This is a genomic window from Paenibacillus assamensis DSM 18201 (assembly GCF_000422445.1).
Lineage (GTDB): Bacteria > Bacillota > Bacilli > Paenibacillales > Paenibacillaceae > Paenibacillus_B > Paenibacillus_B assamensis.
In genome coordinates this window covers 230,687-288,357 of record NZ_KE383837.1, presented here as the reverse complement: position 1 = coordinate 288,357, position 57,671 = coordinate 230,687, and the positions used below count along the sequence as shown (strand labels likewise).

At 44.0% G+C, this 57,671-nt stretch carries 60 protein-coding genes (2 of these 60 running past the window's edge); 56 read left to right on the top strand and 4 right to left on the bottom strand.

The window, feature by feature from the left end:
* Nucleotides 1–1,763, top strand: the end of a protein-coding gene (gene smc, locus H580_RS0115630) for a chromosome segregation protein SMC (RefSeq protein ID WP_028595614.1). The gene continues 1,810 nt to the left of window position 1, outside the view; 1,763 of the gene's 3,573 nt are visible here — the last part of the coding sequence; the start codon falls outside the window, past its left edge; its stop codon occupies nucleotides 1,761–1,763.
* An 18-nt stretch (nucleotides 1,764–1,781) separates the two neighbouring features.
* The gene (gene ftsY / locus H580_RS0115625; RefSeq protein WP_028595613.1) at nucleotides 1,782–2,789 is read left to right on the top strand and encodes a signal recognition particle-docking protein FtsY; all 1,008 of its coding nucleotides are present in this window, start codon (nucleotides 1,782–1,784) and stop codon (nucleotides 2,787–2,789) included.
* Between the two features lie 125 nt (nucleotides 2,790–2,914).
* Here ftsY and H580_RS0115620 read toward each other — a convergent pair whose 3' ends face one another.
* From H580_RS0115620 to H580_RS0115610, 3 genes are all read right to left on the bottom strand, one after another.
* A complete protein-coding gene (locus H580_RS0115620; RefSeq protein ID WP_028595612.1) occupies nucleotides 2,915–4,141 on the bottom strand; it encodes an MFS transporter in 1,227 nt (408 codons plus the stop codon).
* A gap of 148 nt (nucleotides 4,142–4,289) precedes the next feature.
* A complete protein-coding gene (locus H580_RS0115615; protein WP_028595611.1) occupies nucleotides 4,290–4,868 on the bottom strand; it encodes a thymidine kinase in 579 nt (192 codons plus the stop codon).
* Nucleotides 4,869–5,010: 142 nt separating this feature from the next.
* A complete protein-coding gene (locus H580_RS0115610; protein ID WP_036605359.1) occupies nucleotides 5,011–5,763 on the bottom strand; it encodes a MerR family transcriptional regulator in 753 nt (250 codons plus the stop codon).
* Between the two features lie 546 nt (nucleotides 5,764–6,309).
* Between H580_RS0115610 and H580_RS26825 the strand changes: the two genes are divergently transcribed.
* The 19 genes from H580_RS26825 (at nucleotide 6,310) to H580_RS0115510 (ending at nucleotide 21,755) form a co-directional block, all read left to right on the top strand.
* Nucleotides 6,310–7,962 (top strand): glycoside hydrolase family 19 protein, encoded by a 1,653-nt coding sequence (locus tag H580_RS26825; RefSeq protein ID WP_036605358.1) that lies wholly within the window; start codon nucleotides 6,310–6,312, stop codon nucleotides 7,960–7,962.
* Nucleotides 7,963–8,161: 199 nt separating this feature from the next.
* The gene (locus tag H580_RS0115595) at nucleotides 8,162–9,901 is read left to right on the top strand and encodes a glycoside hydrolase family 19 protein (RefSeq protein ID WP_028595608.1); all 1,740 of its coding nucleotides are present in this window, start codon (nucleotides 8,162–8,164) and stop codon (nucleotides 9,899–9,901) included.
* Nucleotides 9,902–10,105: 204 nt separating this feature from the next.
* Nucleotides 10,106–10,465, top strand: coding sequence for a putative DNA-binding protein (locus H580_RS0115590; protein WP_028595607.1), 360 nt, complete (start codon nucleotides 10,106–10,108; stop codon nucleotides 10,463–10,465).
* Between the two features lie 19 nt (nucleotides 10,466–10,484).
* Complete coding sequence (gene ffh, locus H580_RS0115585) at nucleotides 10,485–11,858, top strand: signal recognition particle protein (protein ID WP_028595606.1); 1,374 nt, start codon at nucleotides 10,485–10,487, stop codon at nucleotides 11,856–11,858.
* A 40-nt stretch (nucleotides 11,859–11,898) separates the two neighbouring features.
* The gene (gene rpsP / locus H580_RS0115580) at nucleotides 11,899–12,171 is read left to right on the top strand and encodes a 30S ribosomal protein S16 (protein WP_028595605.1); all 273 of its coding nucleotides are present in this window, start codon (nucleotides 11,899–11,901) and stop codon (nucleotides 12,169–12,171) included.
* A gap of 23 nt (nucleotides 12,172–12,194) precedes the next feature.
* Entirely contained in the window at nucleotides 12,195–12,425 is a 231-nt protein-coding gene (locus tag H580_RS0115575; protein WP_028595604.1) for a KH domain-containing protein, read from the top strand.
* 133 nt (nucleotides 12,426–12,558) lie between these two features.
* Nucleotides 12,559–13,077 carry a ribosome maturation factor RimM gene (gene rimM, locus H580_RS0115570; protein ID WP_028595603.1) on the top strand — a complete coding sequence of 173 codons (519 nt, stop codon included), beginning with the start codon at nucleotides 12,559–12,561 and terminating at the stop codon, nucleotides 13,075–13,077.
* The gene (trmD, locus tag H580_RS0115565; RefSeq protein ID WP_028595602.1) at nucleotides 13,077–13,862 is read left to right on the top strand and encodes a tRNA (guanosine(37)-N1)-methyltransferase TrmD; all 786 of its coding nucleotides are present in this window, start codon (nucleotides 13,077–13,079) and stop codon (nucleotides 13,860–13,862) included. The genes rimM and trmD overlap by 1 nt, the downstream gene beginning before the upstream one ends.
* 425 nt (nucleotides 13,863–14,287) lie before the next feature.
* The gene (locus tag H580_RS0115560; protein WP_028595601.1) at nucleotides 14,288–14,701 is read left to right on the top strand and encodes a GNAT family N-acetyltransferase; all 414 of its coding nucleotides are present in this window, start codon (nucleotides 14,288–14,290) and stop codon (nucleotides 14,699–14,701) included.
* Between the two features lie 43 nt (nucleotides 14,702–14,744).
* The gene (locus H580_RS0115555) at nucleotides 14,745–14,945 is read left to right on the top strand and encodes a hypothetical protein (RefSeq protein WP_028595600.1); all 201 of its coding nucleotides are present in this window, start codon (nucleotides 14,745–14,747) and stop codon (nucleotides 14,943–14,945) included.
* Nucleotides 14,946–15,157: 212 nt separating this feature from the next.
* Nucleotides 15,158–15,499 carry a 50S ribosomal protein L19 gene (gene rplS, locus H580_RS0115550; RefSeq protein WP_028595599.1) on the top strand — a complete coding sequence of 114 codons (342 nt, stop codon included), beginning with the start codon at nucleotides 15,158–15,160 and terminating at the stop codon, nucleotides 15,497–15,499.
* A 121-nt stretch (nucleotides 15,500–15,620) separates the two neighbouring features.
* Nucleotides 15,621–16,238 (top strand): signal peptidase I, encoded by a 618-nt coding sequence (lepB, locus tag H580_RS0115545; RefSeq protein WP_028595598.1) that lies wholly within the window; start codon nucleotides 15,621–15,623, stop codon nucleotides 16,236–16,238.
* 33 nt (nucleotides 16,239–16,271) lie between these two features.
* Nucleotides 16,272–17,132, top strand: a complete 861-nt coding sequence (ylqF, locus tag H580_RS0115540) for a ribosome biogenesis GTPase YlqF (protein WP_028595597.1) — start codon at nucleotides 16,272–16,274, stop codon at nucleotides 17,130–17,132.
* 193 nt (nucleotides 17,133–17,325) lie between these two features.
* The gene (locus H580_RS0115535; protein ID WP_157282940.1) at nucleotides 17,326–17,718 is read left to right on the top strand and encodes a hypothetical protein; all 393 of its coding nucleotides are present in this window, start codon (nucleotides 17,326–17,328) and stop codon (nucleotides 17,716–17,718) included.
* 139 nt (nucleotides 17,719–17,857) lie between these two features.
* A complete protein-coding gene (locus tag H580_RS24465; RefSeq protein WP_084509276.1) occupies nucleotides 17,858–18,520 on the top strand; it encodes a ribonuclease HII in 663 nt (220 codons plus the stop codon).
* A gap of 91 nt (nucleotides 18,521–18,611) precedes the next feature.
* A complete protein-coding gene (locus tag H580_RS0115525) occupies nucleotides 18,612–20,612 on the top strand; it encodes a flagellar hook-length control protein FliK (protein ID WP_028595595.1) in 2,001 nt (666 codons plus the stop codon).
* A complete protein-coding gene (locus H580_RS0115520) occupies nucleotides 20,609–20,923 on the top strand; it encodes an EscU/YscU/HrcU family type III secretion system export apparatus switch protein (RefSeq protein WP_028595594.1) in 315 nt (104 codons plus the stop codon). Before H580_RS0115525 ends, H580_RS0115520 begins: the two co-directional genes overlap by 4 nt.
* Nucleotides 20,916–21,323 carry a YraN family protein gene (locus H580_RS0115515; RefSeq protein ID WP_028595593.1) on the top strand — a complete coding sequence of 136 codons (408 nt, stop codon included), beginning with the start codon at nucleotides 20,916–20,918 and terminating at the stop codon, nucleotides 21,321–21,323. The genes H580_RS0115520 and H580_RS0115515 overlap by 8 nt, the downstream gene beginning before the upstream one ends.
* Nucleotides 21,324–21,554: 231 nt before the next feature.
* The gene (locus H580_RS0115510; protein ID WP_028595592.1) at nucleotides 21,555–21,755 is read left to right on the top strand and encodes a hypothetical protein; all 201 of its coding nucleotides are present in this window, start codon (nucleotides 21,555–21,557) and stop codon (nucleotides 21,753–21,755) included.
* A gap of 368 nt (nucleotides 21,756–22,123) precedes the next feature.
* Here H580_RS0115510 and H580_RS0115505 read toward each other — a convergent pair whose 3' ends face one another.
* Nucleotides 22,124–23,671 (bottom strand): YifB family Mg chelatase-like AAA ATPase, encoded by a 1,548-nt coding sequence (locus tag H580_RS0115505; protein WP_028595591.1) that lies wholly within the window; start codon nucleotides 23,669–23,671, stop codon nucleotides 22,124–22,126.
* A gap of 477 nt (nucleotides 23,672–24,148) precedes the next feature.
* Between H580_RS0115505 and sucC the strand changes: the two genes are divergently transcribed.
* From sucC to H580_RS0115330, 35 genes are all read left to right on the top strand, one after another.
* Nucleotides 24,149–25,309, top strand: coding sequence for an ADP-forming succinate--CoA ligase subunit beta (gene sucC / locus H580_RS0115500; RefSeq protein ID WP_028595590.1), 1,161 nt, complete (start codon nucleotides 24,149–24,151; stop codon nucleotides 25,307–25,309).
* 26 nt (nucleotides 25,310–25,335) lie between these two features.
* Nucleotides 25,336–26,274 (top strand): succinate--CoA ligase subunit alpha, encoded by a 939-nt coding sequence (gene sucD, locus H580_RS0115495; protein ID WP_028595589.1) that lies wholly within the window; start codon nucleotides 25,336–25,338, stop codon nucleotides 26,272–26,274.
* 304 nt (nucleotides 26,275–26,578) lie between these two features.
* Nucleotides 26,579–27,697: a DNA-processing protein DprA gene (gene dprA / locus H580_RS0115490; RefSeq protein ID WP_028595588.1), complete on the top strand. Its 1,119-nt coding sequence runs from the start codon at nucleotides 26,579–26,581 to the stop codon at nucleotides 27,695–27,697.
* 62 nt (nucleotides 27,698–27,759) lie between these two features.
* Entirely contained in the window at nucleotides 27,760–29,850 is a 2,091-nt protein-coding gene (topA, locus tag H580_RS0115485) for a type I DNA topoisomerase (RefSeq protein ID WP_028595587.1), read from the top strand.
* A 50-nt stretch (nucleotides 29,851–29,900) separates the two neighbouring features.
* Nucleotides 29,901–31,229 (top strand): FADH(2)-oxidizing methylenetetrahydrofolate--tRNA-(uracil(54)-C(5))-methyltransferase TrmFO, encoded by a 1,329-nt coding sequence (gene trmFO, locus H580_RS0115480; protein WP_028595586.1) that lies wholly within the window; start codon nucleotides 29,901–29,903, stop codon nucleotides 31,227–31,229.
* Nucleotides 31,230–31,298: 69 nt separating this feature from the next.
* Complete coding sequence (gene hslV / locus H580_RS0115475; protein WP_028595585.1) at nucleotides 31,299–31,841, top strand: ATP-dependent protease subunit HslV; 543 nt, start codon at nucleotides 31,299–31,301, stop codon at nucleotides 31,839–31,841.
* A gap of 30 nt (nucleotides 31,842–31,871) precedes the next feature.
* Nucleotides 31,872–33,269 (top strand): ATP-dependent protease ATPase subunit HslU, encoded by a 1,398-nt coding sequence (gene hslU / locus H580_RS0115470; protein ID WP_028595584.1) that lies wholly within the window; start codon nucleotides 31,872–31,874, stop codon nucleotides 33,267–33,269.
* A 296-nt stretch (nucleotides 33,270–33,565) separates the two neighbouring features.
* The gene (flgB, locus tag H580_RS0115465) at nucleotides 33,566–33,970 is read left to right on the top strand and encodes a flagellar basal body rod protein FlgB (RefSeq protein ID WP_028595583.1); all 405 of its coding nucleotides are present in this window, start codon (nucleotides 33,566–33,568) and stop codon (nucleotides 33,968–33,970) included.
* A gap of 3 nt (nucleotides 33,971–33,973) precedes the next feature.
* Nucleotides 33,974–34,426 (top strand): flagellar basal body rod protein FlgC, encoded by a 453-nt coding sequence (gene flgC / locus H580_RS0115460; protein WP_028595582.1) that lies wholly within the window; start codon nucleotides 33,974–33,976, stop codon nucleotides 34,424–34,426.
* A 35-nt stretch (nucleotides 34,427–34,461) separates the two neighbouring features.
* The gene (gene fliE / locus H580_RS0115455) at nucleotides 34,462–34,767 is read left to right on the top strand and encodes a flagellar hook-basal body complex protein FliE (RefSeq protein WP_028595581.1); all 306 of its coding nucleotides are present in this window, start codon (nucleotides 34,462–34,464) and stop codon (nucleotides 34,765–34,767) included.
* Between the two features lie 40 nt (nucleotides 34,768–34,807).
* A complete protein-coding gene (gene fliF / locus H580_RS0115450; protein WP_028595580.1) occupies nucleotides 34,808–36,400 on the top strand; it encodes a flagellar basal-body MS-ring/collar protein FliF in 1,593 nt (530 codons plus the stop codon).
* 7 nt (nucleotides 36,401–36,407) lie between these two features.
* Nucleotides 36,408–37,421, top strand: coding sequence for a flagellar motor switch protein FliG (fliG, locus tag H580_RS0115445; RefSeq protein ID WP_028595579.1), 1,014 nt, complete (start codon nucleotides 36,408–36,410; stop codon nucleotides 37,419–37,421).
* Nucleotides 37,414–38,265, top strand: coding sequence for a FliH/SctL family protein (locus tag H580_RS0115440; RefSeq protein ID WP_028595578.1), 852 nt, complete (start codon nucleotides 37,414–37,416; stop codon nucleotides 38,263–38,265). The genes fliG and H580_RS0115440 overlap by 8 nt, the downstream gene beginning before the upstream one ends.
* Nucleotides 38,255–39,592 (top strand): flagellar protein export ATPase FliI, encoded by a 1,338-nt coding sequence (fliI, locus tag H580_RS0115435; RefSeq protein ID WP_028595577.1) that lies wholly within the window; start codon nucleotides 38,255–38,257, stop codon nucleotides 39,590–39,592. The genes H580_RS0115440 and fliI overlap by 11 nt, the downstream gene beginning before the upstream one ends.
* A 3-nt stretch (nucleotides 39,593–39,595) precedes the next feature.
* A complete protein-coding gene (gene fliJ, locus H580_RS0115430) occupies nucleotides 39,596–40,042 on the top strand; it encodes a flagellar export protein FliJ (RefSeq protein WP_028595576.1) in 447 nt (148 codons plus the stop codon).
* A gap of 51 nt (nucleotides 40,043–40,093) precedes the next feature.
* Nucleotides 40,094–41,017 (top strand): MotE family protein, encoded by a 924-nt coding sequence (locus H580_RS0115425; RefSeq protein WP_028595575.1) that lies wholly within the window; start codon nucleotides 40,094–40,096, stop codon nucleotides 41,015–41,017.
* Nucleotides 41,018–41,089: 72 nt separating this feature from the next.
* Nucleotides 41,090–42,415 carry a flagellar hook-length control protein FliK gene (locus H580_RS25560; protein WP_028595574.1) on the top strand — a complete coding sequence of 442 codons (1,326 nt, stop codon included), beginning with the start codon at nucleotides 41,090–41,092 and terminating at the stop codon, nucleotides 42,413–42,415.
* A gap of 41 nt (nucleotides 42,416–42,456) precedes the next feature.
* A complete protein-coding gene (locus H580_RS24455) occupies nucleotides 42,457–42,978 on the top strand; it encodes a flagellar hook capping FlgD N-terminal domain-containing protein (RefSeq protein WP_051217489.1) in 522 nt (173 codons plus the stop codon).
* A complete protein-coding gene (locus H580_RS0115410) occupies nucleotides 42,975–43,367 on the top strand; it encodes a TIGR02530 family flagellar biosynthesis protein (RefSeq protein WP_028595573.1) in 393 nt (130 codons plus the stop codon). Before H580_RS24455 ends, H580_RS0115410 begins: the two co-directional genes overlap by 4 nt.
* A 94-nt stretch (nucleotides 43,368–43,461) precedes the next feature.
* A complete protein-coding gene (gene flgG / locus H580_RS0115405; RefSeq protein WP_028595572.1) occupies nucleotides 43,462–44,280 on the top strand; it encodes a flagellar basal body rod protein FlgG in 819 nt (272 codons plus the stop codon).
* Between the two features lie 90 nt (nucleotides 44,281–44,370).
* Nucleotides 44,371–44,595, top strand: coding sequence for a flagellar FlbD family protein (locus H580_RS0115400; protein ID WP_028595571.1), 225 nt, complete (start codon nucleotides 44,371–44,373; stop codon nucleotides 44,593–44,595).
* The gene (locus H580_RS0115395; RefSeq protein WP_028595570.1) at nucleotides 44,592–45,047 is read left to right on the top strand and encodes a flagellar basal body-associated FliL family protein; all 456 of its coding nucleotides are present in this window, start codon (nucleotides 44,592–44,594) and stop codon (nucleotides 45,045–45,047) included. Before H580_RS0115400 ends, H580_RS0115395 begins: the two co-directional genes overlap by 4 nt.
* 61 nt (nucleotides 45,048–45,108) lie before the next feature.
* Nucleotides 45,109–46,107, top strand: coding sequence for a flagellar motor switch protein FliM (gene fliM / locus H580_RS0115390; RefSeq protein WP_028595569.1), 999 nt, complete (start codon nucleotides 45,109–45,111; stop codon nucleotides 46,105–46,107).
* Nucleotides 46,097–47,371 carry a flagellar motor switch phosphatase FliY gene (gene fliY, locus H580_RS0115385; RefSeq protein ID WP_028595568.1) on the top strand — a complete coding sequence of 425 codons (1,275 nt, stop codon included), beginning with the start codon at nucleotides 46,097–46,099 and terminating at the stop codon, nucleotides 47,369–47,371. Before fliM ends, fliY begins: the two co-directional genes overlap by 11 nt.
* A gap of 29 nt (nucleotides 47,372–47,400) precedes the next feature.
* Complete coding sequence (locus tag H580_RS0115380) at nucleotides 47,401–47,763, top strand: response regulator (protein ID WP_028595567.1); 363 nt, start codon at nucleotides 47,401–47,403, stop codon at nucleotides 47,761–47,763.
* 4 nt (nucleotides 47,764–47,767) lie between these two features.
* Nucleotides 47,768–48,319, top strand: a complete 552-nt coding sequence (locus H580_RS24450) for a flagellar biosynthetic protein FliO (RefSeq protein ID WP_051217488.1) — start codon at nucleotides 47,768–47,770, stop codon at nucleotides 48,317–48,319.
* Nucleotides 48,316–49,071: a flagellar type III secretion system pore protein FliP gene (gene fliP, locus H580_RS0115370; protein ID WP_028595566.1), complete on the top strand. Its 756-nt coding sequence runs from the start codon at nucleotides 48,316–48,318 to the stop codon at nucleotides 49,069–49,071. Before H580_RS24450 ends, fliP begins: the two co-directional genes overlap by 4 nt.
* A 72-nt stretch (nucleotides 49,072–49,143) precedes the next feature.
* Entirely contained in the window at nucleotides 49,144–49,413 is a 270-nt protein-coding gene (gene fliQ / locus H580_RS0115365; protein ID WP_028595565.1) for a flagellar biosynthesis protein FliQ, read from the top strand.
* Nucleotides 49,414–49,424: 11 nt separating this feature from the next.
* Complete coding sequence (gene fliR / locus H580_RS0115360) at nucleotides 49,425–50,219, top strand: flagellar biosynthetic protein FliR (protein WP_028595564.1); 795 nt, start codon at nucleotides 49,425–49,427, stop codon at nucleotides 50,217–50,219.
* A gap of 8 nt (nucleotides 50,220–50,227) precedes the next feature.
* Complete coding sequence (gene flhB / locus H580_RS0115355; RefSeq protein WP_051217540.1) at nucleotides 50,228–51,322, top strand: flagellar biosynthesis protein FlhB; 1,095 nt, start codon at nucleotides 50,228–50,230, stop codon at nucleotides 51,320–51,322.
* Nucleotides 51,323–51,348: 26 nt separating this feature from the next.
* Entirely contained in the window at nucleotides 51,349–53,382 is a 2,034-nt protein-coding gene (flhA, locus tag H580_RS0115350) for a flagellar biosynthesis protein FlhA (RefSeq protein WP_028595562.1), read from the top strand.
* A complete protein-coding gene (gene flhF, locus H580_RS0115345; RefSeq protein WP_028595561.1) occupies nucleotides 53,379–54,686 on the top strand; it encodes a flagellar biosynthesis GTPase FlhF in 1,308 nt (435 codons plus the stop codon). Before flhA ends, flhF begins: the two co-directional genes overlap by 4 nt.
* Nucleotides 54,686–55,591, top strand: coding sequence for a MinD/ParA family protein (locus H580_RS0115340; protein ID WP_028595560.1), 906 nt, complete (start codon nucleotides 54,686–54,688; stop codon nucleotides 55,589–55,591). Before flhF ends, H580_RS0115340 begins: the two co-directional genes overlap by 1 nt.
* A gap of 90 nt (nucleotides 55,592–55,681) precedes the next feature.
* Complete coding sequence (locus tag H580_RS0115335; RefSeq protein ID WP_051217487.1) at nucleotides 55,682–57,082, top strand: protein-glutamate methylesterase/protein-glutamine glutaminase; 1,401 nt, start codon at nucleotides 55,682–55,684, stop codon at nucleotides 57,080–57,082.
* 41 nt (nucleotides 57,083–57,123) lie between these two features.
* Nucleotides 57,124–57,671, top strand: the beginning of a protein-coding gene (locus tag H580_RS0115330) for a chemotaxis protein CheA (protein WP_028595558.1). Its footprint extends 1,546 nt past the window's final position; only the first 548 of its 2,094 coding nucleotides appear in the window; the start codon lies at nucleotides 57,124–57,126; its stop codon lies beyond the right edge, outside the window.

The window sequence follows — 57,671 nt, the reverse complement described above, 5'->3', positions numbered from 1 at the left end:
TAGGTATTGCTGCGGATCTTGTCCAGACGGACCGTGCATATAGTCAAGTTGTAGGCAGCTTGCTAGGGAATGTGGTTATTGCTGAAACATTGGAAGATGCCAACCGAATTGCAGCGAAGCTGAACTATCGTTATCGTGTAGTTACTCGCGAGGGTGATGTCGTTAATGCTGGCGGTTCGATGACCGGAGGAAGTTTAAATAAGAAAAATGTGAATTTGCTTGGTCGTCAACGCCAACTTGAGCAGTTGGATGAAGAGATTCGTGGAGTTGATTCTCAACTTGAGAAACTATCCGTATCTGTGAAGGAACTGAAGCAGCGTACTACGACATCAATTAAACGGATCGAGGACTTGCGCGAGCAAGGCGAAGCGAAGCGTATGAATGAGCAGCAGCTTGTTCATGAAATTGCTCAGCTAGAGAAAGAGGAGCGTCAGCATGATACGTATGTAGAGGCTGAAGATCAAGAGCTATCGCTTGCGAATGAGGAAATGTCGACACTCCAAGCAGGTCGTTTAACAGCTGAACAGCGTCTTGCAGAGCTTAAAGTAGAGGAAGATCGTTTGAATGTGGCGATCCAGTCGGCTGAACAGTCCCGCCGCGCGAGCGAAACGGCCAAGGAGGAGCTCCAAGGTCAATTAACGGACTTGAAAGTATCGCAAGGAAAGCTGGATCAGGAGCTCTTCTCACTTAGTGAGCAGTTGAAGCGATCTGAGCAGGAAGCACATACGTACGAACAGGAATATTCACATCAGACCCAATTGCTTATTCAAGTTCAGATTGATCTGGAAACGGTTGAACGAGAATCTGGTAAGCAGACGGAAGACTTGAACCATTTCCATGTGAAGAAGCAAGAGGCGTCGAAGCAAATCGAGTTCAAGCGTGCAGATCGTGCAGCACTTGTACAGCAGCTTGATTTAGCTGAGAGTGAAACTCGTGAGCAGCGCACTGAGCTGAAACAGACCGAAGAAGCGATGAGGCAGACGGAGATTCAATCGAATCGAATGGATGTCGAGTTGGAGAATCTGCTGCGTAAGCTAAGTGAAGAATACGAATTAAGCTATGAGATGGCGAAGTATCGCTATCCTGTTCCAGAGGACATCCAAGCTGCACAGCTGGAAGTGAAGGATTTGAAGCGTCAAATTCAAGCGCTTGGTGAAGTCAATCTAGGTGCTGTTGAGGAGTTCGAGCGCGTCAATGAGCGATACCAGTTCTTAAGTGAGCAAAAAAATGACCTCATTGAGGCGAAGACTACACTGTATCAAGTCATTAAGGAAATGGACGATGAAATGTCCAAGCGATTCAAGTCTACCTTTGATGAGATTCGCAAACAATTCGTAGTTGTATTTGCAAAGTTATTCGGCGGTGGCAGAGCTGATCTTGTTTTGCTGGAGCCCGATCGAATTTTGGAAACAGGTATTGATATTGTGGCACAGCCACCAGGGAAGAAGCTGCAAAATCTACAGCTGTTGTCCGGGGGAGAGCGTGCACTAACAGCGATGGCACTATTGTTCGCTATTTTGCATGTGAAGCCAGTTCCGTTCTGTGTACTTGATGAGGTTGAAGCTGCTTTGGATGAAGCGAACGTGACTCGATTTGCGCAATATTTACGTGAGTTCTCGGAAGAAACACAATTTATTATCGTTACTCATCGTAAAGGTACAATGGAAGAAGCAGATGTGCTGTATGGGGTAACGATGGAAGAGGGCGGCGTTTCGAAGTTAGTATCCGTGAAGCTGGAAGATGATGAAGCGCATATTGCATAGATAGAGCGGAGGAGAACGATGAGTTTTTTTAAGAAACTAAAGGAAAGTATCGCGAAAAAGACAGAAGCGGTAACATCGGTCTTTAAAGAAGGTTTGGAAAAAACGCGTAAAGGATTGGTTGAAAAAGTAACCGATCTCATTACACGTCGCAAAAAAATTGACGAAGAGTTCTACGAAGAGCTAGAAGAGATTCTCATTGGAGCTGACGTTGGCGTCACTACGGTAATGAATCTTATCGAAGATTTACGCGATGAAGTGCGCAAGCGCAAAATTGAGGAAGCAGCTGAGCTTCAGCCTGTGTTGTCTGAGAAGCTAATTGAATTGCTACGCGGCGAACAAAATAACGAGCTTCGTATGAACCCGAACGGATTGACGGTTATCTTATTTGTTGGTGTAAATGGCGTAGGTAAGACAACGACGATCGGTAAGCTTGCACATCGTTTCAAGCAAGAGGGTAAAAGCGTACTAATGGCAGCGGGGGATACATTCCGTGCTGGTGCAATCGAGCAGTTGGAAGTGTGGGGACAGCGTGTCGGCGTTGAAGTAATCAAGCAGCAAGCTGGTTCTGATCCGGCGGCTGTTATGTTCGATGCAGTACAAGCTGCTAAACAGCGCGGTGTCGATGTTCTTTTGTGCGATACAGCAGGGCGCTTGCAGAACAAATCGAACTTAATGGAAGAGCTGAACAAAATCTTCCGTGTTATCCAACGTGAAGTTCCAGATGCTCCGCATGAAGTGTTGATGGTATTGGATGCGACTACAGGTCAAAATGCGCTTTCACAAGCGAAATTGTTTGGTGAGAAGAGTGGTGTGACAGGGCTCGTATTGACGAAGCTAGATGGAACAGCAAAGGGTGGTATCGTTGTTGCTATTCGTCAAGAGTTGAACTTGCCAGTTAAGTTTGTTGGCCTTGGTGAGAAAATGGATGATCTGCAGCAATTTGACTCAGAGCAGTTTGTTCATGCGTTGTTTGCTGGTATCATTCAAGATCAAGAGAAGCAAGAAGAGCAAACAGAGCAGGTATAGAATATAGAGCCTCACAGGGCTAAAACAATAAAAGAAGCTAACCTCTACTATGGGATAGTATCCATGTTAGTAGAGGTTTAGCTTCTTTTTTATCGGCTAGAACCGTTGTTATTATCGAACATTTCTTACTTCACTTCATGATGTATAGCTGCTGTATGGTGTTTTTTAAACGAGAACAAGAAGAACCCGATAAGGGATGAGATGGAGTACATAACACCAGCGATTATATACACCATTTGCGCTCCCCACAAATCAGCAATTAATCCGGTAAATGCGATCGATAGGCCGAAGAGTAGTGTCCCTAGTGCACTTTTAGCTGCGTATAAGTTTGGCTGCTGATCAAGATCAACGTTTAGTTGAATGTAAGTAAGTTGAGATACATCTCGCATTTGTGTGGCTGGGCCCATGATAAATACGATAACAAGTGCGATCCAAGGAGTTGTTGTAAACGCGTAGGCGAACAACATGAGACAAAACATCACGGATCCTATAATCATAGATGGCAACAATTGATTTTGCAGCTGTTTGGCTCTTTTCATAATAAGATAGGCCCCGAAAATTGAACCTGCATAATAAGCAGCATTGATATAGCCCCACCATGCTTCCGATTCGTTCAATACTTGTTGAACAAATAGCAGTGTGACGCCTCCTATCCAAATTCCGTTTGCTAGTCCCTCGATAATATCCATCGTTGTAATGATGCGTATGCGCGGATCGCGGAACAAGATTCCCCAGCCTGACCACATTGATTGTTTCTTAGCCGCTGCGTCATTGATAGTAGAAGGAAGCGGGATGAATGCTAATAGTAACGCTGCCAATGATAGGATGATCGCACTTAACAACAGCACGTTGAAGGAGCCGAGCTGCTGAATCAATATTCCACCAACTGTCCATCCGAACATGGAAACGAACTGTGTACCCATATTGACGATGCTGTTTGATTTCGCCCGTTGTTCTTCTTTCACAAGTCTTGGATATAGAGTGGTTGTGGCCGCGTTCGCACAGCCTCGTGAATATCCAGAGATTACATTGCTTATGTATGCAAAAATAACAATGAGAGGTACCGAGTCGATACTAGCAAGCTGCAGCAGAACGACAAAGAAGAGCGAAACGATAATGTTTATAAATTGAAACCGTCGTAATACCTTTTCTACGGACCATCGCTTATACCATAGTGGCAGCGTAAGGCCACTGCATAGGGCGGATAATGAGCGAACAAGCGATATTCCCCCAGCTAACGCAGCTGAACCTGATAGTTGATATACGGCAGCAATCCAAGTCATCAGCCAAAGTGATGAAGCGAGTTCGGCGGCAGAGTGGTTAAACCACAATGCTTTGAATGACCTTCCCATCCTATCTCCTCCAAATATGTATGTACTTTCGAAACGAAAATGTTTAATAACTATATCATGGAAAAAGATTCCTGTCTATGCAGGTAGTCTTATCGATAACAAATAAAAAGCACTTTCCATCCGAATCGGATAAAAGTGCTTCTTCTCATTACTCGTTTATAGGTGGCTGCTTATGGCAGCGCCGACATACAGGGTAATAGCTGTCATTACCGCCAATTTGAATTTGTTCACCTGTGTAAATCGGTCGACCTGCCTCGTCTACTCTTAGATTCATAATAGCTTTACGTTCGCAGAACCAGCAGATGGTCTTCATTTCTTCGATTTTGTCTGCGTAGAGGAGCATGTATCGACTTCCTTCAAACAGCTCATTTTGAAAGTCGTTCTTCAGCCCGAAGCCCATTACAGGAATGTGAAGCTCATCTACAATCTGAGTAAGCTGCATCACATGTTCATGCCCTAGAAACTGTACTTCATCAACTAAAATGCACGAAAGTGAATCGGCATGAGCGCGAACAATTTCCAATAGATTCGTATCTGGATGGATCGGTATCGCTTTACGTCTTAAACCAATGCGAGACGATACAAATCCTACCTCATCTCGATTGTCGACTGCTGAGGTGAAAATAAGGACAGATTTGTTCTGCTCCTCGTAGTTGTGTGCGACTTTTAAAATTTCGATGGACTTTCCACTGTTCATGGCACCGTAGCGAAAAAATAATTGAGCCAAACTAGCCACTCCCGTTCTTTCTAAATATCGAACCACATCATAACATATCTGAAGTCAGACGTACATGAAAAGGAAAAAGACACCTGTCTTTGCAAGTGTCTACCTAAAAAAGAATGCTATGCAATTAAATTAGCTCAAATTATCAAATGTTCTGTTGCTGCTGTGTTATAAAAATAAGCATTGCTTGACGTAGAAAGTGGGCCAGCCGTGGATGGATAAGATCGTAATAGGCACGAAATTGTTCCTCGTTCACGTACAGATCGGCAAGCTTGGCATACCCCTCCGGTGTAGTAAGGTACATGTGACTTACCCATGCATAGTGGTGTCCAATCAGCCGCTGCGCTTCTTCATCTTCGGGCTGAATACCAGCTTCAAGTAGTTGTGCGATGAGGCAGGCTAGCCTTTCATCATGTAGACCATTATCTTGCAGTGATATGGAGTCGGTTGAAGCATGCATGGTCAGTTGTCCTGCTTTGTCATACCGTTCTTTTAATTCTTTAACATAGCGATTCTGCTTCCCGTTGTCGAAGCCAGCAAAGCGCTGCTGCTCAGTCAAATCACATTCCCCACGTAAATTGGCGATGGTACGATCTAACGTCTTGATTAGTGTATGAAGTCTATTTACTTTGCTTAATAGTAATTGGCGATGGTGCTGTAATGCTTCTGCTTGATTAAAAGTATCTCGCTTTATCATTTCATGAATATCAGCAAGTGGCAGATCAAGTTCACGGAAGAACAGTATATGCTGAAGCTTAATAAGCTGCTCTTGTTCGTAGTAGCGGTATCCGTTATCTCCATAGTATGCAGGCTTGAGGAGGTCGATTTGATCGTAGTACCTGAGAGTGCGAACACTCACGCCTGAAATTTCTGCTACGTCTTGAACTGTATAGGGCACAGTGGCACCGATGTCAAAAGGATTGTAAGAGATGTTCGTATTGTGGTTCTATATGGCTTGTGAATCTATGATTGTCATTAGATTCTTAACCTTACATAATGCAGTCCTTTATACCTACACGTTCTCACCTCTACAATGTTGCATGCTTTGACAAAGCGGCTTCCCTCCTTATTCATGTCGTATTTCTGAGATAGTCTGCGCTGCAATCTGCGCAATTGGTTCTCAGCTTGCCTTGGTGCTCAATTGGCAACCATTCTAGATGTAGTGGCCTGGTGGTTTCTTGGGGTGCCTGCTCCTTTTCTTGCATTTGTCGCTCCTCCTTCTACTACCACTGTAAGGGATGACGTGGCGTCACAGTCAAGCATTATTTCTTAGAATTTACAATTGCCTCTATTACAAGTTGAAGCTCTGAAAAATATCCAGAATCAAGAAGAAAAACGACACTATTATCACTTATTTATAGGTATTTATACCTATAGTTACTGCCTAGTAGCTCTACTATAATAGAGTAGTGCTACCATAATTCCATAAAAAGGAGGATTTATCATGAAACAGAAGTATCCGTTCTCACGTTCCTTCCTGCTTCGCACGCTGACTGCTGCAATAAGCGTATCTATGCTTGCATCAGGCACTGCTGCATTTGCTGCAACTGCGCCGTTGACACAATCCGCATCTGCTCAAATAGCAAATGCACCTGCACCATGGTCAGCGACTCAAGCTTATACGGCTGGTTCGCGAGTCAGCTACAATGGTCAAGTATTCGAAGCCAAATGGTGGACACAAGGCGAAACACCGAATGCTTCCAATCAATGGGGCGCATGGAAAGTTGTTAGCGGAGGCGGCCAAAATGACACAGTTGCTCCGACTCCACCAACAAATGTCGCGTCACCTTCTCAATCTGCCACTTCTATTACTCTCTCATGGACTGCTTCTACCGATAATGTAGGCGTTACTGCGTATGATATTTACCGCAACAATGTTAAGGTTGGAACATCGACTACGACCACTTTTTCAGACAATGGTTTGCAAGCGTTAACATCTTACTCCTATAAGGTTAGAGCTCTTGATGCAGCAGGTAATTTCGCTGATTCTTCTGCTTTAACGGTGAGCACATCAAATGTTCCTATTCCTGGCGATGATCTCACAGTTGGTCAAAGTCGCGTATTGACAGATGCACAAGTTCAAAGCACTTGGGGCGGCATTGACCCTCAGTATGGACCTGATTTGGCTGTACAAGCAGTACAATCCATATTGCCAAGAGCAGAGTTTGAACTTTTGTTCCCAATGCGTATTGGTACGGCAGAATGGCACAACTTCGCAAAAACAAAAGATTACTATAAACCGAACCAAGCAGATTACTACTCCTATGACAACCTCATCGCTGCTGTGCGTGACGTAGCTAATATCAAGTACAAGATTGTATACCGCGAGGGCAGCACTTGGACACATCAAATATTCCGCTTAGATAAAGCCGCTAAGAAAGAAACTCTTCTCTATGAAGAGAAAGACTTCAACTCAGAATGGAACCGTAATAAGGCCAAAATTCCGTATATAACTGACTTCGGTACATTCCTGAAGGAAGGAACAGAAAATAACAAGAAGCGCGAGCTAGCAGCATTTTTGGCCAATATTTCACATGAAACAGGAGGAGGATGGGCGACAGCACCAGGCGGAGAACTTCGCTGGGCACTGTTCTGGAATGAAGAAATGGCTTATATCAATCAACCAGGGAGGGTCGGTTACGTAGCAGCAAATACAGATTACCCGGCAGTAGCAGGGAAGTCTTATCATGGACGTGGTCCAATGCAATTGAGCTGGAACTATAACTATGGTCTTATCGGTTCTATTATTTTTGGTGATAAAAATGTACTTCTTCAAAATCCTGAGAGGATTACAGATGAAGGGAAACTTGGCTTCATGACAGCTATTTTGTTCTGGATGACTCCACAAAGCCCTAAACCATCTAATCATGACATTATTGTAGGAAACTATGTACCGACGGCTGCACAATTGGCTAAAGGATTAGTACCTGGCTTTGGCGCTACAATTATGGTTATTAACGGTGGATTGGAAGGCAATAAAGACGAGACTGACTATCGTGTTAAACGTCGTGTTGCTCATTACCGTGACATTACAACTAGAGTTGGTGCAAACATTCAAGGTGAGAAGCTAGATACCCTTGGTATGCAGCCGTTCTAATAATTGAAGTGCATCTATGTTTATTGAAATAGATATATATAGTAAGCACTCTGAAAAATGAGTATGGATAGGAACGGAGATAGAAATGTTGTTTTGAAGTGATAGTCGGCATGAAGACACGCATAATCATATACAGTCGTATTTGTTCACGATACTGCAAGGTTGTAATTAGCATGCACGCTTTGGGGGAGGTTTATTAATGAATTTGAAGTATCCATTCTCGCGTTCATTTTTACTGCGCACGTTGAGTGCTGTTGTAGGGGTCACGTTGCTAGCTTCTAGTGGACATGCGTTTGCTGCAAGCGGCAAACACGTTCATGAATCCGTAAGAACTGCGGCTTCTTGGCAAGCACAGAAGTCGTACAATGCTGGTGATATTGTAGTATACAAAGGGAAAGTATATCAGGCTAAGCGTACAACTTCAGGAGAACAACCATCTGGTTCATCGAAAGAGTCTCCATGGAAGCTGATTGATAAAGACGATGATGACGACGATGATGATGACGACGACGATGACGATGACGACGACGATGACGATGATGATGACGATGATGACGACGACGATGATGACAACAATGGCCCTGATCATCAGGCGCCTACAGCGCCAGGGAAGCTAACATCTCCTGTGCAAACCACGGGTCTTGTGAAGCTTATATGGAAAGCATCAAAAGACAATGTAGGTGTTAAGAAATATGAGGTATATCGTGATAACGTAAAAGTAGGCGAGACGAATCGACTTGCGTTCACGGATACAGGTTTACAGGCTTCTACATCGTACAATTACTATGTGAAGGCCTTTGATAAAGCGGGGAATTCTTCACAATCAGGCACAATTACGGTGAAGACGAAGGCTGTTATTATTGCACCAGGTGATGGATTAGAAGTTGGACAAAGTCGAGTGCTAACGGACAAACAAGTTGTCCAGCTATGGGGCGGCATTGATGCAAAATATGCTCCTGACAAAGCTATTGAAGCGGTTCAATCCGCATTGCCGCGTGCTGATTTTGAAGCGTTATTCCCATTGCGCTTCGGATCGACAGAATGGCATCAGAGAGCGAAGAGTCAACCTTTCTATAGTCCAGATTTAAAAGAATACTATTCGTATGACAATCTTATTGCAGCCGTTAGAGATATTGCGAACATTAAATACAAAGTTGTATCACGAGTAGGCGTTGCGAATGCGTACCAAATTATCAGACTCGATAAAGCAGCTAAGACAGAAATGTTAATTTATCAAAGTCCTGATTTTAACGCTCCCGTGAATGTTGCTAAGTCTAAGTCAGTGGAAGTATCAGACTTCGGAACGTTCCTAAAAGAAGGTACGGAGAATGATCGTAAACGTGAGCTAGCTGCTTTCTTGGCTAACATTGCTCATGAAACTGGAGGAGGATGGCCGACAGCACCAGGTGGTGAGCTTCGTTGGGCGTTGTTCTTTAATGAAGAAGTAGCATATGCAAACGATCGGACGAAGATCGGTTATATTGATGCTGAGAATAAGGATTATCCTGCTGTACCAGGCAAGTCCTATCATGGTCGTGGACCAATCCAGTTAAGCTGGAATTACAACTACGGCTTAATTAGTTCCATTATTTATGGAGATAAAAATGTTCTGCTCCAAAACCCTGAGATCATTACGCAAGAGGGTAAGATGGGCTTCTTGACAGGTATTCTGTTCTGGATGACACCTCAGGCACCTAAACCATCAAGCCACGATATTATCGTTGGAAACTGGATTCCGACGGCAGAACAGCTCGCTAAAGGACTTGTGCCAGGTTTCGGTGCTACTATTATGGTCATTAATGGTGCCCAAGAGGGCAATAAGGGAGAAGACGACAATCGTATTAGACGTCGTGCGGCTCATTATCGTGACATAACAGGCAGAATTGGTGCAAACATTCAAGGTGAGAAACTTGATACGCTTGGTATGCAGCCTTTCTAAGCAAACAAATTATTTAGGAATGATTGTTTGGTATAAGTAATTTTTCATCCTCTAATAGCTTCTGTTGGTCCCTTCGCTGAGCGATCTGCGAAGGGTTTTTTATGTTGTTAAGGTATATTGCTTGACAATTGAATGGGTTTCGGATAAGATAAAAAACGTCGATGGGCTGTAAAGTGTTTTTCCTTGACGAAAGGAGTGGCCCGTATGAACGAAGAACAGATGTTAGCGAAGACGAATCGAATTAACATGCTGTTTGATTTCTACGAACCGTTACTAACAGAGAAACAGCAAACGTTTTTAAAGTGTTATTTTCATGATGATTTCTCCTTAGGTGAGATTGCAGCGGAATTTGGGATTAGCCGCCAGGCGGTTTATGAACATATTAAGCGTGCTGAGCAAACCCTTGATACTTATGAGAGTAAGCTTAAGCTTCTTGCTAAGTTTGAGGAACGTTCGAAGCTGCTGTCCTCACTGCATGAGACCTTGACAGAACATATGCAAATACCCGACCCGCAGCGTGCGGAACTGCAGGAGATTGTCCGTGAACTGCAGGCGTTGGATTAAGGGAACGGGGTGACTAACTATGGCATTTGAAGGATTAACGAATCGCTTGCAATCGGTATTCAGCCGATTGAAGGGTAAAGGTAAAGTTTCGGAAGATGATGTGAATGAAGCAATGCGTGAGGTGCGCTTGGCACTTCTCGAAGCTGACGTCAACTTCAAAGTCGTAAAAGAATTTATCGCAAAAGTTAAGGAAAAAGCTATCGGCCAAGATGTCATGAAGAGCTTTACGCCAGGCATGGTCATCATCGATATCGTCAATAAAGAATTGACAGAATTGATGGGCGGCTCAGCTGCTAAGTTGGCGAAAGCGAATAAACCGCCTACTGTCATTATGATGGCTGGTTTGCAAGGTGCTGGTAAGACAACCACATCTGCTAAGTTAGCCAAGCTTCTTCAGAAGCAGAATCATAAACCATTGCTTGTAGCGGCGGATATTTATCGCCCTGCTGCCATTAAGCAGCTTCAAGTATTGGGTGAACAGATTAAGGTTCCGGTATTTACACTTGGAGACCAAGCCAATCCGGTTGACATCGCTATTCAAGCGATGGCTCATGCGCGTGAGCAACATTTGGATTACGTCATTATTGATACAGCTGGTCGCTTGCACATTGACGAAGCGTTGATGGACGAGCTGAAGCAAATTCATGAGACGGTTAAGCCAGATGAAGTGTTGCTCGTTGTTGATGCAATGACAGGTCAAGATGCAGTTAACGTTGCTGAAAGCTTTAATCAGCAGCTGGCATTGACTGGTGTTGTATTGACCAAGCTGGATGGAGATACGCGTGGTGGTGCTGCGCTATCTGTTAAGGCAGTTACTGGTTGCCCAATCAAGTTTGCAGCGTTAGGTGAGAAGATTGATGCATTGGAGTCGTTCCATCCAGAACGTATGGCTTCTCGTATTTTGGGTATGGGTGATATGCTCTCCTTAATCGAGAAGGCACAAGCGAATATTGATGCTGATCAAGCTAAGGAAATGGAGCGCAAGATGCGCAACGCCGAATTCACGTTCGACGATTTCCTAGAGCAGATGCAGCAAGTAAAGAAGCTTGGACCGTTGGATCAAGTTCTTGATATGATACCTGGCATGGGTAAAATGAAACAGCAGGCGAATATGCAAGTTGATGAACGTCAGATGGATCGTATCGAAGCGATTGTCCGTTCCATGACTAGCAAAGAACGCCAAGATCCAGATTTGATCAATCATAGCCGTCGTAAACGAATTGCTACTGGTAGTGGTACTCAGCTTGCTGATGTAAACCGCTTGATCAAGCAATTCGATGAAATGCGTCGTGTTATGAAGCAATTCTCGGATATGATGGGACCTAAAGGTCCGAAAATGATGAAAAATTTAAAGAGCAAAGTCGGCAAAGGAATGCGTTTCCCGTTCCGCTAAGCTCCCAATATAATGAGATTTTATTAAGGAGGTGAATTTCGTGGCAGTACGTATCCGTCTTAAACGTATGGGTGCTCATAAAGCGCCTTTCTACCGTGTAGTTGTATCTGACTCCCGTTCCCCGCGTGACGGTCGTTTCATCGAGGAGATCGGTCATTACAACCCAGTTGCTCAACCAGCTGTAGTAAGCATCGACGAAGAAAAAGCGTTGAAATGGCTTCAAACTGGTGCTCAAGCTTCTGATACAGTTCGCAACTTGCTTAGCCAAGCTGGCGTTATGAAGAAGTTCCATGAGTCTAAACTTCAGAAGTAATTCATTCGCTCGGAGGGTCGGAGATGAAAGAGTTGGTGTCAGTAATTGCACGCGCTTTGGTCGATCATCCGGAGGATGTCCGTGTTGAGGTTGTGGAAAAGGAGCATGTGCTCGTTTATGAACTTCATGTTCATCCTGAAGATGTCGGTAAAGTTATCGGCAAGCAGGGCCGCATAGCGAAAGCACTTCGCACGGTCGTTACATCAGCAGCCGTAAAGGTTCCTAAGCGGGTGGCTGTGGACATTATTTCTTAATAAGTCGAAACGGGTTAGGATACGTTCCTAACCCGTTTTCGTATATTTTTATTATGATTTGTTGGAAACTGTTATAAGAACTAACTATCTTCTTATTGAAGTGATGTGCTTGATTGGCGCAGGAGGTTGAATGATGAACGAGAAGTTGATTACAGTTGGAGAGATTGTAAATACACAAGGTATTCGCGGAGAATTAAAAATTGTTTCTCATACGGATTTTCCAGAGGTCCGCTTTGCAAAAAATAGTCAGTTGTTTATCGTTGATGAAGCAAAGAAGTTGCACTTACCTGTAACGGTTGAGAAAGCTCGTGAGCATAAAAAATTACACATTATAAAGCTGAAAGAATACGACAACATTAATGATGTCGAAAAATATAAAGGATGTTTGCTTAAGGTATCCGAAGACCAACAAGTGAAGCTCGAAGAAAATGAGTTCTATTATCGGGACATAATTGGTTGCCGTGTCATCAGTGATGCAGGTGAAGAACTTGGTGTGATCAAGGAAATACTATCCCCAGGCGCAAATGATGTGTGGGTTGTAAAGCGTCCAAAAGGTTCGGATTTACTTTTGCCATACATTGAAGACGTTGTACTTGAGATTAATGTGCAGGACAAGCTTATAAAGGTTCACTTAATGGAGGGTCTGCTGTAATGCGCATTGATGTTCTAACGCTTTTCCCTGAAATGTGTGAGGGTGTATTCGGCGCAAGTATTTTGGGGAAAGCGCGTGAAAAAGGACTTGTATCTTTAAATACGGTCAATTTCCGCGAATACGCTACGAACAAACACAATACCGTCGATGATTATCCATACGGAGGCGGCGGTGGAATGGTGCTCAAGCCCGATCCAATATTTGGAGCAGTTGAGGATGTTATTCATAAGGCATCTATTGAACATACTGAAGACGAGGACGGAGCTGAGAAACGTACTTTACGCCGTCCACGTGTTATTTTAATGTGTCCGCAAGGAGAGACATTTACGCAGTCTAAGGCTGAAGAGTTATCAGAAGAAGATCATTTGATCTTTATTTGCGGACATTATGAAGGATATGATGAACGGATTCGCGAGCATCTTGTTACGGATGAGCTTTCCATTGGTGACTACGTGTTGACAGGGGGAGAGCTGCCTGCAATGGTCGTGGTGGATTCTGTGGTAAGGTTGTTACCGGGTGTTCTTGGTAATGAATCTTCTGCAATCACGGATTCATTCAGCACTGGTTTGTTGGAATATCCTCATTACACACGTCCAGCAGAGTTCCGTGGCTTGAAAGTGCCAGATGTACTGTTAAGTGGGCATCATGCGAATGTTGAAGCGTGGCGTCGAGAACAGTCACTTCGTCGAACGATAGAGCGCAGACCAGATCTATTGGATAAAGTCGAACTGAGCGACAAAGATCGAGCTATTTTGCAACGACTGAAATCAAACCGTTCGAAATGACAATAACGATAGAAAAGCGGCTGTTTCAATGGGTAACGACATCCATGAAACAGCCGCTTGTTGTTCCTTCTATAAGAATAAAATGCGGTGATCATATTAGGTTATCTGAAACGACAAAAGCCCTACCTCTCTTTCGTCCTTGCGGCTCCGATGACCGCGCCAGTGTGAATCAAGTCTACCATCGTCAATTCTTTAGGGTTAGTTGGGAATTAGACAAGATATGAGGAGTTTAATTATTCTTGTTTGAGGAACTCTTATAAGTGAGGGTTATACATGCAACTTTCATAGTATAGCACATCTGAATGAATAAGTATAGCTGTTCGTGTTTTGTTCGTATATAATAGAACGATACGAGTTAAAAATGCGAAATGCGAGCGACGAGCAATTAGTAAGGTACTTCTTATTCATGAATGGAGAGATGTGTCATGGAATTACATCTAGCAGATTATCGCTGTGCGGAAGTAGTTGCAAGATTTTTCGCCAAGCATATTCAGGCATCGCATGATGGAATAAGTAATCTTGAATTTTTGTGTCCAGATGGCGCAAAAGCTGCATGTCGTAGGCAACAAGTTATAATAGCGGCAGAAGAAAGCAAGTTGGTGGGTGCACTTCGATTTTATCGTAGAAAGACTAGCAACTCTGCTTCACTGTATCAATTTGCTCTTAATGAACGTTTCCGAGGCAGTGGAGTAATAGCGCAAATGTTGCGAAAAATAGATGTGGAGTATATTGAGGCTAACTGTTCTATAATGTCTACCTTTAACGCTTATTACGAAAAGACAGGATGGCAGTGTGTGCAACAAAGTCGTGGTTTGTACATATGGAAGTATCAGCTTTAAATCTTTAATTCTTAAATCTTAATAGCTGGGAGAATAGACAAGAATGACTAATATACATGATTATCGCCAACGTGCAGATGTAGTTAAATTGACTGCAGACGAACAGGCGTGCCAATTACTTGAAGAACTGCTCGAAGAGCTAGAGTCTTTGCACCATGCAAATGAAAAACTGCGAAAAGCCCTCTTAGCCTCAAGAAACTCAAGTGGGATGTCTAGCAAGTTAAGGGATGCGCTATACGAATAACCAGAAGCGTACAATTGTCACATTTCGTGAATGTATGAACAGCACAAAGCTTAGATATTTATTTTGCAGTTAATTCTCTTGTGCAAGAGGTAGTCGTATGCTATAATGAATTTTGTTGTTTCAATACGGCGGTCCTCTACAGATGATGACGAGCATGCAAATAGAGCATCTCCGAGATGTAAGAACGCCTGTGTGGAAGGAGGGAGTCATAGATGAATATCGTACAAGCGATTACTCAAGAACAACTTCGTAAAGATGTACCAAGCTTCCGTCCTGGTGATACTTTGAAAGTACATGTCAAAGTTATCGAGGGATCTCGTGAGCGTATCCAGCTTTTCGAAGGTGTTGTAATTAAACGTCGCGGTGGCGGAATCAGTGAAACGTTTACTGTTCGTAAAATTTCCTACGGTGTAGGAGTTGAGCGTACATTCCCGATTCACTCGCCAAAGATCGATAAAATCGAAGTGGCTCGCCGTGGTAAAGTCCGTCGTGCGAAGCTTTATTATCTTCGTAACCTACGCGGTAAAGCAGCGAGAATCAAAGAGATTCGATAATGAAAGACCGGGGGCTTGCAATCTCGCAAGCCCCTTTTGCTATTCTTTAAACAATTTGGTACGCTAATGATATGTAAGTTACATTGGATAAGCATCCTAGGAAGAAAGCGGGGCACGGCCTATGGAGCAAGATCAAGTATCGAATCAAACATCTGTGGCGGATCAATCGACACAGCCGCGACGAAAAAACGAGCTGGTGGAATGGATTAAGGCGATTGCTGTCGCTGTCACACTCGTCGTGTTAGTGCGCTGGTTATTATTCGCACCATTTATTGTCGATGGCCCTTCAATGGAGCCGAATTTCTACACGGGTGAGCGTCTTATTGTGAATAAGGTTTTGTATGATTTCCGTGAGCCGAAGCATGGAGAAGTTGTTGTATTCCACGTGCCGGCAGAGGATCGCGATCTCATCAAGCGTGTAATTGGTGTAGCCGGTGATACGATCGAGTATCGTGGAGACAACTTGTTTGTGAATGGTAAGAAAGTAGAGGAACCATACATACAAGAAGCAATTGCGGAAGCGCAAAAGCAAGGTGGAACTTATAACAACAGTGATTTCCCGAATGAAATGAGATCGGAAAATAAAGTTCCCGAAGGTCATATTTTTGTTATGGGTGACCATCGCGACAATAGTACAGACAGCCGTGTATTGGGCTTTATTCCATTGAGTGAAGTGATTGGACGTGCTGATGTCATTTTCTGGCCATTGAATCAGATGAAGTTTATAAATCATTATTAAAAATTACAGCATAGATAAGGGAGGTGGAACGCGATGTCGATACAATGGTTTCCTGGGCATATGACAAGAGCGCGTAGGCAGATTCAGGATAAGCTGAAGCTTATTGATGTAGTCATCGAGCTGTTGGACGCGCGCTTGCCGCTTTCCAGCCGAAATCCAATGATCCATGAGATTCTTGGTGATAAACCAAGATTGATCATTATGAATAAGTGCGATTTGGCTGATCCAGAAGTGACTGCAAAATGGTTGGAGGTCTTTCGTAAAGAAGGGCATGCAGCGATTCCAGTGGACGCTTCGTCTGGATATAATATTCAGAACATCCAAGTGGAAGCACGTAAGCTGCTGGAAGCGAAGTTTGAGCGCCTAATAGCTAAAGGATTGAAGCCACGACCTATTCGTGCTCTTATCGTAGGTATTCCGAACGTTGGTAAGTCTACATTGATCAATAAGTTGGCAGGCAGACAAGTTGCTGCTACGGGCGATCGTCCAGGTGTAACGAAAGGTCAACAATGGATCCGGGTAGGTTCTGAAATGGAGCTGCTTGATACGCCAGGTATTTTGTGGCCTAAATTCGAGGATCAGATGGTTGGTTATCGTTTAGCGGCTACCGGGGCAATTAAAGATCAAGTGTTGAATGTAGAAGATATTGCCTTCTATGCGCTGAAGTTTATGTCTGCTCATTATTGGGAACGCCTAAAAGAGCGTTTCGAATTGGAAACGCCACTTCATGATATTGAAGATCCGAATGAAATTGTCTCTATTATGGAGGAAATCGGACGCAAGCGTGGATGCTTGGTTAGTGGTGGACGCGTCGACCTAGAGAAAGTTTCAGGCATTATTTTGCGTGAGCTTCGAGCTGGCAAGATGGGGCAAGTTACGTTGGAGCATCCTTGATGTGAGATTGAATAACATATGCTTTTCAGTAAGCTGCTTCGCCATTGGGTGGGCAGCTTTTTGTGTTGGTTTGATTTGCGGCATAAAGGGGGGCGGATTGATGTTGAATCATTTTCATGTAGCATTTGTGGATAACCCTTGTTACTATCAAATAGGAATTCATTATAGACTTAGATGGTTAGGAGGATGTTGGGTGAAGAAAGTGCTCATCTATATGCTCTGGCTAATAGGAGCTATCGTATTTGTTTATTTTGGACATAAAGGTGTACGGATCATGAGTCAGTGGGCACAAAAAGGTGATTTCGTTGAATTGACAATCGTAGCAAAAGTGCTATTTTCAGCTTTAGGTGGAGCTTTGCTCGTCTGGATAGGTGGAGCAAGACGTAAAAAACCAACGAACTGGAAGTTGTTTTATGTGATTACGATGCCATGCTTGCTCATTGCTTTAGTGCCAATTATGTGGATGCATATACCGTTGGATTGGTCATGGTCGTATCCTTTGTATCATGATGAATATGTATACTACTTTGGGCTAGTTGCTGGTTATTCTTATTGCAGAGCATTATTTCGTTCTCAGGATCACTAAGCTCCAGCATGTGGAATGTTTGTGAGGGTTGAGTAGGCATGAGATTACATATACAATATAAGTCTGTAAATAGAGCGTTTTGTAGACACCGTTGGTTGGTGTTTTGTTCATAAGGTACAAATGGCAGGGGGAAACGATTGTGGGTGCGAAGCGATCGTCTGCGTCTGAAGCAGAGGTTATTGATCTGTTGGCTTTGGAGCGTGAAGCATGGTCGGCAGGCTATGAAGCGATAGCAGGTATTGATGAGGTGGGACGTGGCTGTTTATTTGGTGATGTGGTAGCAGCTGCGGTCATTTTGCCTCGTGATTGGCAGTTAGAGGGGATTAATGATTCTAAGAAACTGTCGGAGAAGAAGCGAGAAGCACTGTATGAGGATATTATTGCAAATGCTGTTGCGTGGTCAGTGGCGCATATGGATGCGAAAGCAATCGATGAGCTGAATATAAAGCAAGCAACCCGATTGGCGATGAAAATAGCTGTTGAGCAATTGAAAATTGCACCAGACATGCTATTTATCGATGCTGAAAAAATACAAGTAGAATTACCGCAAAAATCTCTTATTAAAGGTGACGCAACGAGTCAATCCATTGCAGCAGCATCCATTATTGCGAAGGTTACAAGAGATCGATTGTGTAGTAAGGAATGGAATGAGTTGTACCCTGAGTATGGAATAGCGGTACATAAGGGTTATGGAACAAAAGCGCATTATGCGGCGTTGGATGAGTATGGGCCGACAAAGATGCATCGCAGAACGTTTTTGAAGAAGTGGGAAGAGACGAAGACGCAGCTGACGTTGTTTTAAACAAGCTGCGTCTTTTGTATGTTCATTTATTATTTAAAGTATGTTTGCCGATATATAGGATAGTGATGCTGCAAGTATCGGAGGGTTATGATTGAATATATCACATTTGGTGCGAGGGATGACTGGGGAGGCGAAACCCGGAGACTCGCGAGCGTTAGAGCTTCGTTCTGGACAAGTTGTACGCGGTGTTGTAATGAGTGTATCGGAAAATGGACAAGAAGCAGTTGTTCAAATAAATGGTGTGCCGGTCAAAGCGGTGCTTGAAACGCCTATGCGCCCAGGTCAGACGACTTGGATGCAAGTACAAGGTCAACAAGAAGACGGGCTTATTATGTTAAAGCAGTCAGAAGCTCATTCTTCACAGCCACTGCCAACGATAGCAGATGCCCTTAAGCAAGCTGGGCTTCCCGACGAGCCTTGGGCACGTACGGTACTGCGTGATTTGCAGAAGAGTGGAATCCCGTTGACGAGAGAAACGATGGCGCAATTGTCAAAGGTAATGGCAATGAAGCCTGATGGTGTGGCAATGGATGAGTGGGTGCAAACGGCTGCGCTGGCTTTGAAGCGTAATTTGCCGCTGACTGCAGAGACGATGCGAGGTTTGCAGACTGTTCTATTTGGCAGACCGATGCATGATATGCTGACGCAGCTGACACGCAGCAGTGAAGCTTGGCTTCAATCATCAGCTTCTTCTGGATCGTCTGCGTTGACAGGTGCTGTAAAAGATGCACTTGCGCTTGTTCGTACGCTGGTAGCTATGATGCCGAATCCTACAAATAGTGGGGATATGATGGAGAATGGCGGCAGTTCGGCACGTGGTGGACATCCTTCGGCATCTGCTGGAACAACGGTTCCTCTTACTACGTCTTCGAATGGTAATGCGGGCAGTGGTACACAGATTGGGTCTCAGCCAGCTAGTGTTTCACCATCTTCGAGTGCGGCGCAGACAGGCGCGGGTGCTGGTGCAGCCCAAAGTGCGGCTCAAGGTACAGCTCAAGGTACAGCGAATGGTTCGGCAGCGGGGGGAGTTCCTCAAGCAGGAGCGGGAGCCAATGCTGCAAGTGGTCCCGCTGCGGCTGCCACTGGTGGCGTGGCGGGCAGTGCAGCTCCTGCGATGCCAACTGGCGCAGGAGCTGCTGGCAACGCCCAGCCAGCTGAAGCTGGGCTGGCTGGGCGGCAAGCTGCGGGATCCACACCTACAGGTGATGGTGCGGATCCCGCAGCACAGCGCCCGATCAGCGCTCCATCTAATGGAGGCGCGCTGATCGGGCGCATGTTGACGCTGCTCGGCGTATCGCACGAGCAGCAAGTGCAGCGCGCGCTGCTGCATAGCGCAGCAGGCGCGGCACAGGCGGCGCCGCAGGCAGATGCGCCGCCTGCGAGCGCGAGCGGCACAACCGCACCACAGCAGCAGGCTGCGCCTGCAGGTGCGGACAGCGCTCGCGCTGGCGTGCCTATGGCACGCCTAGGGGCGGAGGCCGCGCAAGCAGCAGCGGCTTCTGCCCCATTGCCAGCGGCAGCTGCAGCGCAGGGCGCCGCTCCGGCTGCCGCGACAGAGTCGCTGAAGAGCGCGCTGCTTCAGCTTCTCCAACACGAGCAGCTGCCGCCAGCCGTAAGGGATGCGGCCCAGCAGCTCGTGCAAAATATAACGGGACAGCAGCTGCTCTTAACGAGCGATCGGTCATTGCCATTCGCACATGTTACCTTGCACGTCCCGTTTGTGACGCCTGATGGGCGTCAAACAGCAGCTGTGCATATTCAAGCTCGCCAAGGCCGCAAGGGCGAGCTTGATGCAGACAATTGCCGCTTGTGGTTTGACTTGGATCTGAAAGCACTCGGACATACGGTTGTCGACGTCAACGTGGTCGACAAGCTCGTTGCCTTGAATATTCACCATCCGAGTGAGCAGGTGCAAGAAGCGCTGCAAGGCTATCGTGAAGAAATTGATCAAGCTCTTGTAGGTATCGGCTATCAATTGTCCGCATTTCGCGTGCAGGCGCCTCCTGAGAAGCAAGCTGATACAGCGGAAGTAAATCGTACGCTTGATTCGTATTCACCAACTCCATATAAAGGGGTGGATCTGCGCATATGAGTCGCAAGTCATCTACATCAGCTCCGCAAAAACGGGGCAAGGCGGTTGCGCTTTCTTATGAACCTGGACAAGCTACAGCTCCTGTTGTCGTTGCCAAAGGGCAAGGACTACTAGCAGAGCGCATCGTAGCTACAGCTGTCGAAAATGGTGTCCCGATTCAAGAGGATGCTTCACTCGTTGAAGTTCTTTCTAAGCTTGATCTGGATCAGCAGATTCCTGCTGAGTTGTATCAGCTTGTAGCTGAAGTGCTCACATTTGTTTATCGTTCTGATCAACGTGCGGCGAAGGGATGGGTGCGAGCGGATGACTGAGCGGAAACAACCGTCGACTAGAGGTGTTCAAAGAAACCGTCGTGAAATAGGTAAACATGCGGAGCAGCAAGCAGAGCAGCATATCACGCAAATGGGTTGGACGGTAGTCGAGCGTAATTGGCGCTGTCGTCGGGGAGAATTGGATTTGATTGCCCGGGACGGCGAGTGGTGGGTGTTCATTGAAGTTCGAAGTCGTACGGAAGGCGGTTCGTTCGGCACTGCTCGGGAAGCGATAGATGTTCGAAAACAGCAGCAAGTGAGAGCTATAGTCGAACAGTATATTCATCGGAATCGTCTGTATGAAGCCAAGATGCGGTGTGATGCTATTATTATTACGTATCCCAAGCAAGGGGATGGAGATACAGTACTGGGACTAGAGCATATTGAACATGCATTTTAAATATAGTTCTAGTTCTGACACTTATCAGAGGTTCTATAGATAGAGATATGAAGTATGAACTGCGAAGCGTGAACTGGAATGATAAACTGGAAGGTATGAATTGTGAAGTATGAACTGCAATGATAAACTGTGATGTATGATCTGTAAAGAGTCAATTACAATACGTTAGGCGGCTATGATTTAATCTTTTGTTCGGTCTGTTCAATGTGAAAAGTAGCAGGAGACGGTCATGTGCTGCTGTCAACATACATTCTTTTGAATACGAATACGCCGCTATTGACAGCATGTATGGTTGCTGTTGCTAGCGGCGTATTTTCAAAATTAGCTTGGTTTAAAGTAGAGGAGTATATTGAATCGCAAAATAACAGCAGCTTGATTGCTGAATCAACATATTATGCATATCGTTCTAGTTGTTATATCTATTCTCTGTGAAAACTCAATCTAAGTTTAAGCTTCGTGTTCGCGTGTTCATGTATTATCCGCATTTCATTTTTCAAATAGGTAGACTACCTCTAACGGGCGCTGTTGACGTTACTTGCGCTGTATCGCCCATTTTAAAAAGGTAACGGGTGTAGATGAGCTTAATTTAGCCAAACTGAAGCACATACTTACTCTTTCTGTCGAATAAGCGCTGTGACACCCGTTACTATTCAAAACTCGTCCATTTTAACAAAATAGGTTCTACTGCACTCGTTAGAGTGATTACGATAGCCGTAGTATTCAGGTTGTCTAAAGTACAAACCCGCTGGCTCTATTACTACACCAGAATTACGCTTACATACATGAACGTTTGAAATACATTATGCAGGTCTATCAAGTTTGCGATAGCTGATCGCCTCTGCTAAATGTCCGATTTCGATCTGTTCGCAATCTTCTAAATCTGCAATCGTTCGTGCGAGCTTGAGGATGCGATCGTGAGCACGAATGCTTAGCCCAAGCTCATCATACACCTGTTGAAGCATAGTAGATGACGCTGTAGAAAGGGCGCAATACTGCTGGAGCCAAGAACCTCTTAATTCACTGTTGAACCGTAGTGGCAAATGACGATAGCGGTGCAGCTGTCTTTCATGAGCTAGCATGACCTGTTCCCGCAATTGAACGGAATCGATCACTTTGTTATTGGTGTTGTTCAATGAGATACGAGGCACTTCTAGCTGCATATCAATTCGATCTAACAAGGGCCCTGATAGGCGCGCGCGATAATGATGCAGGCGTGCGGGTGTGCAAATGCATATAGAGTGTTCAGTGGCTTGATAATGGCCGCAAGGACAAGGATTCATACTAGCAGCCAGCATAAAATGCGCAGGGAAGCGATAGACGGCTCGTGTGCGGCTAATTGTAACATGCCGATCCTCGAGCGGTTGTCGCAGCACTTCTAACGTCTGACGCGGGAATTCGGGAAGTTCGTCTAAAAACAATACACCTCGATGAGCGAGACTAATCTCACCGGGCTTAGGAATGCTTCCTCCGCCAATTAATCCAGCAGGAGAAATGGAATGATGGGGAGCACGGAAAGGTCTCATTTGAATCAATCCTGTTGATGATTGCTCCCATTTGCCAGAAACACTGTACAGCTTGGACACTTCCAATGCTTCGTCTTCTGATAACGGCGGCAATATTGTCGGGAGGCGTCGTATAAGCATCGTTTTGCCCGTCCCAGGAGGACCGCTAAGCAAAATGTTGTGCATGCCAGCAGCGGCAACAGTCATTGCTCGTTTGGCATGTTCTTGACCACGAACCTCCGCATAGTCTTCATGCCCGTCGTCCGGTAATCCGACTTTGGTCATGGATGGTGAGTAGGATAAATGAGGGGAGAACAAAAGACTGGACAAGCTGCCAGCGCTGTCTGTCACCTGTCGAATTTGTGCCAATGTAGATAGGCTATACACCTCTATTCCACTTACCAATACAGCTTCAGGTGCGTTGTCACTTGGAACGAGTACTTGTGTAATGCCTTGTCTTCTCGCCTCATCAACTAAAGATAATATTCCTGGGATTGGGCGTGTCGTTCCGTCTAAGGCTAATTCACCAGCCACTAGCATATTTCGAAAAGGGGATAAATCGAGTTGCCCACTAGTACCAAGGATACCAATTGCCATAGCCAAGTCGTAAGACGTACCTTCTTTACGCAGATCAGCGGGAGCTAAATTGATTGTTATGCGCTCCAAAGGAAATTTCCAGCCGCAATTGCGTACTGAACTTCGGACTCGATCGATAGATTCCCTCACTGCTGCATCAGGTAAGCCTACTACTGCGACATGCGGTAATCCTGAAGAAATGTCAAACTCCATTTGAATCATACGACCTTCGACTCCATATACAGCTGCACTCCATATGCTTCCATACATAATAAAAACACCTCTTCTTTCACATTCCGAATAGTAGTAAAGGAATGCGCAAGAAAGGTGCTTCCTTATCCAAGCGCGAATAATCTCAATTTGTGATATATTATATGGAAGAAACACATTTTTCGTCAACTAGCTGATAGATTTTTACTAGTTTTGGTGCGAATAGCTACTGAGAACGTATGCTAAAAGAACTAAAAAAAGGGATCTATCTCATTGAGAGATGAATTTGATATCAAACAAATGTGTATTTTGTAATAATTATGGTAGGAAAGCGCTTTAAAAACATGTTACAATGTGTTCGGATTGGTTGGAATTACCGTCCATTCCTTGACATGCACTTGTATTATTATTGCAGCAGACCTTAGTATTAACCGTTCCTCTGTTAACGACACAGTTGTCGAAATATGCAAGGAGCATTAGCTTGGCTGCATAAGCATTATCATTCTAACCCATACGATTCGGATAGGGGGATGCACAATGAATATCCATGAATATCAAGGCAAAGAAGTATTAAAACAATACGGCGTTGCTGTACCGAGTGGTAAAGTTGCGTTCAGCGTGGATGAGGCCGTGCAAGCTGCAGAAGAACTAGGTACATCGGTAGTTGTTGTTAAGGCTCAGATACATGCAGGGGGCCGTGGTAAAGCAGGCGGTGTTAAAGTTGCGAAGAGCCTAGATGAAGTTCGTGCTTATGCTAGCGAAATACTAGGTAAAGTGCTTGTTACACATCAGACTGGCCCTGAAGGTAAGGAAGTTAAGCGTCTCTTAATAGAGCAAGGCTGTGATATTAAGAAAGAATACTATATCGGTATCGTAGTAGACCGTGCGACAGGCCGCGTCGTTATGATGGGTTCTGAAGAAGGCGGTATGGACATTGAAGAGGTAGCTGAACATACACCTGAAAAAATCATTAAAGTTGTGGTTGATCCAGCTGTAGGACTTCAAATGTTCCAAGCACGTAAATTGGCTTATGATATCAATATCCCAGGAGAGCTTGTGAACAAAGCAGTGAAGTTCATGTTGGCTCTGTACCAAGCTTTCGTAGATAAAGATTGCTCTATCGCAGAGATCAACCCTCTAGTTGTTACTGGCGACGGACAAGTTATGGCATTGGATGCGAAGTTGAACTTCGATTCCAACGCATTGTATCGCCATAAAGATATTTTAGAGTATCGTGATCTTGATGAAGAAGATGAGAAAGAAATCGAAGCTTCCAAATATGATTTGAGCTACATTGCACTAGACGGCAACATTGGCTGTATGGTTAATGGTGCAGGACTTGCAATGTCCACAATGGATATTATTAAGTATTATGGCGGCGAACCGGCTAACTTCCTTGATGTTGGGGGCGGTGCGACGACTGAGAAGGTTACAGAAGCGTTCAAGATCATTTTGTCTGATCCGAATGTTAAAGGTATTTTCGTTAATATCTTCGGCGGCATTATGCGTTGTGATGTTATTGCGAACGGTGTTGTTGAAGCGGCGAAGCAAGTTGGCTTGAGCCGTCCACTAGTCGTACGCTTGGAAGGTACGAACGTTGAGATTGGTAAACGCATCTTGAACGAATCCGGCCTGAACATTGTAGCAGCGGATTCCATGGCTGACGGAGCGCAAAAAATTGTCGCTTTGGTTCAATAATCTGGCGAACGAGAGGTGGATGTGCGATGAGTATCTTAATTAACAAAGAAACCAAAGTCATTACACAAGGAATTACGGGCGCTACAGGACTATTCCATGCGAAGGGCGCTCTTGAATATGGTACACAAATGGTCGGCGGTGTAACACCAGGTAAAGGTGGTACAACGGTGGACATTACGCTTGAAAACGGTAAGGAAGTTAAACTTCCTGTATACAACACAGTTGTAGAAGCTAAGCAACAGACAGGCGCTACAGCTAGTGTTATTTACGTAGCTCCTCCATTCGCTGCAGATGCAATTATGGAAGCAGTAGATGCGGACCTGGATCTCGTTATTTGTATTACAGAAGGAATTCCTGTTCTTGATATGGTAAAAGTGAAGCGCTATATGGAAGGCAAACGTACGGTTCTTATCGGACCGAACTGTCCAGGCGTAATCACACCAGGCGAGTGCAAAATTGGCATCATGCCTGGATACATCCATGCACCAGGTCATGTTGGTGTTGTATCCCGTAGTGGAACTTTGACTTATGAGGCTGTTCATCAGTTGACAACACGCGGTATTGGGCAGTCTTCTGCTGTTGGTATCGGTGGTGACCCCGTTAAAGGTTCTGAGTTCATCGATATTTTGAGTCGTTTCAATGATGACCCTGAAACATATGCGGTTATTATGATCGGTGAAATCGGTGGTACAGCTGAAGAAGAAGCGGCAGAGTGGGTTAAAGCTAACATGAAGAAACCTGTTGTTGGTTTCATTGGTGGTGCAACAGCGCCTCCAGGGAAACGCATGGGACATGCTGGAGCAATTATTTCTGGCGGCAAAGGAACAGCTGCTGAAAAAATCGCTGTACTTGAAGCGTGTGGTATCCAAGTAGCGCCTACACCTTCCGAGATGGGATCTACGTTGGTTCGTGTCCTTGAAGAGAAGGGTATGTTGAAAGACTGCATTACGCATCAACACGCATAATTAAATATCGTAGTTAAACAAGGTAAGCAACCTTTTGCACATTCGTGTGAGAGGTTGCTTTTTTTTATGCATTACGTCGATTGAGGGGATAAACATGTAATGTTTGAAATTTTATTTTACAACTGAAAAGAGGAGAAGTATTGACTGGCACTCAAATTTGTAGGTGTCGTATAAGGGATTTGTAGGAAATATTGAAAAGTTGAGATATCCGTATGTAAACGTATACTTGCATTCTGTCTTAAGGTAAAGCAAAATAAGGGGAGCGGTTGACGAGCTTCCTTCATCTGTAAGAGGAGGAAAGAAGATGAGTCGAATGTGGAGAATTCAAGATTGTTTGTTTGGCCTGCATCAAATTAAGGGTGTAGGGTGGCATACGATCGACACCTGCATCAAACTGCTTGGTTGCGAGCAATTGTCTGCATGGCTTGATCGACCAGGCGCAGAATGGGTAGATGCAGGATTTAAACCTGCTTATGCACAGCGCCTCGCAGGAGGGTACACGACAAGTCATTTGCAAAAAAGGTTAGAGTTGACGTATAAATCGGGTATAGATTGGATTACGATGTATGATGAAAGCTACCCTGAATGTTTGAAAGAAATTCATGAGCCACCTTGGGTGTTGTATGGCCGTGGATCATGGTCGGTGGCAGAGCTATATTCCATTGCTATGGTAGGCACACGAAACCCAACTGTCTATGGTAAAACGGTGGCAAAGTCTTTATCTTCACAATTGACAGAGCAAGGATTAGTCGTTGTTAGCGGGCTCGCACGCGGCATTGATGCAGCGAGTCATGAAGGAGCGCTCAATAAAGGGCAAACGATAGCCGTACTCGGTACGAGCTGTGACGCGATTTATCCGGCTCAGCACAATCATTTAGCAGATAAAATAGCAGCTTCTGGCTTGGTCATATCCGAATATCCGTTAGGAACTCCAGGGCATCCTGGAATGTTTCCGCGACGCAACCGTATTATTGCTGGACTTAGTTTAGGAACAGTCGTTGTTGAAGCTGCCGTTAGAAGTGGGGCGCTTATTACAGCGCAGTTTGCGCTAGAAGCATCGCGAGATATATTCGCAGTACCAGGCCCTGTTACTTCGCCTAAATCAGCAGGGACATTCGAATTGTTGAAGCAAGGGGCTAAACCGGTTGCAACGGCAGGGGATATTGTGGAAGAATACGTTCACCTGTTGACAAGCCTGCCTCAGTCATACAATAATGAAACGGTCGTAGATGTGAAAGCTAATGAATGGCTGAATGACATGGAGCAATTACTATTTCATATCATTAGTGGGCAAGACTGTTCACTTGATGAGCTATTTCAGCAGAGTGGTATGCCATTTGCGGATTTGCATCAGCATTTGTTATCCTTGCAAATAAAGAAACGTATTTATGAACATCAGCCTGGAGTGTATCGTTCAATATGAATGATTATTCTCTAGGAATTATAGGATAGTATTGATTGGTTGTCGGAGAGGAGGATGCGCCTATGGCAGATTCACTAGTTATTGTAGAATCACCAACTAAGGCCAAATCCATTGGCAAGTACTTAGGTAGTAAATATATTGTTAAAGCATCAATGGGCCATGTGCGTGATTTGCCGAAGAGTCAGATTGGAGTAGAAGTGGATAACAACTTCAATCCCAAATATATTACGATCCGTGGCAAAGGCTCTGTTCTTAAGGAACTAAGAGATGCACGCAAAAAAGTAAAAAAAGTTTATCTCGCGGCTGACCCCGATCGCGAAGGAGAAGCAATCGCATGGCATCTTGCTCATGTATTGGAATTGGATGAAGCAGAGCCATGTCGAGTTGTTTTCAATGAGATAACGAAGCAAGCGGTGAAGGATGCGTTTAAGACACCGCGTCAAATTAATATGGACCTCGTGCATGCACAGCAAGCGAGACGTATCCTTGACCGTTTGGTCGGTTACAAAATTAGTCCATTGCTTTGGAAAAAGGTGAAAAAGGGGTTGTCTGCTGGACGTGTCCAATCCGTAGCAGTCAAACTCATAATGGACCGCGAGAATGAAATTAACATGTTTGTCCCAGAGGAATACTGGACCATAACAGCGATGCTGAAGAGTGACAAATCTCCGATTGAAGCAAAGTTCCACAGCATGAACGGAGAGAAGAAGGAACTGGGCTCTCAGGCTGATGTATCTGCAATTATGGATGCTATCGGGAAGCAGGCTTTTGAAGTAAAAGAAGTGAAGGAGAAAGAACGTCTACGTCATCCTTCGCCACCATTTACAACGAGTTCCTTGCAGCAAGAGGCAGCCCGCAAATTGAATTTCCGTGCTGGTAAGACGATGTCTGTGGCACAGCAATTATATGAAGGGGTTGACTTAGGTAAAGAGGGTACCGTTGGTCTTATTACGTATATGCGTACAGATTCGACGCGTGTTTCTCCAGTTGCCCAAGAAGAAGCGGGTACTTACTTGAGTGAAAAGTTCGGAGCAGATTACGTACCAGAAACACCACGTCAATATGCTAAGAAAGCTGCAAATGCACAAGATGCGCATGAGGCGATTCGACCTACCTCTGTTCTTCGTGATCCTGAAACGTTGAAGCCTTTCTTGTCCCGCGACCAGCTTCGCTTGTATAAGCTTATCTGGGAACGGTTCGTAGCGAGCCAAATGACATCTGCTGTTATGGATACAATGACAGTGGATTTGCTGGCTGGAGGAGCTTTGTTCCGCGCAAATGGTTCCAAGGTACGCTTCCCAGGCTTTATGAAGGTTTACGTAGAAGGAAACGATGATGGTACAGTAGAAACGGATAAGCTGCTTCCACCATTAACGGTTGGAGACAAATTGCAACAGGAAGCTATCGAGCCTAAGCAGCACTTTACACAGCCTCCGCCGCGATATACGGAAGCGCGTATGATTAAGACGCTTGAAGAGCTCGGCATAGGCCGACCTAGTACGTATTCTCCTACGTTGGAGACGATTCAGAAGCGTGGCTATGTGGCAATTGAGGAGAAGAAGTTTGTTCCGACAGAGCTTGGTGAGTTGGTCATTCAACAAATGGAAGAATTCTTCCCCGAAATTCTTGATGCAGAATTTACAGCACATATGGAAGAAGATCTCGACCAAGTAGAAGATGGCCATCAGCAGTGGGATAAAGTACTAAGCAATTTCTATGAATCATTTGAGAAGCGACTGGAAGTTGCTGAAGAAGAAATGAAAGAAATAGAAATTGAAGATGAAGTATCCGATGAAATATGTGAAAAATGTGGTAGACATTTCGTGTATAAGATTGGCAGATTCGGCAAGTTTCTTGCTTGCTCAGGTTTCCCTGATTGCCGTAATGCGAAGCCGATTGTTAAAGATACAGGTGTAGCGTGTCCAACTTGCCACGAAGGTAAGCTCGTGGAGCGTCGAAGCAAGAAAGGACGCGTATTTTACGGTTGCGATCGTTATCCAGAATGTGACCACGTAATGTGGGATAAACCATCTTCGAAGCCATGTCCAAGCTGTGGCAAGTTAATGGTGGAGAAACGTTCCAAGCAAGGGACGAAGCTGCAATGTACGCAGTGTGAACATAACGAAGTGTTACAAGAATCAGAAGAAGAATAGTTGAATCGTTACAGATACAGTTTGTAACAATGGAGAGGGGTACATCATAGATGGATAAGCCGAGAGTAACCGTCATTGGTGCCGGCTTAGCGGGCAGTGAAGCGGCATGGCAAATAGCACAGCAGGGGGTCCCTGTTACTTTATACGAGATGAGACCGGTGCGTAAGACACCAGCTCATCACACCGATCAATTTGCAGAGCTTGTTTGTTCTAATAGCTTGCGAGCAAATGGCTTGACAAATGCAGTAGGTGTTATTAAAGAAGAAATGCGCATGATGAATTCTTTAGTACTTCAAGCTGCTGATAAGCATGCTGTTCCAGCTGGTGGAGCCTTAGCGGTAGACCGTGACGGCTTCTCTGGTGAAATTACAGAGACACTCAAAAATCATCCTTTAATTGAAGTACGTAATGAAGAGATGGAGTCTATTCCATTGGATGGGATTACTGTCATTGCTACAGGTCCTTTGACTTCGCCAGCTTTGTCCCAGCAAATTAAAGACTTGATGGGTGAGGAATATTTCTATTTCTATGATGCAGCTGCGCCTATTATTGACAAAGACAGTATCGACATGGACAAAGTATATCTTGCATCCCGCTACGATAAGGGCGAGGCAGCCTATTTGAACTGTCCCATGACAGAAGAGGAATTCAATGCATTCTATGAGGCCTTGATTACGGCTGAGAAGGCAGAGCTGAAAGAGTTCGAAAAGGAAATTTACTTCGAAGGTTGCATGCCGATTGAAGTTATGATGAAACGAGGCAAACAAACGGCTCTGTTCGGACCTATGAAGCCAGTAGGGCTTCCTGATCCAAAGACGGGCAAAATTCCATTTGCAGTTATTCAACTTCGTCAAGATAATGCAGCAGGCACGCTGTACAATATGGTCGGCTTCCAGACTCATTTGAAATGGGGAGAGCAGAAGCGTGTATTCCGTATGATTCCAGGTCTTGAGAACGCTGAAATTGTACGCTATGGTGTTATGCATCGCAACACGTTCATTAACTCTCCAAAGTTGTTGGAGCCAACTTATCAGTTTAAAGGCCGTCCGTCGTTGTTCTTTGCTGGACAGATGACTGGTGTTGAAGGTTATGTAGAGTCCGCAGCATCTGGTATGATTGCAGGCTTGAACGCCGCTAGATTAGCGCTAGGAAAAGAGTGTGTAACGCTACCGAAAGAATCTGCACTAGGAAGTATGGCACAATATATTACGACTGCAGATTCGAAGCATTTCCAGCCAATGAATGCGAACTTTGGTTTGTTCCCTGCGCTTGAAACACGTATTCGTAATAAAAAAGATAAAAATGACGCGCTTGCACAACGAGCGTTGGAATCGATTCGTATCTTTAAAGAAGAGCTTGAAACGATTCATTCATCATAACGTATATAGAAACAGCAGGATATCCTGCTGTTTCTTTTCGATATTCCCATACGAAAGGTGGTTCCTCCGATGGAAATGCAGTTTCATGCGACAACAATATGTGCTGTAAGGCATAATGGGCAAGGCGCCATTGCAGGCGATGGACAGGTAACATTCGGCAATAGTATGGTCATGAAGCAGCATGCTCGAAAAGTGCGTCGACTATATCGAGGTCAAGTATTGGCAGGTTTCGCCGGTTCAGTTGCGGACGCAATCACTTTGTTCGAGAAGTTCGAAGGGAAGCTGGAAGAACATCATGGTCATTTACAGCGTGCCGCTGTTGAGCTTGCTAAAGATTGGCGACAAGATCGAGTTCTTCGTAAGCTGGAGGCGCTCATGATCGTTATGGATAAACAACATATGCTGCTCATTTCAGGCGGTGGAGAAATTATAGAGCCCGATGATGGTATTGTGGCAATTGGTTCTGGGGGCAGCTTCGCCTTGTCAGCAGCGCGTGCTTTGAAACGGCATGCTGTTGATATGACGGCAAAAGAAATGGCCGAGGCGGCTCTTCATATTGCAAGTGAAATATGCGTATATACAAATGATAACCTTGTTGTGGAAGAATGCTAAAACAGCAATAGCAGAAATGGAGGATAAATGATGAGTGAGCAAGCGTGGACACCCAGACAGATTGTAAACGAACTTGATAAATATATTGTTGGTCAAAAAAAAGCAAAGCGCTCCGTGGCTATTGCATTACGCAATCGTTATCGTAGAAGCTTGTTGGATGAAAATATTCAAGATGAAATCGTTCCAAAAAACATTTTGATGATCGGACCTACCGGAGTTGGTAAGACTGAGATAGCACGCCGTCTAGCTAAGCTTGTAAAGGCTCCGTTTGTCAAAGTGGAAGCTACGAAGTTTACAGAGGTAGGATACGTCGGTCGTGATGTGGAGTCAATGGTTCGTGATCTGATTGAAACGGCTATACGGATGGTCAAAAATGAACGGACAGAGAAGGTAAAAGAGAAAGCAGAAGAGCAGGCGAATGAGCGTTTAGTAGAAATTCTTGTTCCTTCTGCGGCTCAATCTTCTCAACAACGAAATCCGTTCGAAATGTTATTTGGACAAAATAATGGATCGGCTAACAAGTCGGAACCGGAACCGGACCCAACGCTGGATGAGAGACGTCGTAAAACACGCTTTGAATTATTGTCAGGCAAATTAGAGCAAGATGTTGTAGAAATTGATGTGGAAGAAGCAGCACCTAACATGTTGGATATGTTCTCTGGCCCAGGACAGGAACAAATGGGTATGAACATGCAGGAGATGCTAGGGAGCCTGCTGCCGAAGCGGACGAAGAAACGGAAGTTAGCAATTAAAGAAGCTCGTAAAGTTCTTACGCAAGAGGAAGCGGCTAAATTAATCGATATGGATGATGTGATTCAAGAGTCGATTCGTCGTGCAGAACAGTCGGGCATTATTTTTATCGATGAAATTGACAAAATTGCATCCAGCAGTCGCGGAACTGGACCTGATGTATCACGCGAAGGGGTGCAGCGAGATATTTTGCCAATCGTTGAGGGCTCAACGATTATGACCAAGTACGGCTCTGTAAAAACAGATTATATTTTGTTTATGGCTGCAGGAGCGTTTCATATTGCTAAGCCGTCTGATTTGATTCCTGAATTGCAGGGGCGTTTTCCGATTCGGGTGGAATTAACGAGCTTATCCACCGACGATTTTGTGTCTATTCTTACAGAACCGAAGAATGCATTGACAAAGCAGTATGTGGAGCTACTGAGAACGGAACAGCTTGACCTTGAATTTTCTTCAGACGCAATTCGTGAAATAGCTAATATTGCCTATGCCGTCAATCAGAACATGGAGAATATCGGAGCTAGAAGATTGCATACAATTATGGAAAAATTATTGGAAGATTTATCCTTCGAAGCTCCAGAATTAAACTTAGGACAATTTGTAATTACTCCAGAATATGTACGGGAAAAGCTTACTGATATTTCAAAAGATCGAGATTTAAGCCAATACATTCTTTAGTAGTGAAAAATTGTATTTAAATAATGATAATTTCCCAAAAATTGTCCTATCTTTCGTGCGAAAGATAGGGCTTTTTTCATATTGTCATTTTCGACAAATTTTAAGATGATAAAGATGTTTCGATATATGAACGAATGTAATATTATGAAAAACATGCTCGAATGATGAAAGATATTAAAATGTTACAGGTAACACTGTCTCATTTTTTTATTTTTTTGTCGAAACTTTGCAGGATAATAGCAAGACATGTAGAACTACGATACAAAGGAAAATGTGTAGAATGCGAGGTTAAGTGCATGAATTTAATGGGAGGTTCACACGTTCAGCGCTTAGAAGGTGCTATACAGGCCTCAGTATTGAGACAAAACGTTATTGCGAACAACGTTGCAAATGCTGATACCCCTCACTTTAAGCGTTCCGAGGTTCAATTTGAATCATTGCTTCGTGACCAGCTTAGCAACAACAAGCTCAGAGGTAGACGAACTCATGAGAAGCATATGTACATTGGACCTAGATCCGGGGTACCTCAAGCCTCGCTCGTCCAGGACCAGCATAGTGTGATGGGGAACAACAAGAACAATGTGGATATGGAACATGAGATGACATTACAGGCTGAGAATCAGCTTCGTTATTATACTTATGTTCAGCAGCTCAACCATCATATCAACATGATGAAAACGGCTATTGATGCAAGGAGGTAATAAATAATGATAGGCAGCAGTTTTCAAATCAGTGCTTCAGGCCTAACTGCCCAACGATTGCGAATGGATGTTATTTCTGCAAACATTGCCAACGCTGAATCGACTCGTGCTCAATATGTGAATGGGCAGTTCGTGCCATACCGCCGTAAAATGGTTGCAATGTCACCAACAGAACCTACTTTTCAACAATCATTGAACGCAGCTATGAATGGACAATCTATTCCTCGTGGCGTAAAAGTCACTCAAATTAAAGCAGATGAAACTCCATTTAAGCGAGTCTATCAGCCAACACATCCTGATGCAGATGCACAAGGCTATGTATCCTTGCCAAATGTGGATATTGCAAAAGAAATGGTAGATATGATCTCTGCTACACGCTCCTATGAGGCTAATGTCACGGCCCTGAATGCTTCCAAGTCAATGATAATGAAAGCACTAGAGATCGGTAGAGGCTAATATGCAGCAAGCGATAATTGACTAGGAGGACCACCATGATTCATAATTCGATTTCACCTGTGCAAACAGGCTCAATCTCAGGAATGAGCAATGTGATTAAACCAACATCTCCAGCTGAAGTAACAGAATCCTTCAACTCATTCCTTACAGACGCAATTGCAAATTTAGAGCAACAAGAAAAACAAGTACATAATGTAAATGACAAGTTCCTAATAGGTGAGGCCAGTGTCGATCAGGTCATGATTACCTCGGAACGTGCGCTTCTCAACTTGCAACTAACAACTCAAGTCCGCAACAAGGTGATCGAAGCGTATCAAGAGATCATGCGCATACAATTGTAATGTCGTGATGTCTTACACAGTATTGGTGGGGTGACGAGGTGTGAATGAAAAAATTGGCCAGTACAGGGAGAGAGCTACCCAGTATTGGAATCAGTACAGCAAGAAGCAGAAGTTGCTTCTAGGATCAACATTTATCATTTTACTTTTAGCTATTGGAATCGTTACATATCAGTTATCTAAGACAGAATACTCACTAGCTTTTAAAGATTTGAATTCTAGTGATGCTGCAGGAATTATTGAGTACTTAAATACGAACAGCATTCCCTATCAACTAAGCGCTGATGGTGCATCTATTTCTGTCCCAGCAGCTATGGCAGCAAAAGCAAAGGTTGATGTGGGCGCACAAGGTATCGTCCAGAATGGTTCTCTCGGCTTTGACTCCTTCTCTCCAGACGGAATGATGGGCGGAATGACCGATAACGTATTCGATGTTCGTTACAAAGATGCGCTAAACGGTGAAGTAGAGCGCTTGTTAAGACAGATGGAAGGCATCCAGGATGCACAAGTTCTTATTAATTTGCCGCAAGAAACCGTATTTATGGAAGCAGAGAAGCCGCAAGCTTCTGCATCAATTGTATTGAAGTTCAAACCAGGCTATGTGCCGGATCAAAAAGTAATAGACGGATATTTTAATCTAGTAAGTACAGCCGTACCTAACTTAGAGATCGACAATATAAGCATGATGACAGGGAATAGTCCACTGTACGCATCAAGCTCAAGTAATGGTGTAAATGGTTCATTCCTTGGCACAGTTGATGATCAACTGGCTGTACAACGCAGATACGAACGTGAACTAAGTGATAAGGTTCGCATGTTCTTATCCAGCTTTGTAGGTCCTGACAAGGTTAATGTATTAATCTCTTCCAATCTCAACTTCGATATTCAAACAGAAGAGCATAACGAAGTTAAGCCAGTTGACGAAGAGAATATGAAAGGTATCGAGATCAGCGTCGAAGAACTTCAAGAATCGTTTAATGGCAGCGGTGCTGGAGAAGGTGGAGTTGCAGGTGTTGGCGATGGTGAAGTTCCAAATTATCCAGGCGACACTAACAGTGGTCAAACACAATCCGAAAAATCACAGCGTACAGTCAACTATGAAGTAACGCGTATTAAAAAAGCGATACAATCTAGTCCATATGCTGTAACAGATTTAACCATTCATGCAGCAGTTGAATCACAGCTTACTGATGCACAGCGAGATTCTATTGAAAAAGTTCTTAAGTCTATCGTTGCTGCTCAGCTTCAGACAACAGCTACGAAAAATAACGTTACTATTACAGACGATGTATTGGAGCAAAAAGTTTCTGTCATTGCACAAAATGAGACTAACGTAGCGGTAACAGCTGAGTCTGGAATCCCGACATGGGTATGGTATGGGGCTGGAGTCCTCTTATTATTACTTGTGGGCGGTGGAATCGCATTTGCTGTAATGCGCAAGCGGAAGCGCCAAGAAGAGGAATATGAACTCGATGATGTGCAATTTATTCCGACAAATATCGAGCTTCCTTCTATCGATTTGGAACATGTTACAAGTGAGCACCAAGTGCGCAAGCAGTTGGAAGCTCTAGCTAAGAAAAAGCCAGAAGAGTTTGTGAACTTGCTACGAACTTGGCTACTAGATGATTCGAGGTGAGCAGATAATGGCTAGAGGTTCAGTTGGTTTGACAGGTAAACAAAAAGCAGCGATTCTGCTCATATCATTAGGGCCGGAAGTGTCAGCACAAATTTTTAAGCATCTACGCGACGACGAGATCGAGCAATTGACATTGGAAATTGCGAACGTTCGTAAAGTAGATACACCTGAAAAAGAGCAGGTTCTAAGCGAGTTTCATCAGATTTGCTTAGCTCAAGAGTACATTTCTCAAGGCGGTATTAATTATGCGAAAGAGATTTTAGAGAAAGCGTTAGGCTCCTCTAAAGCTATCGATATTATTAATCGCTTGACAGCAACACTGCAGGTGAGACCATTTGACTTTGCTCGCAAAGCAGACGCACTGCAAATTTTGAACTTTATTCAAAATGAAAGTGCTCAAACGATTGCATTGGTATTGTCATATTTGCAAACGGAGCAGTCTTCTCAGATCCTGTCTTCGTTGGCTCCAGAAAAACAGGCAGATGTAGCACGCCGTATTGCCTTAATGGACAGCACTACACCTGAAGTAATCAGTCAAGTCGAGTCTGTCTTGGAACAGAAGTTGTCTGCGACAGTTACACAGGATTACACAAGTGCGGGCGGCATCGAGTCGATTGTAAACATTTTGAATGGTGTAGACCGCGGTACAGAACGTACCATCTTGGATTCGCTTGAAATTCAAGATCCTGAGCTTGCAGAAGAAATTAAGAAACGGATGTTTGTATTCGAAGATATTGTTAACATCGACAATCGTTCGATTCAACGTATTATCCGTGATCTCGATAACGGTGATTTACAACTTGCTCTTAAAGTGGCAAGCGAAGATGTACGCAATGCTGTATTCCGCAATATGTCGAAGCGTATGGCGGATACATTCAGAGAAGAAATGGAATTTATGGGCCCAGTGCGGCTGCGTGACGTGGAGGAAGCTCAGACTCGTATCGTGGCAATTATTCGTCGCCTAGAAGAATCTGGAGAGATCATTATCGCACGTGGCGGAGGAGACGATATCATTGTCTAATGTGATCAAACCTTCTCACTATGTTCCAGTAGAACAGCTTCGCCTGCTTGAAGCAGTGCGTAAACATCAGCAGCTGCAGCAAGAAGAAACTGCAGCTGCTAAAACAGAAGAAGAATGGAATGCAGAGCGCGTATTGGCTCGTGATGAGCAGTTGGCTCATTTGCGCCGTACGATACTGGATGATGCGCAAACATTGGCAGAGGATCAAGTTCGTCATGCAACAGCTGAGGCAGAGCAATTAATTGAGCAGACTCAAGCCCAGATTGAAGCATGGTGGAATGAGCGTCGGAGTGAGGATGATGTTTTGCGTGATGAGATTAGAATGCAAGCACTATCAACCGGATATGCAGAGGGATACGAGAAGGCTGAGGCAGCTGTGCAAGAAGTTTATGCCAGCAAAGTAGCAGAATCAGCAACGATCCTTGAACAAGCGTATCAGCTCAAAGAACAGATCATTCAAGAAGCCGAGCCATTTGTCGTGTCACTCAGCTGTATGATTGCTGAAAAAATAATGAATGAGCAGATTGCGGTTGAGCCAGAGCGAATTGTGGATATGATTCGTAGACAATTATCACGCAAACGTGAATCTGGAACGATTACATTATGTGTTTCAGCGGAGCATTTCAACACGCTTCATGCAGCGAGAGAAGAACTGAGTCTATCGATAGACTCGCAGGCAGAACTGCAAATTATACCAGACGCAACGGTTAAAGATCACGGATGTGTGATCCGCTCAGCACTTGGTAGCATTGATGCGAGAATTGATACGCAGCTAGCAGAGATAAAGAAAGCACTCTTGCAAGTGGCGCATCAACAAGAGGAGAGAAGCGATAATGACATCTAATACCCATTATCGTTGGAATCTAGAAAAGTATAAGGAACGCTTAGAACATGTTGATTCCGTTCGTGTAAACGGAAAAGTTACTCAAGTAATTGGTTTGACCGTTGAATCGGAGGGGCCAGATGCAAGCATCGGAGAGGTATGTTATATCTATCCGAGCAAAGGTCGAACTCCTTTAAAGGCTGAAGTTGTTGGGTTTCGTGACAATAAAGTTCTCTTAATGCCATTAGGAGAATTGGACGATATTGGTCCAGGTTGTGACGTTGTAGGTACGGGGAAGCCGCTTACGGTGCAAGTAGGCTCTGAGTTACTTGGAAAAGTGCTCAATGGATTAGGAGAGCCTTTGGATGGCTCCTACTTACCAACGAGAATGAAGCCCTATTCTACTTCTAACAGCCCAGCTAATCCATTGAAACGATTGCGTGTAGAAGAACCTATTGGTGTAGGCGTAAGAGCGATTGATGGCTTGCTCACAATAGGCAACGGTCAGCGTGTAGGGATATTTGCCGGATCAGGTGTTGGGAAAAGTACGCTTTTAGGGATGATTGCTCGTAATACAGCAGCGGATGTGAACGTTATTGCCTTAATTGGTGAGCGTGGTCGAGAAGTACTGGAATTCATTGAACGTGACCTAGGACCTGAGGGGCTCGCGCGTTCCGTTGTTATTGTTGCTACTTCAGATCAACCAGCATTGGTACGGATTAAAGGAGCGGTCATTGCTACGACAATCGCGGAGTATTTCCGAGATAGAGGCATGAATGTCATGCTGATGATGGATTCTGTAACTCGATATGCGATGGCCATGCGTGAAGTTGGACTTGCAATTGGTGAGCCACCAGCAACACGAGGCTATACACCATCTGTGTTTGCCAATTTGCCGAAGCTATTGGAACGAAGTGGTACAGGAACACATGGTTCCATTACTGCCTTTTATACCGTTCTCGTCGATGGTGATGATATGAACGAACCAATTGCCGATGCTGTACGAGGCATATTAGATGGGCATATTGTACTGAATCGAAGTATTGCCCATAAAGGACATTTCCCGGCTATTGATGTGCTTGCCAGCGTAAGTCGAGTCATGAAGGATATCGTGAGTGAAGAACATCAACTGGCAGCAGAACAGCTTAAGCGTCTGTTGGCCGTATATCGCGAATCAGAAGATTTGATTAATATAGGGGCTTATCAACATGGTTCGAATCCAGCTATTGATGAAGCCATTGCTTCTATTGAAGCGATTAATGATTTTACTAAGCAGCGTATACACGAGCACCCTGATTATCAGGAAACGATTGAACGATTGAAGATGCAATTCACAAGGAGTGAGTAATAGGTGAAGGGTTTCCAGTATCCTTTTCAAAAGGTACTCGATCTAAAGACAAACACGAAGAAGCAGGCAGAATGGATGTTGTCGCAAGCAATTGGTGAACTTCAAGCAGAAGAAGATTCATTGTCTCGTGTTAAGAAAGAACGTCATGACGCGACTATTACTTTGCAGGAGCTGGTAAACGCGTGTGCACCTGTTCATGAGCTTCAAATGTGGCAGCATCACATCTTACATTTGGATGAGAAGCTAATCGTTCACTATCAACGTGTCAAGCAGGCGGAAGGTGTCGTATCGACGAAACAAAGTGCCCTGCACCAGTGCATGTCCGATGAGAAACTTTGGGTTAAAGCTCGTGAAAAAGCAGAACAGCAATTTAAGCTTCAGGTTTCATTGATGGAGCAGAATGAACTCGACGAGATGGCTACTGTGCGATATTTTATGGCTTCTCGTTAATGTAAAGATTATCTAACATCTATACCCGCCGCACAAGCAGGAGGGATAACAATGGCGCAAGAGATGTACGAAGAAAAAACGTCTTATTCAGGATTTGAACGCTTTTTGTTTATCATTACACCGATCGTATTCACGGTTATTCTATTAGGTGTATTGTTGACACTGTTCAATGTAGATTGGCGCAACAATATTTTAAACTGGGCAGAGGACATACCTGTTATCAATAAGCTTTTGCCTGAATCAGACAAGAAGGAATCAGCTGGAGAAGCAGACAGTAAGAAGGATGAAGACAAAGATTCTTCTCCATCAGATCCCTCAGCAGAAGAGCAAATAGCTGATTTGAAGGAGTTGCTCGCTTCTAAGGATAAGGATTTGCGAGTTTTGGCTGACAAGCGCCAAGCTCTTGAATCAGAAGTTAAGGATTTAAAGAAACAAGTTAATGAGTTCAAACAACAGAATGAGAACTCGGACAAAGACAGTTATACAAAACAAATTAAAGAGCTTGCCTCTATGTATGGCAAAATGATGCCTAGCAAAGCAGCGCCGATTATGGAAAATTGGGCGCCTGAAGAAGTGAGTCTCATTATGAGTGAGATGAAAGAAGAACAGCGCGTTAAAATTTTGGAGAAAATGAATCCAAAAGTAGCTGCTGATGTGAGCATGATACTTAAAGACAGCAAGTCCTCTGAAAATCAACAAATTGCAGCTTTACAAGCAAGGTTGAAGAAGCAGCAAGTGCAAGAAAAGTCTCACACAGGTTTGGATAAAACAGAGTTATCTAAGACATTTGCTAGCATGACGCCACAGAGTGGTGCTGAAGTGCTGTTAGAAACGGCGAAGGTGAGTCCAACGAAGGCATTGGCAGTATTGAATACAGTGGATAATAACGTACGCTCTAAACTGTTGGATGCGATGACAAAGATTGATAAAGAAGCGACTGCTAAGCTTGTTGCTAAGCTTCTTCCTAATCAGTAGAAGTAAATTGATAGTGCGCAAATAGTAAACGGTATGATGAGCTAGATAATAATTTAAGAAAGGAGGTGAACAATGATGACAATGAACGTATCAAGTGTTTCTGCAACAAGTGCAGCTTCCTCAGTAGCTGGAAATAGCGCTGCTACTACGAGTGGTGTGTCACCAGTTGATGGAGCGGCGTTTAGCAGCTCGCTAGCACAATTGATGAATGGTTCTTCGACAGCAGCTTCTCAAACAGGGCTTGCATATCCTCTGCCATTACTGGCGGATGCTTCTCTAGTAGAAGGTAACGAGCAACTAGCTCTTATCGAGCAATTGCTCGTTCAACTAGAAACTGCTCTTAAAGAAGCGGAACAACAGATCGAACAGGATCCAGGGTTGTTTGATGCATTACAGCAGTGGATCGTACAAGCTCAAAGCTTACTAACTCAACAAGAAGGGCAGTCCTTATCTGCTGAACAGCAAGCAGCAATTCAAGCATTAATGAACCAACCGCAAACCGTTAGTATTGTTGCACTTGATCAGTTCGATCAATTCGCCCAGTACGCGCGTGTGGCGACGAATCAGACAACTGCTGATACAGCTGCTATAAAGGTAGACGATATGCTGCAGCATCTAAAACAACTCGGTGAAGTGCTAATGAAACATCAGCAAGCGAATCCGAATCAGACAGCACTTGCGAATGTACTGGCTCAAGTAACGGATATGAACACGGTGGCGGCAGAAACATTGCGCCAATCAATTTCTGCTACAGCTCACCAAGAGCAGGGCGTTGGCAAGAGCGGTGAAATGATGGCGACAGCAATGAGTGGTGATGGGTCAGAAGTCCCGACTCAACAAATGACAGTCAGTCAGTTTGCTCTTAGAGCAGAAGGGATGGCATCAGCCAAACCGATACCGCAAGTGCCAATTCAGCAATTTGCACATAACATGGGCGAAATGTTGATCAAACAAATGTCTATCCGTCATTTTAACGGTACTTCAGAGGCGAAAATTCGACTCTATCCGGAGCATTTGGGACAAGTAGATATCAAGATTACGATGCAGAATGGTCAATTAATAGCTCAATTCTTTACCGAACATGCTGGGGCGAAAGAGATGATTGACCAACAACTTGCTTCTTTACGTGGTGCACTGCAAGCTTCAGGTATCCAAGTAGACAAGCTAGAGGTAAGCCAGCATTCAACTGCTGAAGCTTCTGCAATGGCATCTTCGATGTTCCAAGGAGATCGCCAATCCCATTCGAGTAAAGAGCAGCATTCATCTTCTAACCGCTCTTCATCTAAGGTGGATACTGTAGAGTTGGATGGGAATGAGATCGAAGGATTGGATTCGGAAGAACAGGTGAATCGTGCATCTTCTAGCTTAACTGGTTCTTCCTTTGATGCTAGTGCATAAGTACGGCTTTCAGGGACTACAAGCGGTAAGGAGGTGTACAAATGGCGAGTGTCAATGCAGGTGTAAACAATCATTTAATGTGGCCTAACTACCATCAAGATAATCTGAAGCTGGTTAAGCCCTATGATGGCAATCAATTGGGTAAAGATGACTTCTTGAAAATTTTGATGACGCAATTGCAGAATCAAGATCCAACGCAGCCGCTGCAAGATAAAGAGTTTATCGCACAAATGGCGCAATTCACGTCGGTAGAGCAGTTAACATCGATCAATCAACAATTGAGTACGTTGCAGCAAGCGTTCGGCATGTCTTCGAATCTTATCGGCAAGCAAATTACTTGGACATCTGGTGGAGAAATGGGCACAGATGGTAACCCAGGTGAAACGACGCTGAAATCCGGAGTTGTTGATTCTATCATTGTTCGCAATGGCTTGACTTATGCGAAGGTTGGAGACGTAGAAGTTGATATGACGCTTATTACGGAGATTCGAAATGCGAATGATGGAAGTGCTAGTAATCCGTCAACATCCAATGCCGAGAAGGAAACGGATGTGAGCGCATGAGAATGAATATTCCAATTGGGGTGATTGGACAATCACCTCCCATACATCAAACAGCTAAAACGTCGACAAAGGCAGCATCCGTACAGGGGAATGCAACCTTTCAACAGATGCTGGACCGGGAAATTTCACGTGCGGGTGAGCTTCGTTTTAGTCATCATGCAGAGCAGCGCATGAAAGAGCGTGGATTGAAATTGACGCCTGAGTTGATGGACAAGCTGAACAAGGCCATTGTTGAAGTAGAGGCGAAAGGTTCAAGACAATCTCTGCTCCTTGCTGATAACGCGGCTTATATTGTTAATGTACCTTCTCGAACGGTAATTACAGCTTTAGCGGATCCTCACAAACAAGGTCATGTATTTACTGCGATAGATAGTACTGTATTTATTTAATTACATGATGTTAGGCCGGACCATTTGGGGGCCTTTTATCCACTGACCGACTGAAGTGGACACAAATGCAAGTTTAATTAAGGAGGATACAACGATGATTCGTTCTATGTATTCAGGTGTTTCGGGTATGCGAGGCTTCCAAACGAAACTTGATGTCATTGGTAACAATATTTCCAATGTAAATACAGCTGGCTTCAAAAAAGGTCGCGTTATGTTTAAAGATATTATGAGTCAGACGATGTCAGGTGTTACTGCTCCAGGTGACGGCCGAGGCGGCGTAAACGCGATGCAGGTAGGTCTTGGTGTTTCAATCTCTGCTATTGATACAGTTCACACTGGTGGTAGTGCACAAACAACGAACCGCCCCTTAGATCTTCGTATTGATGGTGATGGATTCTTTGCAGTTAAATTGAATGAAGAGCAAGAAGTTCCATTTTTGACACGTGCTGGAGATTTCCATATGGATGCGGACCGTCAATTGGTTACAGCTGACGGACTACTCGTATCCAGTTTGGATGGTGGGCCGATTGTGCTGGATGAAGAGGTTACACAATTCACGATTTCACAAACAGGTCAAATTATAGCGAAGATGTCAGATGGTACTACAGAGGCGCTTGATGTGCAAATCGGTATGGTTAAAGTAGTTAACCCAGAAGGATTAGAGAAGCTCGGCGGTAACTTGTATCGTACAACACCGAATGCTGCGCCTGATGGTGAACTTGAAATCGTAGCTGCTGGTGATCCTGTTGCCGGAACAGGCGCTATTATTTCCGGTCAATTGGAAATGTCAAACGTTGATCTAACAGAAGAGTTTACAGAAATGATCGTTGCTCAGCGTGGTTTCCAAGCAAACTCTCGTATCATTACAACTTCTGATGAAGTTCTTCAAGAAGTAGTTAACCTCAAACGTTAATTATTGATTGTTTAGTAATGATGTAAGCTTTATCTCGGTCGCCCATTATGGGTGACCGAGCCAACAGAGGCGAAAAGGAGGGATTCGGACATGATTAAAGTAACCAAGCTAAACGGTTCAACGGTATGGATTAATGCGGTACATATCGAATCAGTTGAAGAAACACCGGATACGTACATAACCCTTTTTAACGGCAAGAAAATTATTGTCTTAGAAAAAGCTCCTGAAGTCATTCGTCTTATCACTGAGTATGTTCAAACAGTAGGCGCTATTTCCGCCACGATCAAGCTGCAGTCAACGGAGGGACAGTCATGAAACGAATGTTGCCATGGATGATTACCATGCTGCTAGCAATTACGTTGGTAGCTCTGGTAATAATAATGGTCATGAACTCTATGAACGGGAATTCTGAAGGAAATGGTGAGTCATCAGCGGTAGTGCGGTTGTCAGCAGATGAAATTGTTGAGATGACATCTGAACTTAAAGACATTAAGACAAACTTAGCTGGTCGCGATACGATTGTTGCGATAGACTTTGCTTTCCAGCTGGATTCTAAGAAGACAAAAGAAGAGTTTGAGAAAATTAAAGAGCTTATTATTAAGCCAGAAGTATTGAAAACATTAGCTGATACGAAGCCAGAGGACTTAGAAGGTACAAAGGGTAAAGACCAATTATCTGCTAAATTGCTGGATTTAATCAACAAAAAGATTCCTGAAGGAAAAGTAATTCAAGTAGACATTACGAATTTCATCATGCAACGTATTTAGTACTAGCATCAAGCATCAATGATAGATTGATGCGGCTGATTCCTGTAAGGGGGTGAAACGATTGGTTGACGTTTTATCGCAGAATGAGATCGACGCTCTTCTAGCGGCACTATCTTCCGGCGAAATGGATGCGGAAGAACTTAAAAAAGAAGAAACGCAACGCAAGATCCGTTCTTACGATTTCAAGCGGGCCGTTCGTTTTTCAAAAGATCACATAAGGACGTTAACACGTATTCACGAAAATTTTGCAAGGTATTTGACAACGTATTTCTCAGCACAGCTGCGTACATTTGTTCAAATCAATGTCGTGCAGGTTGAGCAGCTTCCTTATGATGAGTTTATCCGCTCCATACCGAAAATGACAATTTTGAACATCTTTGAGGCTGAGCCTCTCAAAGGAAGAATGGTGCTTGAAGTGAACCCGAATGTCGCTTTGGCGATGTTGGATCGCCTATTAGGCGGCGCTGGTATTGCTCCAAGTAAAATCCAAGGTTTGACTGAGATCGAGACTACAGTTTTGGAGCGGGTGTTCAGTCGAGCTTTTGATAGTCTTCATGAGGCATGGAAGACCGTATTGGATATTCGTCCGCGTTTGGAAAGCTTGGAGACAAATCCGCAGTTTATGCAGATTGTTTCGCCAAATGAAACGATCGCATTGATATCTTTAAGCACCAAAATCGGTGATACGACAGGTATGATCAATCTATGTATTCCACATGTGGTCATTGAACCAATTATGCCTAAACTATCTGTCCATCACTGGTTCGTATCTGAGAAAAAGATGAGCGAACCCATCGAAGTTGAGAAGCTTCGTCAGCGTGTTACCAAAGCAGAGCTGCCAATTGTTACTGAACTAGGGCAATCTCATATTACGGTTAATGAGCTGATGCAGCTGACTATAGGTGATGTCCTGCCACTTCAGAAAAAAGTCAATGAAGGGCTGGGAGTGTTCGTTGGGGAGCGCCTGAAATATATCGCTACACCAGGCAACGTAAAGGATCGTTTGGCGGTTCAAATCGTTGATGTAATAGAGGGGGAAGTGGAAGAGGATGACGAGTAAAGAATATTTGTCACAGGAAGAAATCGACGCTCTATTGAACAAGAGTGATGACCAGTCGTCGTCGAATCCGGATTCTTTAGTTAATCAATATTTAACAGAATTGGAAATTGACGCACTAGGTGAAATTGGAAACATCACGTTCGGCAGTGCTGCCACTGCCCTATCAACCTTGCTTGGTCGTAAAGTTGATATTACAACTCCTCGCTTGAAGCTGATAGAGAAAGAGAATTTGGAACAAGAATTTCCAAGGCCGCACGTAGCTGTACATGTACACTATGTGGATGGCTTCGAAGGCATCAATTCACTCGTCATTAAGACGTCCGATGCGCAGGTAATTGCTGATCTCATGCTTGGTGGTGACGGCAAAAATGTTGCTGATGAATTGAATGAAATTCATATTAGTGCGGTACAAGAAGCGATGAATCAAATGATGGGTTCTTCCGCTACATCGATGTCAACTATCTTTAATCGACTAGTTAATATTTCTCCTCCAGGAATAGGCATTTTGAATGCTGAGAGTGGAGAGGGCATTGACATTTTGCCACCTGAGAACACGTTGATTAAAGTGTCATTCCGACTTATGATCGGTGACTTAATTGACTCTACCATTATGCAAATATTGACAATTCCGTTTGCTAAAGAAATGGTAGCACGCTTATTGAATACATCTGAGATGGATGTACCACAGGTGGAGGAGCAACCGGCTCCACAAGCACAGAACCATTCAACGTCTGCACCTTCGGCAGATTTTGGTATGGGTTCTGCGGTTACGCCGCCAATGCAGCCGGATGGAGGAGGATATGCAATGAATCAAATGCCTTATCCAACTGATCCAAATCAACACATGCATATGCAGCAGCCAATGAATATGCCTATGGGACAAGCCCCACAAGGTAACCCATACGGAGCACCTGGGTCGTTTGGAATGGCTCCGAATCGTCAAGTAAATGTACAGCCTGTGCAATTCGCGAATCTGCAAGCAGCACCCTATCAAATGGGTGATGATTCCAACTTGAATTTATTGTTGGACATCCCCTTGCGAGTCACAGTAGAATTAGGTAGGACACACAAACAAATCAAAGATATTTTAGAGCTCTCTCAAGGTTCGATTATTGAACTGGACAAATTGGCAGGGGAGCCTGTTGACATTTTGGTCAACAACAAATTAATTGCCAAAGGGGAAGTCGTAGTAATCGACGAGAACTTTGGTGTGCGGGTAACAGATATTATTAATCAATGGGACCGCATTCAGAAACTTCAATAATAAAGATAAGTTAGGGAGGAAACCCAACGATGGCTAACCGTATTTTAATCGTGGACGACGCTGCTTTTATGAGAATGATGATTCGAGATATTTTAACCAAGAATGGTTATGATGTCGTAGGAGAAGCCGCGGACGGTGCTCAAGCGATTGAAAAATATAAAGAGCATAAGCCAGATCTCATCACTATGGACATTACGATGCCAGAGATGGACGGTATTACAGCACTAAAAGAAATCCGCAAAATGGATCCAAGTGCAAAAGTTATTATGTGTTCTGCTATGGGACAACAAGCAATGGTTATCGATGCAATTCAAGCTGGAGCTAAAGATTTCATCGTGAAACCGTTCCAAGCAGACCGTGTAATTGAAGCTATTAAGAAAACGTTAAGCTAAACCTATGTTTCTACAAGCGCAACCACCTGTTACACCCGATTTTGGAACTCATACGTCTAGTGTATTGACCGTACTGATGTCATTAGGATTGATCATTGTACTTATCGTTCTATTTATCAAAATACTTAGTCGAAAAAGCCGAATGTGGCAAATGAATCAGAACATTCGCACACTAGGCGGAACGGGTTTGGGACAGAACAAATCGTTGCAAATCGTAGAAGTTGGAGGCGTCATTTATGTGCTTGGCGTTGGGGATGACATCACCGTTATTGACAAGATCAGCGATGAGGAGCAAGTAGCAGTTTGGCTTGCTTCCTTCCAACAACAACAAGCACCGTCAGGAGTAAGCTTGCCTCCTACCCTCGTGGAGTGGTGGAATAAACGACGTGGTAACACATCGGCATCTCATTCAAATGCATTGAACATGGAAAATGAGTCGACCACCACTTTTCATGAGATGTTTCAATCGAAACTGGAGCAGCTTCCTGACCGTGATGCTCGTATGAAACGATTGTTGCAAGACGATACCAATGAAGATCGGCAGATGGACCCATGAAAAAGAAATACATGTTGGCTTTGATGGCAGCAGCAGCATTATTCGCTCTATCAGCTTCCGTGGGCTCCGCGGCTCCTATATTGCCGGATATTGATATCAAGGTTGGAGGCGGAGAAGGACAACCAGGTGTAACCTCATTGTCCCTCGTTCTGCTGATTACGATATTAAGCTTGGCTCCTGCCATTTTGATTCTGATGACTTCGTTTACTCGAATTGTCATCGTGCTAGGATTCGTGAGAACGTCTCTTGGAACCCAACAGATGCCTCCGAACCAAGTGTTGATCGGACTGGCTCTATTTATGACTTTGTTTGTGATGTCTCCCACACTTGGTGAAATCAACCAAGCTGCTCTTCAGCCATACTTGAAGGGTGAGCTGAATCAGAATCAAGCCTTGACCAAAGCGGCTGAACCGATGAAGAAATTTATGTTCAAGCAAACGCGTGAGAAGGACTTGCTTTTATTTATGAAATATACGAAAACCGAGAAGCCGAAGACGTATCAAGACATTCCGCTCTCCGTACTCGTACCTGCTTATGCAATAAGTGAATTAAAGACCGCATTTCAAATGGGTTTCATGATATTTATTCCGTTTCTCGTCATTGACATGATTGTGGCTAGTACGTTGATGGCGATGGGAATGATGATGTTGCCGCCAGTAATGATATCTTTGCCTTTCAAAATACTATTGTTCATACTTGTTGATGGCTGGCACTTAGTTGTGAAGTCGTTACTTATTAGCTTCAATACGTGACAATTTGTCACCTATTCTAGAGCAGGGTATAGGACGAACGTATGGGAATAAGAAAATGAAAGGGAGAGTATCATGAGTGCAGAATTTATAATCGGTCTAGCGGGGCAATCGGTGCTGGCTGTACTACAGGTCAGCGCTCCGATGCTCATCGTAGCTCTCGTTGTAGGATTAATCATTAGTATTTTTCAAGCGACAACTCAAATTCAAGAACAGACGCTTGCATTTGTGCCAAAGATTGTTGCTGTATTTATTGTTATCCTCATTTTTGGACCGTGGCTATTAACGACAATGGTTGATTTTACGTATTCTATTTTAAATAATTTGCATCAATATATTGGTTAGGCTGTGGAACCATGGACATGTTAGCTCAGGCGTTCCCTGTTTTTTTGCTCATACTGTGTCGAATTACAGCTTTCTTTGTCGCTGCGCCTGTCTTTTCTTCCCGAGGTGTGCCGAATCATTTTAAAGTCGGGCTCGCTGTTAGTATAAGCCTAATTGCCTATCTACTATTTGGGTTAGGAATATCAGTGCCGATGGACGGAGTATATGTGACCTACATCATTCGTGAGATTATGATAGGTTTGCTGATTGGATTCGTTGCGCAGTTGTTTTTTACAATCGTTCAAATTACTGGTTCCTTCGTGGATATGCAAATTGGATTCGGTATCGCGAACGTCGTTGACCCACTTACGGGGATGAGTTCCCCTATCACTGGTAACTTCAAATACATATTTATGATTTTGTTGTTCTTAGGAATGAATGGTCATCATTATTTGATAGATGCCATTATGAAAAGTTATCAGTGGCTTCCTATCGATAGCAACTCTTTTTTTGGCCAAATTCAAAATGGGAACATTATGAATTTCGTAGTTATTACATTTGTTCAGGCGTTTATTATCGCGTTACAAATTGCAGCACCATTGATTGTTTCCATGTTTCTCGCGGATGTAGCCCTCGGCTTTCTTGCGAAAACAGCGCCGCAGTTTAATATTTTCGTCATCGGCATACCTTTAAAAATTATTTTAGGTCTTGTCGTACTGCTGCTCACGATGCCAAGCATGGTATACGTGATGGAGCATTTATTCAGTAAAATGTTTCAGGCATTGGACGAGTTACTACGATTATTTGCTAAGGGGGGAGCTTCGTAGTGGACACGATACCACATCGTTATTCACTCAAGCTGGACCTCCAGCTATTCTCGCAAGAGAAAACGGAGAAGGCAACACCGAAGAAACGTCAAGAATCACGTGATAAAGGACAAGTAGCTAAAAGTATGGATTTGTCCGGTTCCGTCATATTATTGGCGACCTTTTTCTGCCTAATGATGTTGGGCGGGTTTATGCAGGAACGTATTATCGCTCTATTTGGGGACACGTTTCAACATCGATTGAATATGGAGTTAAGCGTTGCGAATGTAGTAGATTATTTCAATAATTTATTTATTCAATTCCTTATCGTAATGGCTCCCATATTTTTAGTCGTTGTTGTAATGGGATTGTTAATCAATTACATGCAGATTGGCTTCTTATTAACAGGTGAGCCTCTTAAAATGCAATTCAGTAAGATTGATCCTATAAAAGGATTCAAAAATATTTTCGCGATACGAGCATTAGTTGAGTTTCTTAAATCTATTATTAAATTGGTTGTTATCGGAGTTATTGTTTACTTGTCTTTATGGGGAGAGCGAGATCGTATTTTAGAGCTCAACCATATGCCTGTAGAGAATATGCTGACATATGCAGCACAATTGACAGTTGATTTAGGCATACAGATAGGAATAGCACTTTCTATACTATCTATTTTCGATTATATGTATCAGCGATATGAATTCGAGAAAAGCATCCGAATGTCCAAGCAGGATATCAAGGATGAGTTTAAAAAGATGGAAGGCGACCCACAAATTAAAGGCAAGATCAAAGAGCGCCAGCGTCGAATGGCACTTATGCGGATGATGCAGGAAGTGCCGAATGCAGATGTCGTGATCACGAACCCTACGCACTTTGCAATTGCGCTTAAGTATGAGGGAGGTTCCATGGAAGCTCCTCAAGTTATCGCAAAGGGTCAAGATTATGTCGCTCTGCGCATAAAAGATATTGCTAAAGAACATGGTGTTGCCATGATCGAGAACAGACCATTGGCACGTGCATTACATGAACGAACTGAAATTGGTGATGCCGTTCCAGCAGACTTGTTCCAAGCGGTCGCAGAAGTATTAGCCTATGTATATAAGCTCAAAGGTACATCTAAATGAGCAGGCATGGATGGAGGTAACAATTCGTGAAAGCGAGAGACTTAACCGTCTTACTTGGTGTTATTGGCATCGTGCTGATGATGGTTCTCCCTATACCAACGCTATTATTGGACATTTTACTTGTCATTAACATAGCGATAGCGCTCATGATTCTGCTCATAGCTATGAATACGAAGGAAGCATTAGAATTTTCTATATTCCCAGCGTTGCTCTTGATTACGACGTTGTTTCGCCTAGCATTGAACATTTCCACTACCAAGCAAATCCTTGGCACGGGACATGCCGGTGAAGTCGTACAAACATTTGGTCAGTGGATTACACAAGGTCAAGTAGCTGTTGGACTTATTGTGTTCCTCATTCTGGTCGTAGTTCAGTTCATCGTTATCACAAAAGGTTCTGAGCGCGTGGCTGAGGTTGCTGCACGCTTCACCCTCGATGCGATGCCTGGTAAGCAGATGGCTATTGATGCCGATCTCAATGCAGGACTGATTAACGAGCAGCAGGCGAAAGAGCGGCGTCAGAAAATTGAACGCGAAGCGGATTTTTATGGTGCTATGGATGGTGCCAGTAAATTCGTAAAAGGGGATGCGATCGCAGGTATCGTCATACTCATTATTAATCTCGTAGGCGGATTTATTATCGGTATGGCTTCAATGGGTATGAGTTTCTCTGAAGCAGCCGAGAAATTTTCTACGTTATCTATCGGTGACGGCTTAGTCAGCCAAATCCCTGCACTTCTTATTTCAACAGCAGCAGGTCTTATCGTTACAAGATCTGCATCCAAAGGAAACTTGGCAGATGAACTAAGTACTCAAATGTTCGCCTATCCGAAGTTGTTATACATTGTTGCAGGTACAATTGCTATGCTCGGAGCGTTCACACCGATTCCGATCATGTCGACATGGCCGTTTGCTATTTTGTTAGCATATGCAGGGTATCGAATGCAGCAGATGCTTGATCAAAAAGCAATTGCGGATGAACAGCTCGAAGAAGAGCAGGAGATCGAAGAGGTGCGCAGCCCGGAAAGTGTTATTAATCTATTACAAGTCGATCCAATTGAATTCGAGTTTGGATATGGCTTGATCCCGCTAGCTGATACACAACAAGGGGGAGATTTGCTGGATCGTATCATTATGATACGTAGACAGTGTGCCTTGGAACTAGGACTTGTAGTACCTGTAATTCGTATTCGAGACAATATTCAACTTAAGCCGAATGAGTATGTCATTAAAATCAAAGGTAATGTTGTTGCTCGTGGTGAGTTGTTGTTAAATCATTATTTGGCAATGAGCCCAGGATATGATGATGAGACAATTACTGGTATTGACACGGTGGAGCCTGCGTTTGGACTTCCGGCATTGTGGGTGGATGAAACGATGAAGGAACGAGCAGAAATGTCAGGGTACACAGTTGTTGATCCACCGTCAGTTGTAGCGACGCATTTGACCGAGATGGTTAAGAAGCATGCACATGAATTGCTAGGACGTCAAGAAACGAAGTCATTGATCGAAACGGTTAAAGAACAATATCCTGCAATTGTGGATGAGCTTATCCCGAACGTGCTTGGTGTTGGAGACATTCAAAAGGTGCTTGCTAAATTGCTGCGTGAAAAAATATCCATACGTGACCTCGTCACTATTTTTGAAACGTTGGCTGACTATGGTACCTACACAAAAGATGCTGATGTTTTGACTGAATATGTAAGACAGGCACTAGCTCGGCAAATTACACAGCAGTATTCAATCCCAGGAGAGACTCTCCATGTTATAACGGTTGGGCCAGCACTTGAACGTAAAATAGCTGAGAGTGTGCAGCAGAACGAAAATGGCACTTATCTTGCAATGGATCCTGGAACAACACAACAATTGTACCAGCGTTTCAATGAGCAAGTTGGCCGACTTGTGCAATCTGGTCATCAGCCAATTGTACTGGCTTCTCCATCTATTCGTATGTATCTCAGACAGCTCATGGAGAGAACGATGCAGGACATTCCAGTGTTGTCGTATAACGAGTTGGAGCCAAGCATCGAAATTCAAAGTGTCGGAGTGGTTAACGTATGAGGGTAAAGAAGTATATCGTCGAAACGATGCCCGAGGCAATGAGCCAAATTCGTCAAGAATTGGGGAAGGACGCAGTCATCGTCAGCACGAAAGAAATAAAGAGCGGAGGATTCCTTGGATTCTTTGCTAAACAAAAAATTGAGGTAACAGCAGCTGTTGATGAGCAGCCTGCATCGGTGCCTGCAAGGGAGATGGCGTCAGCAAGGCCTTCTGTACCATCTTCGGTAGCTCGCAATGCCTATGTGGGTCGGAATCAGGCGACTTCTTATCCATCAGAACGTGTCCAACAGAAACCTGCTCGACAAGATGAACTTCCAGTGAAAGAAGTGCAGAGCACTTCTTTCACACCTTCGGATCGTATAGGTCAACAGGAGGTAGCAGCTTCTTCTACTAGTTCAAAACCTTCCGTTTCTGCTGTTGTGAATGAAGCTTCAGAAGCTTCACTACAGCACGAGCTGCAGGAAATGAAAGCTATGGTCAAGTCTATGCTTCGTCACACAGAGCACGAACGTTGGCCTGATACGGTAAGGCAATTAGAGAAGTATTTGCTCGAACAAGGCGTTTTCTCAGAATACGCTTATGACTTGGCGAAGCAGTCGATGGATCGCTGCATCCAGCTTGGAATCAACGAACCGGATGTGGAAATGCTGAAGCGTGAAGCGAGTTCTGTACTGTCGGAACTGTTTATGCGAAATGTTAAAGAAGGAATTGCAGCCAACACCAGGGTCATTTATTTTGTGGGTCCTACTGGGGTAGGCAAGACAACGACGATTGCGAAGTTAGCTGCGGATCAAATGTTCCATCATAATCGTAAGGTTGGATTTGTTACATCGGATACGTATCGAATTGCAGCAGTCGAGCAATTAAGAACATATGCATCCATTCTAAATTCTCCATTAGAGGTTGTTACCTCTCCAAACGATTTGCAGCGTGCAATACTTGCGCTAGAAGATTGCAATTTAATATTGATGGATACGGCTGGACGCAATTATCGTAACGACATGTTTGTTAATGAGATGCGTTCGTTATTGAAGCCCTTGGAAGGTTCCGAGTCTGTGCTTGTTCTAAGCCTCACATCGAAATCGGATGACATGATGGCTATCGTGAAACAGTTCCAGGCTAACAAACTAGATCGCATCATCTTTACAAAGGCGGACGAAACCGTTACTTACGGTGCTTATGTTAATGTAGCGATGCGTACAAAAGTACCATTTAGCTATATCACATATGGACAAAATGTACCTGATGATATTCGTGCCTTCTCGCCTAGTGAAGCAGCAGAACAATTGTTAGGGGAGTTCTAATGATGAAAGATCAAGCGCAAGCTCTTCGGCATCTAGTGGCTCGTGCCTCTCAACTATCTGCTGAGCGAGAAGAGCGAGCAGTTGTATCACATCGACAAGCAAGAGTAATTGCCGTTACAAGTGGAAAAGGTGGGGTTGGGAAATCTAACTTTTCGTTAAATTTTTCAATAGCTTTGCAAGAAGCTGGCTACCGAACATTGCTATTCGATGCAGATATCGGTATGGCCAATATCGATGTACTTATAGGTAATCCTGCTTCTGCCAATTTATTTCATGTCATTAACGGTACAAAAAGCTTAGAAGACATCGTACAGATTGGTCCGAAAGGGATGCATTACATTTCTGGTGGTTCTGGCCTGCATGAATTGTTTAACTTGCCTGATAACAGTCTAGAGTCGTTCTTGGCTGAATTGGAAAGCTGGAATGAGCGCTATGATGTTATTTTGTTTGATACGGGTGCAGGATTAAGCAAAGAGAGTTTGAGATTCATTGCAGCTGCGGATGAAACGTTTGTTGTAACAACACCAGAGCCTACTGCGATTGCGGATGCTTACGCGCTTATCAAAGTGGTACATCGTATGGCTGAGCACACCTCATTCCGACTTATAGTAAACCGAGCGACGGACTGGGCTGAAGGAAGACAAACAGCAGATCGTATTTTAACGGTTGCTCGTCGATTTTTGTCGTTAGATATCGCGATTCTTGGTTATATTTTCGATGATATTCATGTCATGAAAGCAGTAAAGAAGCAAATACCTTACAGTGTGCTATTTCAAGATAGTTTAGCATCACAACAGATTAGGCAGCTTGCAAAGGCTTATATGAATAATAGTCAACAGCAGCAGGGCAGTGTTGTGAAACAAAAAGTAAGCAGTTGGTTAAAGAGATTTACAAGTTTTAAGTAGTCGAAATGGCTCGAAACATATTAAGATAATGATAGAACGAACTTGATTTAATTAGTTCGCTCAATCATACCATGACGGAGGAGAGTGGGAATGATGGCAACGAAGAAAATTCTTGTCGTGGACGATTCGCCCTTTATGCGAACAATCATTTCCGATCTTATCTTAGAAGATCCCGCTTTTGTAGTAGTTGGAACAGCCAGCAACGGTGTCGAGGCTGTAGAGCAGGTGAAGCAGCTGAATCCTGATGCTGTGACGATGGATGTTGAAATGCCAATTCGTAATGGAATTGATGCACTAAGGCAGATCATGTCTGAATGTCCGACCCCGACGATTATGCTGTCTGGCTTAACGGAGGAAGGGCGTCAAGAAACGTTGGCAGCCCTAGAGTATGGTGCTTTTGACTTCGTATGTAAGCCAAGCCCATCAGGAGGACTGCAAGATATTCATAAAGTAGGTATGATGCTACGTGAAAAGCTTCATGCAGCTATCGTATCAGATGTTAGACGCAAGCAATTAAACAGCATGGCTGAAGAGAGACGCATTTCCGAGCAACAGCGTTCAGAAAAGCCAAGTACTCCGCCATCCATTGGACAAGATGCTCGTCTGTTAAAGACGACAAGAAGCGAAGCTAGCATTGGGAACAACGTATCTGAGCGTCTAGATAGCAAACGATTGCGCCCGCATACTTCTAGTGAACTAGTCGATAAGCAGAAGAAAGAAGTACAATCCACTTCTAAGGATGATACTTCAATTTTAAGAAAGCAAACATCGTCTATTAGCAAACCATTGGATGAAACGGTTTCTATTCGAAAATTGCCTGATAAGAAGCGCTATGCGGTGGATCAGCACCGAGCACCTTCTGAACATCAAAGTTCCCGCTTCAACATGTCTAAGCGGATGTCTAACAACACGAATTATAGTCAACTTGTTGCCGTGGGGACATCAACCGGGGGACCAAGAGCTCTTAAGGAATTGTTGTCAAATCTGCCAGGGGACTTGCCAGCTCCTGTATTGATTGTCCAACATATGCCGCCTAACTTTACGCATTCTTTGGCTCAGCGACTTAATACTTACTCTGAATTGCATGTGAAAGAAGCTGAACAAGGAGATGTTCTGCAGTCGGGTTGGGCGTATTTGGCACCAGGTGGACAACATATGACCGTTGTTGCTCGACCGGATGGTACTCATGTAATTGAATTAAGCGTAACGGCGCCTCGTTCAGGGCATCGTCCTTCCGTTGATGTGTTGTTCGAATCTTTGCTTCCATTCGATGGATATGAACGTCATATCATCCTGCTTACAGGAATGGGGAATGACGGCGCCAGGTCGATGAATACGTTATACCAGAATGGTGTAACATCGACGTTTGCTGAAAGTGAGCAAAGTTGTATTGTTTACGGAATGCCGCGTTCTGCAATTGAGTTGAATTGTGTGACTCATGTGGTTCCTATACAAGATATGGCAAGACAACTCGTAAAAGCGATGAAATAGCGATTAATTTGCTATGGAGACGAGGAAAGGGGTGTTTCAACATGGATTTGAATCAATATTTATCCATGTTTTTGGATGAAGCGAACGACCATTTGCAAGCACTTAACGAACATATGCTGGAGCTTGAAAACTCTCCAGATGATGTAGGGATTGTACAAGTTATTTTCCGTTCGGCTCATACACTTAAAGGTATGTCCGCTACGATGGGATACGAAGACTTAGCATCACTAACGCATGAGATGGAGAATGTATTAGATCTCGTTCGAAACCATCAGCTTAAGATGGACGAAATGATTTTTGATACTTTATTCAAAAGTTTAGATGCGTTAGAGACGATGGTTGCCGATATTGCAAATGGAGGAACAGGTAAATCTGATGTTACTTCTATTGTAGCTTCGCTCAAGTCGATTGTAAGCGGAGACTATAAAAAAGAGCAATCAGGCGCAGCTGTTGAAGCTAGTGAGAATGAAGACAAGCATGCCGAAGATCAAATTGATGAGTTCCAACGTTCTATTTTAGAGCAGTCAATAGAAGCGGGTATGCACGTTTTATACATAAAAGTTACACTGCAACAAACTTGTGTGCTGAA

Coding starts and splice junctions, on each gene's coding strand:
- ftsY (WP_028595613.1), top strand. CDS start 1,782: ATGAGTTTTTTTAAGAAACTAAAGGAAAGTATCGCGAAAAAGACAGAA.
- H580_RS0115620 (WP_028595612.1), bottom strand. CDS start 4,141: ATGGGAAGGTCATTCAAAGCATTGTGGTTTAACCACTCTGCCGCCGAA.
- H580_RS26825 (WP_036605358.1), top strand. CDS start 6,310: ATGAAACAGAAGTATCCGTTCTCACGTTCCTTCCTGCTTCGCACGCTG.
- H580_RS0115595 (WP_028595608.1), top strand. CDS start 8,162: ATGAATTTGAAGTATCCATTCTCGCGTTCATTTTTACTGCGCACGTTG.
- H580_RS0115590 (WP_028595607.1), top strand. CDS start 10,106: ATGAACGAAGAACAGATGTTAGCGAAGACGAATCGAATTAACATGCTG.
- ffh (WP_028595606.1), top strand. CDS start 10,485: ATGGCATTTGAAGGATTAACGAATCGCTTGCAATCGGTATTCAGCCGA.
- H580_RS0115575 (WP_028595604.1), top strand. CDS start 12,195: ATGAAAGAGTTGGTGTCAGTAATTGCACGCGCTTTGGTCGATCATCCG.
- rimM (WP_028595603.1), top strand. CDS start 12,559: ATGAACGAGAAGTTGATTACAGTTGGAGAGATTGTAAATACACAAGGT.
- trmD (WP_028595602.1), top strand. CDS start 13,077: ATGCGCATTGATGTTCTAACGCTTTTCCCTGAAATGTGTGAGGGTGTA.
- H580_RS0115560 (WP_028595601.1), top strand. CDS start 14,288: ATGGAATTACATCTAGCAGATTATCGCTGTGCGGAAGTAGTTGCAAGA.
- H580_RS0115555 (WP_028595600.1), top strand. CDS start 14,745: ATGACTAATATACATGATTATCGCCAACGTGCAGATGTAGTTAAATTG.
- rplS (WP_028595599.1), top strand. CDS start 15,158: ATGAATATCGTACAAGCGATTACTCAAGAACAACTTCGTAAAGATGTA.
- lepB (WP_028595598.1), top strand. CDS start 15,621: ATGGAGCAAGATCAAGTATCGAATCAAACATCTGTGGCGGATCAATCG.
- ylqF (WP_028595597.1), top strand. CDS start 16,272: ATGTCGATACAATGGTTTCCTGGGCATATGACAAGAGCGCGTAGGCAG.
- H580_RS0115520 (WP_028595594.1), top strand. CDS start 20,609: ATGAGTCGCAAGTCATCTACATCAGCTCCGCAAAAACGGGGCAAGGCG.
- H580_RS0115515 (WP_028595593.1), top strand. CDS start 20,916: ATGACTGAGCGGAAACAACCGTCGACTAGAGGTGTTCAAAGAAACCGT.
- H580_RS0115505 (WP_028595591.1), bottom strand. CDS start 23,671: ATGTATGGAAGCATATGGAGTGCAGCTGTATATGGAGTCGAAGGTCGT.
- sucC (WP_028595590.1), top strand. CDS start 24,149: ATGAATATCCATGAATATCAAGGCAAAGAAGTATTAAAACAATACGGC.
- sucD (WP_028595589.1), top strand. CDS start 25,336: ATGAGTATCTTAATTAACAAAGAAACCAAAGTCATTACACAAGGAATT.
- dprA (WP_028595588.1), top strand. CDS start 26,579: ATGAGTCGAATGTGGAGAATTCAAGATTGTTTGTTTGGCCTGCATCAA.
- topA (WP_028595587.1), top strand. CDS start 27,760: ATGGCAGATTCACTAGTTATTGTAGAATCACCAACTAAGGCCAAATCC.
- trmFO (WP_028595586.1), top strand. CDS start 29,901: ATGGATAAGCCGAGAGTAACCGTCATTGGTGCCGGCTTAGCGGGCAGT.
- hslV (WP_028595585.1), top strand. CDS start 31,299: ATGGAAATGCAGTTTCATGCGACAACAATATGTGCTGTAAGGCATAAT.
- hslU (WP_028595584.1), top strand. CDS start 31,872: ATGAGTGAGCAAGCGTGGACACCCAGACAGATTGTAAACGAACTTGAT.
- flgB (WP_028595583.1), top strand. CDS start 33,566: ATGAATTTAATGGGAGGTTCACACGTTCAGCGCTTAGAAGGTGCTATA.
- fliE (WP_028595581.1), top strand. CDS start 34,462: ATGATTCATAATTCGATTTCACCTGTGCAAACAGGCTCAATCTCAGGA.
- fliG (WP_028595579.1), top strand. CDS start 36,408: ATGGCTAGAGGTTCAGTTGGTTTGACAGGTAAACAAAAAGCAGCGATT.
- fliI (WP_028595577.1), top strand. CDS start 38,255: ATGACATCTAATACCCATTATCGTTGGAATCTAGAAAAGTATAAGGAA.
- H580_RS0115425 (WP_028595575.1), top strand. CDS start 40,094: ATGGCGCAAGAGATGTACGAAGAAAAAACGTCTTATTCAGGATTTGAA.
- H580_RS25560 (WP_028595574.1), top strand. CDS start 41,090: ATGATGACAATGAACGTATCAAGTGTTTCTGCAACAAGTGCAGCTTCC.
- H580_RS24455 (WP_051217489.1), top strand. CDS start 42,457: ATGGCGAGTGTCAATGCAGGTGTAAACAATCATTTAATGTGGCCTAAC.
- H580_RS0115410 (WP_028595573.1), top strand. CDS start 42,975: ATGAGAATGAATATTCCAATTGGGGTGATTGGACAATCACCTCCCATA.
- flgG (WP_028595572.1), top strand. CDS start 43,462: ATGATTCGTTCTATGTATTCAGGTGTTTCGGGTATGCGAGGCTTCCAA.
- H580_RS0115400 (WP_028595571.1), top strand. CDS start 44,371: ATGATTAAAGTAACCAAGCTAAACGGTTCAACGGTATGGATTAATGCG.
- H580_RS0115395 (WP_028595570.1), top strand. CDS start 44,592: ATGAAACGAATGTTGCCATGGATGATTACCATGCTGCTAGCAATTACG.
- fliY (WP_028595568.1), top strand. CDS start 46,097: ATGACGAGTAAAGAATATTTGTCACAGGAAGAAATCGACGCTCTATTG.
- H580_RS0115380 (WP_028595567.1), top strand. CDS start 47,401: ATGGCTAACCGTATTTTAATCGTGGACGACGCTGCTTTTATGAGAATG.
- H580_RS24450 (WP_051217488.1), top strand. CDS start 47,768: ATGTTTCTACAAGCGCAACCACCTGTTACACCCGATTTTGGAACTCAT.
- fliP (WP_028595566.1), top strand. CDS start 48,316: ATGAAAAAGAAATACATGTTGGCTTTGATGGCAGCAGCAGCATTATTC.
- fliQ (WP_028595565.1), top strand. CDS start 49,144: ATGAGTGCAGAATTTATAATCGGTCTAGCGGGGCAATCGGTGCTGGCT.
- fliR (WP_028595564.1), top strand. CDS start 49,425: ATGGACATGTTAGCTCAGGCGTTCCCTGTTTTTTTGCTCATACTGTGT.
- flhF (WP_028595561.1), top strand. CDS start 53,379: ATGAGGGTAAAGAAGTATATCGTCGAAACGATGCCCGAGGCAATGAGC.
- H580_RS0115340 (WP_028595560.1), top strand. CDS start 54,686: ATGATGAAAGATCAAGCGCAAGCTCTTCGGCATCTAGTGGCTCGTGCC.
- H580_RS0115335 (WP_051217487.1), top strand. CDS start 55,682: ATGATGGCAACGAAGAAAATTCTTGTCGTGGACGATTCGCCCTTTATG.